This is a genomic window from Lacrimispora sp. (assembly GCF_047605665.1).
Classification (GTDB): Bacteria; Bacillota; Clostridia; order Lachnospirales; family Lachnospiraceae; genus Lacrimispora.
Genome location: NZ_JASGFH010000020.1, coordinates 1 through 57671 on the forward strand (window position 1 = coordinate 1; position 57671 = coordinate 57671).

The 57671-nt window shown below is 38.2% G+C and carries 51 protein-coding genes (1 of these 51 running past the window's edge); 48 read left to right on the forward strand and 3 right to left on the reverse strand.

Translation table 11 applies throughout. The annotated features are described in order from the left end of the window. The first annotated feature begins 173 nt into the window (after window positions 1–173). The 6 genes from QM657_RS15475 (at window position 174) to QM657_RS15500 (ending at window position 5153) form a co-directional block, all read left to right on the forward strand. Window positions 174–2144 (forward strand): DUF2339 domain-containing protein, encoded by a 1971-nt coding sequence (locus QM657_RS15475; RefSeq protein WP_415067603.1) that lies wholly within the window; start codon window positions 174–176, stop codon window positions 2142–2144. Between the two features lie 89 nt (window positions 2145–2233). Continuing rightward, the gene (locus QM657_RS15480) at window positions 2234–3685 is read left to right on the forward strand and encodes a DEAD/DEAH box helicase (RefSeq protein ID WP_415067604.1); all 1452 of its coding nucleotides are present in this window, start codon (window positions 2234–2236) and stop codon (window positions 3683–3685) included. Between the two features lie 54 nt (window positions 3686–3739). Continuing rightward, complete coding sequence (locus QM657_RS15485) at window positions 3740–4264, forward strand: DUF1456 family protein (protein ID WP_415067605.1); 525 nt, start codon at window positions 3740–3742, stop codon at window positions 4262–4264. Window positions 4265–4272: 8 nt separating this feature from the next. Next, the gene (locus tag QM657_RS15490; RefSeq protein WP_415067606.1) at window positions 4273–4479 is read left to right on the forward strand and encodes a hypothetical protein; all 207 of its coding nucleotides are present in this window, start codon (window positions 4273–4275) and stop codon (window positions 4477–4479) included. Further along, complete coding sequence (locus QM657_RS15495; RefSeq protein ID WP_415067607.1) at window positions 4476–4847, forward strand: MmcQ/YjbR family DNA-binding protein; 372 nt, start codon at window positions 4476–4478, stop codon at window positions 4845–4847. The genes QM657_RS15490 and QM657_RS15495 overlap by 4 nt, the downstream gene beginning before the upstream one ends. A gap of 78 nt (window positions 4848–4925) precedes the next feature. After that, window positions 4926–5153: a hypothetical protein gene (locus QM657_RS15500; protein ID WP_415067608.1), complete on the forward strand. Its 228-nt coding sequence runs from the start codon at window positions 4926–4928 to the stop codon at window positions 5151–5153. Between the two features lie 31 nt (window positions 5154–5184). On the opposite strand, the gene QM657_RS15505 is transcribed toward QM657_RS15500, so the two are convergent. Continuing rightward, on the reverse strand, window positions 5185–7296 hold the full coding sequence (locus QM657_RS15505; RefSeq protein WP_415067609.1) for a sigma factor: 2112 nt from the start codon (window positions 7294–7296) through the stop codon (window positions 5185–5187). A 1058-nt stretch (window positions 7297–8354) separates the two neighbouring features. Between QM657_RS15505 and QM657_RS15510 the strand changes: the two genes are divergently transcribed. From QM657_RS15510 to QM657_RS15655, 30 genes are all read left to right on the forward strand, one after another. Next, entirely contained in the window at window positions 8355–8702 is a 348-nt protein-coding gene (locus QM657_RS15510; protein WP_415067610.1) for a hypothetical protein, read from the forward strand. A gap of 34 nt (window positions 8703–8736) precedes the next feature. After that, entirely contained in the window at window positions 8737–11697 is a 2961-nt protein-coding gene (locus QM657_RS15515) for a hypothetical protein (protein ID WP_415067611.1), read from the forward strand. Between the two features lie 272 nt (window positions 11698–11969). Then, complete coding sequence (locus QM657_RS15520) at window positions 11970–12839, forward strand: N-acetylmuramoyl-L-alanine amidase (RefSeq protein WP_415067612.1); 870 nt, start codon at window positions 11970–11972, stop codon at window positions 12837–12839. Window positions 12840–13166: 327 nt separating this feature from the next. Beyond that, complete coding sequence (locus tag QM657_RS15525) at window positions 13167–13964, forward strand: hypothetical protein (RefSeq protein WP_415067613.1); 798 nt, start codon at window positions 13167–13169, stop codon at window positions 13962–13964. A gap of 52 nt (window positions 13965–14016) precedes the next feature. Beyond that, complete coding sequence (locus tag QM657_RS15530) at window positions 14017–14817, forward strand: hypothetical protein (protein ID WP_415067614.1); 801 nt, start codon at window positions 14017–14019, stop codon at window positions 14815–14817. A gap of 33 nt (window positions 14818–14850) precedes the next feature. Then, a complete protein-coding gene (locus QM657_RS15535; RefSeq protein ID WP_415067615.1) occupies window positions 14851–15051 on the forward strand; it encodes a hypothetical protein in 201 nt (66 codons plus the stop codon). Between the two features lie 283 nt (window positions 15052–15334). Beyond that, window positions 15335–15724 (forward strand): hypothetical protein, encoded by a 390-nt coding sequence (locus QM657_RS15540; RefSeq protein WP_415067616.1) that lies wholly within the window; start codon window positions 15335–15337, stop codon window positions 15722–15724. A gap of 24 nt (window positions 15725–15748) precedes the next feature. Further along, the gene (locus tag QM657_RS15545) at window positions 15749–16258 is read left to right on the forward strand and encodes a hypothetical protein (RefSeq protein ID WP_415067617.1); all 510 of its coding nucleotides are present in this window, start codon (window positions 15749–15751) and stop codon (window positions 16256–16258) included. 55 nt (window positions 16259–16313) lie between these two features. Further along, on the forward strand, window positions 16314–16523 hold the full coding sequence (locus QM657_RS15550; RefSeq protein ID WP_415067618.1) for a hypothetical protein: 210 nt from the start codon (window positions 16314–16316) through the stop codon (window positions 16521–16523). An 18-nt stretch (window positions 16524–16541) separates the two neighbouring features. After that, window positions 16542–18176 (forward strand): phage tail tape measure protein, encoded by a 1635-nt coding sequence (locus QM657_RS15555; RefSeq protein WP_415067619.1) that lies wholly within the window; start codon window positions 16542–16544, stop codon window positions 18174–18176. Window positions 18177–18698: 522 nt separating this feature from the next. Further along, window positions 18699–23507, forward strand: coding sequence for a hypothetical protein (locus QM657_RS15560; RefSeq protein ID WP_415067620.1), 4809 nt, complete (start codon window positions 18699–18701; stop codon window positions 23505–23507). Window positions 23508–23557: 50 nt separating this feature from the next. Then, window positions 23558–25966, forward strand: a complete 2409-nt coding sequence (locus QM657_RS15565; RefSeq protein WP_415067621.1) for a hypothetical protein — start codon at window positions 23558–23560, stop codon at window positions 25964–25966. Between the two features lie 23 nt (window positions 25967–25989). Then, window positions 25990–27054 (forward strand): hypothetical protein, encoded by a 1065-nt coding sequence (locus QM657_RS15570; RefSeq protein WP_415067622.1) that lies wholly within the window; start codon window positions 25990–25992, stop codon window positions 27052–27054. Continuing rightward, window positions 27054–27944 (forward strand): hypothetical protein, encoded by an 891-nt coding sequence (locus tag QM657_RS15575; protein WP_415067623.1) that lies wholly within the window; start codon window positions 27054–27056, stop codon window positions 27942–27944. The genes QM657_RS15570 and QM657_RS15575 overlap by 1 nt, the downstream gene beginning before the upstream one ends. A gap of 7 nt (window positions 27945–27951) precedes the next feature. Next, a complete protein-coding gene (locus QM657_RS15580) occupies window positions 27952–29436 on the forward strand; it encodes a DUF5048 domain-containing protein (protein ID WP_415067624.1) in 1485 nt (494 codons plus the stop codon). 17 nt (window positions 29437–29453) lie between these two features. After that, a complete protein-coding gene (locus QM657_RS15585; protein WP_415067625.1) occupies window positions 29454–30074 on the forward strand; it encodes a hypothetical protein in 621 nt (206 codons plus the stop codon). After that, window positions 30074–30613 carry a hypothetical protein gene (locus tag QM657_RS15590; protein WP_415067626.1) on the forward strand — a complete coding sequence of 180 codons (540 nt, stop codon included), beginning with the start codon at window positions 30074–30076 and terminating at the stop codon, window positions 30611–30613. The genes QM657_RS15585 and QM657_RS15590 overlap by 1 nt, the downstream gene beginning before the upstream one ends. A gap of 506 nt (window positions 30614–31119) precedes the next feature. After that, on the forward strand, window positions 31120–31389 hold the full coding sequence (locus tag QM657_RS15595; protein ID WP_415067627.1) for a hypothetical protein: 270 nt from the start codon (window positions 31120–31122) through the stop codon (window positions 31387–31389). A 60-nt stretch (window positions 31390–31449) separates the two neighbouring features. Then, window positions 31450–31524, forward strand: a complete 75-nt coding sequence (locus QM657_RS15600) for an XkdX family protein (protein WP_415067677.1) — start codon at window positions 31450–31452, stop codon at window positions 31522–31524. Window positions 31525–32011: 487 nt separating this feature from the next. Then, window positions 32012–33502: a serine/threonine protein kinase gene (locus tag QM657_RS15605; protein WP_415067628.1), complete on the forward strand. Its 1491-nt coding sequence runs from the start codon at window positions 32012–32014 to the stop codon at window positions 33500–33502. Between the two features lie 53 nt (window positions 33503–33555). After that, window positions 33556–34176 (forward strand): hypothetical protein, encoded by a 621-nt coding sequence (locus QM657_RS15610; RefSeq protein ID WP_415067629.1) that lies wholly within the window; start codon window positions 33556–33558, stop codon window positions 34174–34176. 104 nt (window positions 34177–34280) lie between these two features. Next, complete coding sequence (locus QM657_RS15615) at window positions 34281–34529, forward strand: hypothetical protein (protein WP_415067630.1); 249 nt, start codon at window positions 34281–34283, stop codon at window positions 34527–34529. 563 nt (window positions 34530–35092) lie between these two features. After that, complete coding sequence (locus QM657_RS15620) at window positions 35093–36757, forward strand: glycosyl hydrolase family 18 protein (RefSeq protein ID WP_415067631.1); 1665 nt, start codon at window positions 35093–35095, stop codon at window positions 36755–36757. Between the two features lie 32 nt (window positions 36758–36789). After that, the gene (locus QM657_RS15625) at window positions 36790–38205 is read left to right on the forward strand and encodes a metallophosphoesterase (RefSeq protein WP_415067632.1); all 1416 of its coding nucleotides are present in this window, start codon (window positions 36790–36792) and stop codon (window positions 38203–38205) included. Between the two features lie 78 nt (window positions 38206–38283). Continuing rightward, window positions 38284–38454: a hypothetical protein gene (locus tag QM657_RS15630; RefSeq protein WP_415067633.1), complete on the forward strand. Its 171-nt coding sequence runs from the start codon at window positions 38284–38286 to the stop codon at window positions 38452–38454. A 178-nt stretch (window positions 38455–38632) separates the two neighbouring features. Further along, the gene (locus tag QM657_RS15635; RefSeq protein WP_415067678.1) at window positions 38633–38938 is read left to right on the forward strand and encodes a replication initiator protein A; all 306 of its coding nucleotides are present in this window, start codon (window positions 38633–38635) and stop codon (window positions 38936–38938) included. A gap of 1004 nt (window positions 38939–39942) precedes the next feature. After that, a complete protein-coding gene (locus QM657_RS15640; protein WP_415067634.1) occupies window positions 39943–40359 on the forward strand; it encodes a hypothetical protein in 417 nt (138 codons plus the stop codon). Beyond that, window positions 40343–42352, forward strand: coding sequence for a type I restriction-modification system subunit M (locus QM657_RS15645; protein ID WP_415067635.1), 2010 nt, complete (start codon window positions 40343–40345; stop codon window positions 42350–42352). Before QM657_RS15640 ends, QM657_RS15645 begins: the two co-directional genes overlap by 17 nt. 12 nt (window positions 42353–42364) lie before the next feature. Beyond that, a complete protein-coding gene (locus tag QM657_RS15650) occupies window positions 42365–44260 on the forward strand; it encodes a restriction endonuclease subunit S (RefSeq protein ID WP_415067636.1) in 1896 nt (631 codons plus the stop codon). Then, window positions 44260–47277: a type I restriction endonuclease subunit R gene (locus tag QM657_RS15655; protein ID WP_415067637.1), complete on the forward strand. Its 3018-nt coding sequence runs from the start codon at window positions 44260–44262 to the stop codon at window positions 47275–47277. The genes QM657_RS15650 and QM657_RS15655 overlap by 1 nt, the downstream gene beginning before the upstream one ends. A gap of 195 nt (window positions 47278–47472) precedes the next feature. Here QM657_RS15655 and QM657_RS15660 read toward each other — a convergent pair whose 3' ends face one another. Next, the gene (locus tag QM657_RS15660) at window positions 47473–47694 is read right to left on the reverse strand and encodes a helix-turn-helix domain-containing protein (RefSeq protein WP_415067638.1); all 222 of its coding nucleotides are present in this window, start codon (window positions 47692–47694) and stop codon (window positions 47473–47475) included. Window positions 47695–47864: 170 nt separating this feature from the next. Between QM657_RS15660 and QM657_RS15665 the strand changes: the two genes are divergently transcribed. The 7 genes from QM657_RS15665 to QM657_RS15695 all read left to right on the forward strand — a co-directional run bounded on the left by QM657_RS15665 (window position 47865) and on the right by QM657_RS15695 (window position 54194). After that, complete coding sequence (locus tag QM657_RS15665) at window positions 47865–48677, forward strand: hypothetical protein (RefSeq protein WP_415067639.1); 813 nt, start codon at window positions 47865–47867, stop codon at window positions 48675–48677. Window positions 48678–48742: 65 nt separating this feature from the next. Next, window positions 48743–49357 carry a hypothetical protein gene (locus QM657_RS15670; RefSeq protein ID WP_415067640.1) on the forward strand — a complete coding sequence of 205 codons (615 nt, stop codon included), beginning with the start codon at window positions 48743–48745 and terminating at the stop codon, window positions 49355–49357. Window positions 49358–49371: 14 nt separating this feature from the next. After that, window positions 49372–49722: a hypothetical protein gene (locus QM657_RS15675; RefSeq protein ID WP_415067641.1), complete on the forward strand. Its 351-nt coding sequence runs from the start codon at window positions 49372–49374 to the stop codon at window positions 49720–49722. Between the two features lie 145 nt (window positions 49723–49867). Beyond that, on the forward strand, window positions 49868–51151 hold the full coding sequence (locus QM657_RS15680) for a hypothetical protein (RefSeq protein WP_415067642.1): 1284 nt from the start codon (window positions 49868–49870) through the stop codon (window positions 51149–51151). Window positions 51152–51419: 268 nt separating this feature from the next. Continuing rightward, window positions 51420–51857, forward strand: coding sequence for a hypothetical protein (locus tag QM657_RS15685; protein WP_415067643.1), 438 nt, complete (start codon window positions 51420–51422; stop codon window positions 51855–51857). Between the two features lie 996 nt (window positions 51858–52853). Then, window positions 52854–53768: a tyrosine-type recombinase/integrase gene (locus QM657_RS15690; protein WP_415067644.1), complete on the forward strand. Its 915-nt coding sequence runs from the start codon at window positions 52854–52856 to the stop codon at window positions 53766–53768. Between the two features lie 15 nt (window positions 53769–53783). After that, complete coding sequence (locus tag QM657_RS15695; RefSeq protein WP_415067645.1) at window positions 53784–54194, forward strand: hypothetical protein; 411 nt, start codon at window positions 53784–53786, stop codon at window positions 54192–54194. Window positions 54195–54249: 55 nt separating this feature from the next. On the opposite strand, the gene QM657_RS15700 is transcribed toward QM657_RS15695, so the two are convergent. Next, entirely contained in the window at window positions 54250–54603 is a 354-nt protein-coding gene (locus tag QM657_RS15700; RefSeq protein ID WP_415067646.1) for a helix-turn-helix domain-containing protein, read from the reverse strand. A gap of 184 nt (window positions 54604–54787) precedes the next feature. Between QM657_RS15700 and QM657_RS15705 the strand changes: the two genes are divergently transcribed. The 5 genes from QM657_RS15705 to QM657_RS15725 form a co-directional block, all read left to right on the forward strand. After that, the gene (locus QM657_RS15705) at window positions 54788–54955 is read left to right on the forward strand and encodes a hypothetical protein (protein WP_415067647.1); all 168 of its coding nucleotides are present in this window, start codon (window positions 54788–54790) and stop codon (window positions 54953–54955) included. 18 nt (window positions 54956–54973) lie between these two features. Next, a complete protein-coding gene (locus QM657_RS15710) occupies window positions 54974–56683 on the forward strand; it encodes a transglutaminase domain-containing protein (RefSeq protein WP_415067648.1) in 1710 nt (569 codons plus the stop codon). Window positions 56684–56850: 167 nt separating this feature from the next. Then, on the forward strand, window positions 56851–57045 hold the full coding sequence (locus QM657_RS15715; RefSeq protein ID WP_415067649.1) for a hypothetical protein: 195 nt from the start codon (window positions 56851–56853) through the stop codon (window positions 57043–57045). A 393-nt stretch (window positions 57046–57438) separates the two neighbouring features. Then, entirely contained in the window at window positions 57439–57597 is a 159-nt protein-coding gene (locus tag QM657_RS15720; protein ID WP_415067650.1) for a hypothetical protein, read from the forward strand. Then, on the forward strand, window positions 57594–57671 hold the beginning of the coding sequence (locus QM657_RS15725) for a recombinase family protein (protein ID WP_415067651.1). 1497 nt of this gene lie beyond the right edge of the window; 78 of the gene's 1575 nt are visible here — the first part of the coding sequence; the start codon lies at window positions 57594–57596; its stop codon lies beyond the right edge, outside the window. Before QM657_RS15720 ends, QM657_RS15725 begins: the two co-directional genes overlap by 4 nt.

Consider the following 57671-nt stretch of genomic DNA (forward strand, 5'->3'; position numbering starts at 1 on the left):
CAATACAGAACCCTACACAGAACCCAATACAGGACTCGATACAGAATCCGGTACAAAGCTCAATACAGAACCCGGTACAAAGCTCAATACAGAACCCGATACAAAACCTGGTACAAAACGCAATACAGAACCCGTTACAAGACCCAATACAGAACCCAGTACAACCCCCGGTTATGCCAGGGAACTTCGCAGCAACAGGAAAGACGCCAAAAGAAGAAAAGCGGCCAATCATTATTCAGAAAGGCGAGCCCAAAGACCGGGAAGCTCTGGTTGGAAAATACATTATAGGGGCTTTGGCAACTGTGCTTATTTTTGTAGCTGCCATATCCTTTATCGGTCTGGTTTGGAACCGGATGACACCGGAAATCAAGCTGTCCATTATCGCATTGGCAGGTGCAGCACTGTCCGCTTTAGGCTTTTGGCTCATAAGGACAAAAAAGAACCCGATCACTTCCATAATCCTTGGAACAGGAGCCGGTTTGCTGTTTATTGCGATTTTATCAGCCAATCTGGCATTTCATTTGATTGGAAACAATATGTCCATACTTTTGGCCGGGATATGGGCAGTGCTTTTTATGATATCTTCCCGGTATACAAATTTATTTTTTACAACAATCATCGCCTATATAGGCAGCTATATCACCTTGATGCTGGGCCTGGTGCTCATGCAGGGGGATACGGAACTGCTTCTGCTGTTCGTGTTTGTCTCCAGTATTTCAGGAGTCATGATGTACACAGCGCTCCGTAAAGGAAAAGCAGAGCTGATAACCGGTTTGGTTTTATCAATGGTAAGCTACACATCCATATTGCTGCGCTGCTATGGGGATGGATTTTTTGAGTCAGGATATTTACTGAACGGTTATGCCGTCCAGATCGCCTTGATTTTTATTATCTATGTTCTTATGAACCTGCTTTATAAGGTGATTAACACGACAAAGGCGATTCCCGTTTATCTGATCGCCAGCGCAGTTACCACATTACTTACCGTTTTATTCATCGGTTATTTAAATTACACGTATCTGGACTTAAGTACAATAACCTGTTACCTGCTGTTTTTTGCAATCCACTTAATTCAGTTTATACTAAACCAGATATATTATAAAAGAATGGAAAAGGCATTGACCAGATATTACACGGTCATCCTGATTTTCACTTCTTTGTTTATCAATATAGAGTTATACGAAGTTCCGACAGGAATTATTTTAATCGGATTACTGCTGATTGCAAGTGAGAAGATTTGGAAGGGTGAAAGCAGGCTCTTTTTAATCGGAGCCATCAGCTTACTGGATGCCATTTTCCTGGTCAGCAATTACTCAGATTCTTTAATTAGCTCTGTTTACGGCGTCATACAGCTTGGCGTTATGGGATATGTCCTGTGGAAATGCATGGAGTCCAAACAATATGCCCGGATCAATGGTTTGAAAATAATGGGCATTGTGGTTGTAATAGCGGTCAGCTTTGGTATTCCCTCCAACCTCATTAACAGCATGAATCTGTCAGAAATCAGTGAGTACACTGCCGGTGTGATCGGCTATTTCATTGCCGTTATTGCCACCATTGTTTTATTGAGCTATGGCTATTTTAAAAACTGGAGAAATGAGCAGTTCCGTTTCTTTGGAAAAAATGCCGGGCTGGAAGAAGATAAAGGAATGCAGGTGCTGATCTATGTTGTTTCAACCGCCTTATATCTTTTCGGCCTTGTGGAAATGCGGGCTGCGGACAGAATCTACTTACAGTTGATAGCTGCCCTGGCTGTGATTGCCATTGCACTGGTACAGAGCAAATTGCTTCTTTCCGGCGGCGGGCGCAACAGCCTGTTAACAGGAATCTGGATCGTTTTTAAATATCTGATTCTGACGTGGACAGTGCTCTGGTCCTTCTTCGATTTGAACATCACTTCTGCATCATACAGCATCATAGGCCTGATGGTGGCCATAGGAAGCATATCAGCAGGATTTAAGCTGAGAAACAGGAGCATAAGGCTGTATGGACTCGTGCTGACGATCATCATGGTGGCTAAATTTATTGTTGTGGATTTAAACGGAGAAAATTCCATTACCAGAGTTCTTGCCCTCATAGCAGGAGGCGCAATGTGCTTTTTGATCAGCTTGATTTATAATAAATTAAGCGAAAACTATTCATAATAATTCAATAACGATACGAAGTTTTACCGAAATATTTGGCAGCTCCTTACTGGAATGATACAGATGCCATATTAAGTGAAAGGCATAAAATGAATAATACGAGTTTTGATGATTTTACAATCAGCGAGGAGATAAAAAAGGCATTAAATGGCCTGGGATATGATATTCCCACTGAGGTCCAGGCCAGTGTCATTCCAAGGGCTCTGGAAAAAAATGACTTAATTGTCAGGGCCCAGACCGGCAGCGGAAAAACAGGGGCATACGCCATACCGATCTGTGAATCAGTGGAATGGCTTGAAAATAAACCTCAGGCCCTCATTCTGACTCCTACAAGGGAGCTGGCTGTTCAGGTGAAAGAAGATTTTACCAATATAGGGAGATTTAAGCGGATAAAGGCAGCAGCAATTTATGGGAGGCACCCCTTTTCCATAGAAAAGTCAGAGCTGAAGCAGAAAACACACGTGGTTGCAGGCACGCCGGGGCGTGTGATGGACCATATCAGAAAAGGCACATTGCCTCTGAGCAAAATTGAGTGGCTGGTAATTGACGAAGCGGACCGGATGCTGGATATGGGGTTCATTGAACAGGTCAGAGAAATCATTGCAGAGCTGTCCCCAGAGCGGATGACGATGCTGTTTTCTGCCACCATGCCGGAAGAGATTGAAAAAATATCCTCCGACTATATGAGAAGCCCGGTCCGTATCAATGTCAGTGAATCCGGCATTATGGTTGCTGATACGGAGCATTCCCTTTATTTCACCGATGAAAAAGATAAGTTTAAATTGCTTACCCAGGTCACCGTAATGGAAAACCCGGATAGCTGCTTTATCTTCTGCGGTACGAAGGACCGGGTGGATATGATATGTGATGGTCTGGCCGGTCTGGGATACCCCTGTGATAAAATTCATGGCGGAATGGAACAGAAGCAGAGGTTATCTGCCATGAATGGGTTTAAAAGGGGAAAGTACCGTTATCTGGTGGCGACAGATGTAGCGGCAAGAGGCATTGATGTGGAAGACATTTCCCTGGTTATTAATTATGACATTCCTTTAGAGGGAGAGACCTATGTCCACCGCACCGGAAGAACCGGGCGGGCAGGGCGGAAAGGGAAAGCTGTCTCATTTGTGACTCCCACCCAGACCAGATATCTCCAGGATATTGAAGAGCTGACAGGATTTAAAATTCAGGAAGCGGTAAAACCTGACCGAGAGGAAGTGTCCGCTCATAAGCCATCCTTTGATGAAAAACTGAACAGGGCCGGCCGGATCAAAAAAACGAAAAGCGATGAATTAAATAAAGGCATCATGAAACTGCGTTTTAACGGCGGAAAGAAAAAGAAGCTGAGAGCAGCTAATTTTGTTGGAGTGCTGTCCAATGTGGAAGGCATGGAGGCGGAGGACATCGGAATTATAACCATTCAGGATACTCTCACCTATGTGGAAATATTAAACGGCAAAGGCCCTCTGGTTCTGGAGGCTATGAAAAGTACCAAGATCAATGGCAAGCAGTTAAAGGTGATGAGGGCAGCGGATAAACATTGATAAAACCGGGGCACAATGATAAGATATTTAAAAATACATTTAAGAAGAGGTTATATGGAGAACAACGATATATTAATAAGGTTGAGATATGCTTTGGACATTAAAGATGCAGATATGATAAACGTATTTAAGCTTGGAGGAGTTACGGTAACGAGGGAAGAACTGCAAAAGATGCTGACCAAGCCCAAGGATTTTGGTGCCGTTGATTCAGCTCAGGAAAAGCCTGCTGTTGAGGATGTCAATCAATGTGACAATCACACTCTGGAGTCTTTTTTAAATGGCTTCATCATTTTTAAAAGAGGAAAACAGGAATCAAAGCCGGGTGAATCTGAGAAACAGGCTTTTATGATAAAAGACAGCAGAACTGTAAATAATGTTTTCCTGAAGAAAGTAAAAATTGCACTGTCTCTTACCAGTGAGGACATGCTTGACATTTTTAAATCAGCAGGGGTTGATTTGTCAAACAGTGAGTTGAGTGCATTATTACGAAGGGAAGGACAACGCAATTACAGGGAATGCGGAGACCGGTATGCCAGGTACTTCTTAAAGGGACTGGCAGCCAGATACAGAGAAAGGTGAAACAGCCTATGGATAGAGAAGAAAAACTGAAAGCTTATGAAAAAATGCAATCAGCCATTCAGGCCGAATATGACAATGCGGTAAAAAGGATGGAACAACTGAAGGCAGAGGATAAAACAAAGTCGGCTACCTACAGACAGTTGATGGGAAAGAAGCTGCTGTATAAGGATATGCTGGCAATATATGAAGTATATGGATTGCAGGTGAAAGGGTGAAAACCAGAGAAGAAGCAATTGCATTTTGCAGTAAATTTGAGGATGTGACAGAGGATTATCCCTTTCATGACCCCAACTGGACCTTAATGCGCCATAAAAAGAATTCAAAGACCTTTGCCTGCATTTACCGGCGCCAGGATCATATCTGGATCAATGTAAAATGCAGCACGGAATGGCGTGATTTCTGGAGAAATGCGTTTCAATCGGTAGTTCCTGCTTATCATATGAATAAGGAGCATTGGAATTCCATTATTCTGGACGGCACGGTTCCGGAAGCTGACGTGAAACGAATGATCCAGGAAAGCTATGACCTTACAAGGCCAAAGGAAAAGAAGAGAGTTGTAAGGAATCAGGAAAAGATGGGATGAAAATGGATTTACTTAAAATCGTGAGAAAGCGCTGTTGTATCAGACAGTACACCGGAGAAACGGTTCCGGAGGAAAAATTTGAAACGATTTTACAGGCAGGGATTTCCTGAAAGCTTCCGGCTGGAAGCAATTCTTTCTCTGGGAATCCCTGAAGCAGAGGCGAAGGCACATCAGCTTGGAAAACTGCTGACTGAAAAAATTCATAGGAAAAAGTTTCAGGAATCAGGGGAGGAATGGAGAAACCATTTTCTCCCCTGTAAGCATCCTTCTGATTTAATTTTAAAGGTTACTGAATTAAAAAAGTGATTTACGTCTACTTTCAGTTGGAACCAACATTTTATACCCTGACATATTCCTCCAGGTCCTGTTTCATATATAAATAATTCTCTATTTGATTTATCTTAAACACACGGTTTCTCTCAAAGAAATCCGGAAGCCATCTCTCCAATCCAATGATGTCGTTTTGATATGTATATGCAATCAATGCAATTAAGGAATTGTGATTCGACCTTTCCAGGAGTTTACTATTATTATCGACTTCCAGTGATAAAACCTCTAAATCTTCCTCATAATCTTTGATGTCATCATCTGTAACATCAGGATTCACGTTTTCTTTCACAAAATCTAAAATAGATATCATCGTTTCCTGTATTGGTTTGTTTGATATTTTTGACATAACGACTTCCTCAGCCTTCGTTTTTTTATTGATATTTAAAAATTCAATCATTAATTTCTCAAGATGTTCAATCTTACTGATAACCACATTTTTGTCCTTGGTAGACTTGTCACCTAAGTCATCAAATGTGACACCGTCAATTTCTTTTTTATGTAAAGACTGGGAAAACTCAGTCATAAATTCAATAAACTTTTTATCTTCCAATCCAGTGCGGATGAACCTTGCAAACAATCCAAAATAGACGAATGAGTCTTTAGAATTAAACATTTCCGAAACATCTTCTGTAACAACAGCTTCCATGCGTTCGACCAGATCTGTAAAGTTATCAAAAATTTCTTCTGTTGAATGTTCTTTTATATAGAAACACATTTCTTCCTGTTGTTTTTTCCAATCTTTCAAGAAGTTAATAGCCATTATGCTTTCGACCACAACTCTGTTTACTGTACCGTTTTTAAATTCTGCCATCTTATATCCGCCACGATCTGTAAAAAATGGCATTGCTGCAATCTCTTTGACCATAGCCGCATATTTTGTGCCAATTTCCCCCATCCCCTTTTCAGAGCCGTTTAAAGGTTTTCCTTCATTATATCTGCAAATATGATATTCAATATCCTCGTCTGAACAATTTAAATATTGAGTACACTGAAACGTATAATCACAAAAACGTTCCTGTAATTCATTGGGTAAGTCAGAAAACTTTTTCCCTCTTATATCAAACGTCTTTTGCTCAATTTGAGGTAATCCATTACCTGACAGAATGACATTACCACCTTCATCTTTTACTATGGACTGATATTTTATATTCCACCTTCTTACATTTTTACACACTTTAAATTGACCATTATAAAAACCGTGCACATTTGTACATTTCTGTTTGCCATCAAGATTCCACGTTATAACAATGCCATCTATAATCTGTTCGGCAAAAACAAGATTTGGCAATGGATTATTTTGTAGAATATCTGATATTAAATTCCCCTTCATTTTAGAACTCCATCTACCCGATTCGCGCTGAGTCGGATGATCAAATCTAAATGTATATCCTTCAATTTTCTTAATAAGTGATGATATTGAATACTGCCTTTCTTTACTTCTTTCTGATGTCTGTGTTTGCATTGGCCCCTTCTCCTCAATTTGAATCTCTTTTTTTTGTTTTAGCACAATAGATTTTTCAAAACACCCCATATCTTTTATATAAGCGATATATCGTTTCTCTGCTAATTTTAATCTTTCTCTTATTTCAAAAGACTGATATCCGTCCATGATTAATTTAGCAATTTCTTTTTGTTTCGATGATAATTTCTCTAAATATTTTTCGATTTTGTCATCAGTTAAAAAACCCAATTCATCCGATAGTTCGTCTTCAATTTTGAAGTCAGATGCAATCTTCTCACAAAAATCAATTCCGTCCTCGGCAGGTGCATCGATGGACATGTTTGGAATGACGATCACATCATTGTTTTCATCTTTCTGTATTTTTCCATTCCTATTCCTTAGCAAATTGCATCTTCTAAGTCTGGTATGATCTCTTGTCCAGTCATAGAATCTCCTCTTGATATTTCCAGTAAGAAATGTGTTAAACGAGCAATCCCTGGTGTTGTCATATCGTTCAACGCTATTCATAAGAGCCTCCAGGGCCACGCTATATAAATCATCATGCTCCATTTGCGGAACATCTTTTCTTTGTATGATGGGATTGCAAATTTGCTTGAGTTTTATCATGTCATTAGCAGCATACTCTTCTAACAATTGCTGCCTTTGTTCATCGTTCATTATAACTTCTCCTATTAAAAAACGATTAGAGAGTTGTCTATGCATTCTCTAAAAATAATATCCATCTGACTTTTTACCTGCTTTGATATATGAAATAGTTCCATCGTAATATATATTAAAAAAATGCATAAGTTAAACATACACTAAGACAATTAAGTGCCTTGTGCTGTCACTATACCAATCATCTAAATTATTTAATTGTTATCTTTTTCTTTGGAAATACTTAGCAGAAACACTGGTTTGCCGAAAACACTTAACTTACAAAAGGTGGTTATGTAGAATAAATTCAAGTATGGCTTTCTGCTATGCTTATTACTGTCATCTCTTTTTAGCATAAGCTAGTCTGAGATGAATTTATGTAATTTAATTATTGTCGAAAATTGCAGTCTGTTTAGGGAAGGTACGCCAATACCGTTGATTCCTAAACAGGCTGTAATTTTTATGTTGGAATTTTACCCTGGAATTATCTACCAGAACTATTTTAGATTATAACAAAAACACATGTTCGAGTCAACCGCTTTTTAGAACGCACGTTCGGACGCTGCGTTATATCTTTAGAGCATTTTTCTTCGATTTCATTTAAATTAATATATATCACATATTCAACAGCTCTATTTCAATATCCAAACATGGAAAATCAACAAGTCTTAAAAATATCCGAAAACAACCACCTATAAACCAAGATTTAAAGAAATATGAAAAAACGACATATCGAAAATTTATACAGTTAAGATTTTTTCCAAACAGAGAATTATTACATGTACCAACTCAATTGGCAGCTTATCGGAAAGGCAGATAAAGATGGAGAAAATAAAAAACAGAATATGAAAGGAGAATTACAACTTACATGCCAGAAACAACTACATGCTCAAAATATAATACATATGGAGGCATAATCAATGTCGATAGCTTTAATACAGAACACCGCGGATTTTCAACCTTGCATGATATTACAGGACGGATTTTATCAGATATGAAATTTGACAGTCAGTGTATAAGGAATAGCGAAGAGCGAGATAGGCGAAAAAATATAAATATGATGAAGGAGAAAGATCAAAATGCTTAGATACAAAGTTTTATCAAATAATGTGGTAGAGGTGGATTTAGAAAATGGATACAAAGTAGTGGCAATGGCAAATTGGAATAATGAGAAGAAAAGATACTTTACTACTCTACTGCTTCATGAAAATACAGTTGACAAATGGGATATGCTTGAAACGGCTGCCAACGTGGAAAAAAATTATTCTGATATGAAAGCGATCAAGCGTGATTTGGCCCAGTACGTTGCAGAGTTACACAAGGAAGGATTTTTTGAGAAATACATAGACAGATATGAATACGAACTGAAATGTTTTGAACGCGGACACGACTTATATAAAGAGGAAAGGTTATCTGCTAATGGCTAATAGGAAGATATAATATAATGCTTGGAGGAAATGAATGAATAATATAAATAAAGATGCTCGTTTAAAATACTCTACATATGGTAACGGAAAAGCTATCATTGAAATTTTAAACATTGGTTTTGAACCACTGCTCACTGAAGATGAATATAAAATTTATAAAACAATAGGTGAGTTAAAATATCAAATTGAATCTTGTAACATATCTATATCTTTCATTAAATCAAAAATAATGTACTGTAATACCGAAGATAGTTATTACTCATGGTTAAAAGGACATCTTGAACAACAGGAACAAAAAGTGAATGCTTTAAAGGAAACTAAAAAGAATAAAGGTGATGAATTTCATAAAAAGTTAGAAACAAACAAAACAATTATCAGGAATATATATGACGATAGAGAGTTCACTAATGAAGATCAATTTAGAAATATTGCAATTTCCGAGAGTGATTTAACAAGATGCTTTAACTGCAAAGATATGGAACATAGTGATGACATTGTCAGCGTTGTAACTTATTATACGGATATATTTGAATCAATTATGTATCATGGATTTAATTACAAAAGTAAACATTTTGTTTTCTTTACTGCCGGTGCGGGTCAAACCAGATGTAAAAAGAGTACATTTGTATCAGAAGATATGTTGGATAAGAACTTTAAACGTTTATTTTGCGGACTGAGCAAGGAATCCATTAATGATCAAGGTGGTATGAATACAAATAAATACCTTGCTTATACAAGTTTATGTCAGACCAATAGTGAGATATGGACTGACTTTAATATAGATAAGGCAATCGTAGTTGAGGACATTGAATATAAGATTCCTAACCAGGAAGTGAGATTTATATATACGGAAACCCCGGAAGATAAAACAGAAGTTTTAAAACTGCAAAATTTGTTAAAAAACAACTCAGATGCTTTAAAAGAGATTAAAACAAAAAAAGAATCATACCCAAAAGGATACCGCCGTCCCAGGAATGAAGTGGCTCATGAAAAAGAATTAAAAGATGAAAGAATTGAATTAATTGACCGTATAGATAGAATCAAGTCAAAATATCATAAAATCACAATACAAGACATGGACGTTACAATCCCATTTACAGACGGATTTGGAATCTCCTTAAAGAAGATGCAGACATCAATGATACGGCTTCCCTTTATCAAAGGACTTATAGCCTATTGTCCTAAGAGAGCATTTCAAGACTGGTGCGGGGAAAATGGATATGCAATAAATAAGATTATTGATATTTACGGAAAATCCCATTCTATTGCAAATGTTGACTATATTTTTACAAAGTCTCAATTTAAGATGTGGAAGTATTATAATAATATCACTGATGAAGCCGGCAACCTTGTAAAAACCGGCTGGGAGGTTTATAAGGATAATTTCAAAAAGTATCACTGTGATGCTTGCAGGTGTAATGTTGAGCGAGGTGTAAAATTAAATGGCAAAACAAATTACCAGGTGCTTCAAACTCTGACAACGGAAATGTCAAATAAAGATATTTTCGACTTAGCACAGTATAATATCACAAATTTAAATGGCATTGGGAAAGATGTAAATTCTATGTTAAGCATACTTGGGGCAGACGAAACTAAAAATGATAATATGAACTGGCTTCAAAAATCTCTGCTTATCTATCCTGAGATGTTGAAGGATTTCCATGTAAAAACCCTTCTAAAAAACACAAAAGACAGTATGATCAAAAAACTTAGAAGTGGTAAGTTTGATATCAATGGGGCATATACATATGTGATCCCTGATCCCCTGGCTTGTTTGCAGTGGTGGTTTACCGATATGGATAAAGAGAAAATTGAAGATTTTGGTTTTGTGAAAGAAGGGAGTGTTTCCTGTAATCTGTTTCGGAATGAAGAAGAAGTTGATTGTCTTCGTTCTCCCCATTTAGATCATGCACATTGTATTAGAAAAAACCAGGTAAGTGACACTATAAAAAAATGGACAAAGTCAAATGGTATATATATTGGAATGAAAGATACAATGAGTAAACTCCTCATGTATGATAATGATGGAGATAAACTGCTGATACATAACAATAAGGTTATTATAAAATGCGCTAAAATGTTTCAAAAAAAATACGGAATGATTCCCAACTATTATGAAATGCCAAAAGCCAGTCCCACTGTTTTGGACAACGCCTCACTTTTTAACGGAATTGTTATGGCATACCACCATGGCAATATTGGTACACCAAGCAATGAAATTACTAAGGTATGGATGACTTTAAATCCTAATAGTACAAAGGAAGAAGTGTTGGAGGCTATCGATGCCATTGCTTTAAGATGTGCAGATGTGAATTTTACCATAGATTACGCCAAAACTTTATATAAACCGGAAGTTCCCCCAAATATCAAAAGTAATTATAAAAAATACAGCGGAAAAAAAGTCCCCCATTTTTTCATTTATGCTAAAAATAAAAGCAAATCCCAGGTTGAGGATATTGGTAAATGCAATGTAGATAGAATCTATGATATAGCAAAAACCAATCGTATCGTTTTTAAAGATTTGCTTGGAAAATATTCATATAAAGTTCTGATGAACAATCCTGATATAAACGTAAGCAGTGAATTAGCAGATAAAATTATACAGCTTTATCGAGATGTGGACACCATTAATATAAGGAAGTTATCCCATATGGATTTTTCAGTCCTTGGGAAAGACGATAAAAACCGGGCACTCTTACAAATTGAATTGGATTCAGGTAAACAGCGTAAAATGTTCGAGAGTATTATTGGAGAACCCATTGCTGTTATAGTAGATGTCTTAATAAAAGAGTTACAAGGTGAAATCAATAAGGATACTCTCTGGAGACTATTCGGTGATGTAATTTATTCTAATATCGAAGCTAATGTAAATGGAACTAAAATATGTGTAAAGTGTAAGGATAGATTTTTAGTGACTAATAACAGAGCAAAGTATTGCGAAAACTGTTATCGGGAAGTCAACCGTACCAATGCATTAACCAGATATTATGCATAAAATAATTCTTAAAAAAAGTCCAAAAGTGAATGGAACACGCAAAATCCCGCTAAAATCAAGGCTTTTAGAGCATTGAGCATATAAAACTCTTTCTGAGATAATGACATAAAGGGGAAGGGTGAAAAACCAAGCTAATGGCAGCACTGCTATTTCTAGTGGTGTTGCCATTGGTTTGCGGGATAAAGCAGCCTGGAAGCTCGTTAGACTCATGCTGAATATCGTGGGTTAAAATACCATTTCTTTAATTACTGTGAAAAAGAGGCATGGGATAAATGAAAATTAATCAAAATACAAATTTCTGGACACATAATACATCTGTTCGCCCAGGTAAAATAGAATACATAGTTATACATTACGTTGGCGCCATTGGAGATGCCAAAGCAAATATAAACTATTACAATCAGCGGACTGTTACAAACGCATCGGCTGATTTTTTTGTGGGGTTTTCCGGAGACATTTGGCAGTATAATCCAAATCCAATGGCAAGGTATTGCTGGGCTGTCGGCGGTACGAAACAATCCACTGGCGGCGGTTCATTATACGGAATTGCCCAAAATACAAATTGTGTAAATATTGAAATATGTGTACGAAATAAGGGTTCCCGGACATCGGGCTCCAAAGATTGGTACTTTGAAGATGCCACCGTAAATGCAGCCATTGAACTTACAAAGTATCTAATGAATTTGTATGGAATTTCCGTTGACCGGGTCATACGTCATTATGATGTGACCGGGAAGATATGTCCGAATCCCTATGTCTATAACCACACAAAGCACACATGGGATATGTTTAAAGAGGCTTTGGCGGCAGTTCCAAAGAAGAAATCCGGCTGGCACCAGGAAGATGGCGGCTGGAGATTTTACAACGGGGATACAGGTCTCCCGATCCGGAACAACTGGCTTAATGATAACGGGAAATGGTATTGGTTTCATGAAGCCGGCCTCATGGTCAAAAACACCTGGTATCAATATAATGGTAATTGGTATTATCTTGGCCCTGACGGAGCTATGTTAAAAGGCACTTTAATTGCTGATTCTAATAAAGTTTATTGTCTGGACAGCGATGGAAGAATGGTTGCAGAGCCGGTGACACTGATACCTGGTGATGACGGGGCGCTGAAATATGGGGGACTTGCGAAGTAATAATAGAATCAGATTGGGAATATGTCAGTTGCCATGTAAATAGTAGTGCACATACGAAATACTTGGCAGAAACAATACGGAGACATACAGTAACGCAGACGGGCAGGGTTAGGCGTTAATCAATAATAAGCAGAATCTTTGGCCAGGATTCAAAGCTGGAAGGTTCATTTTTCTATTGGTACGGAAAATGAGTGAATAAACGACCTATAAATTCACTCCTTCCAGCTTCAAATTTATCCCACCATAAACACGTAGTATTATGGTGGGTGACTGATTTATACTTGTTCTGAGTTTAACATAGATACCAAATTATAAAATGGTGATGATTTGAATAAACACGATTTAGAACACAAACTACTTAGAGGCAGTGTATTGTATTTAGACGATATCCCCACATATAGGATTACATTGGGAGAAATGGCCGATGCCGGTTTTTCAAAATTACAAAACGTAATATCTATTTTATGTATGGATGATGATAAGGCAAATGAGCTGTTAACCGGAGCCGTTGAAAACCCCAATACCTTTATGCTGATTATGTTAAATATGCTACAGGAACATGCCCAGATAAAAAAGACAGAAATAGAATCAAATAATGTTTCAAATTCTTTGTTTATTTTAATACCAGCATTCTTGAATCTTTTCTTTAGAAAAAAGGTTGTATTCCATCAGGATTATGGCTTTATCATAGGTGATGACAATGACAAAAAATACGTTTTAAATCATTTAAACTATGATAATTTTAGGGAAATTTTAAAACAGAGAAATTGCTTGGTTGATTTAGATGATGTGGATGAATGTGAAAATCCTAGTGGAGAAATGGCTAAAAAGCTCTTGGAAAAAAGAAAGAAATTACGAGAAAAAGTAAAAAAATCCAAGAGCATCAGCAGTGATGACGATAGTCTTACCATGACAGATTTAATAAGCATATTTGCACAGGCAGAGCACATGTCATTACAGGAAGTATATGAAAGTTATGATATATACCAGTTTAACAATCAGTTCAATCGTTTAAAAATTATGGATGACTTTCACGTTAATATACAAGCATTGATAGCCGGTGCTAAAAGTGAAGATATAAAACTTCAACATTGGCTTTCAAAAATAAAGAAATCAAATGATTAAAGCTGGTACTTTGCGTATCAGCTTATTTTATTGAAAAACAGGAGGAAATATAATGGGTGCTAATACTAAGTTCGGAGCCAAGGAAGTAATGGATGTTATTCTTTATGATATGTCTAACAATAAACCGGTCATCTTTTTTGATACTTTAAAAACATCTTCTATTGAAGTTACAGCAGAGAAGGTATATGCCAGAGGCGGTAAGGGAAATGCCAAGTTAATTACATGGGAATTAAATAAAGAAGGAAAGCTCACGATCGAAGATGCTTTGCTTTCTCCTAAATCACTTGAGCTGATTTCTGGTGTAGCAACAGTAACCGGAGCACAGACCGTTTATATGAGACAGGCTACAGAATATGACACTACCGGTGCCGATCCTGTTGACAAGGGTGAATTATATCCGTTAAAAGCCAGTGCCTCCGGAGTTATTGAATTGGCATATACGCCAAAGGAAGCAGCCAGCCAGATCCTTGTATATGATGCAAGCGATGACTGCGGAACCCCTATTGTGATGACAGGCGCACAGCTTACAGGTAAAACCTTAACAGTTTCAGCAGCATCTAATAAAAAGGTCATCGTTTATTATACATTTACCAGTGCGGCTGTCACTGAGACTTATGTAATCGATGCTTCTCATTTTAGTGGTACATATAAATTAGTTGGAAATACGGTTATCCGGAATAGAGAAACCGGTAAAGACGAAGCCTTCCAGATTGTAATTCCTAACCTCAAGTGGAGTTCCAATCTCAACCTTGGCTTCAGTGCGGAAGGTGATCCGACACCAACAAGCTTTGAATGCGAAATCATGAAGGCTGCAAATAGTTCTACTATGATTCAGATGACAAGATGGGTATAATGCCCATCTTTCATTACTATGGAGGATTTATTATTGAAAGTCAGAATTGAGAAAGTAATCGAAGGAACATACGGTTATGATTCCATCATTATTACAGAAGGCAAAGATGTAACTGATATTGTTTTTGATAAAAAGGATAATGTCAAACGTTACAAGGGAAAACTTGTTGACTTAGTAAAAGAAAATGGGATTTATAAGATCGTAGAGATTAAAACCAGTGAAAACAAAAAATAGTGATTGAATTACATAGTGTGAATAGGGATACACATTGATTCAATTATTTGTGTATCCCTATTTTTTACTCACGAAAGGACTGAATAATATATACGAAACTAAATTTGACAAAGAGTATCAGACACAATATTTAGCAGAAGTTAACTTTCTGACAGAGAATAATATCAGATATACTTTTGTTAAAAAAATAAATGGGTTAATAACGTATAAATACGAAAAAACGAAAGAATTATTTGGAGCTCTATCAAATTTTTATTCTTAATCAATAAAAAGGAAAAACGGAATGAACGAAATATTACAAAACATTGATATTATGGAAGTTTTATTGACCATCTGGACTGTTGTATTGGTTCCGGTTTTACGTTACACATGGAAACAGATATATGCATGGGCTGAAACAAAAAGATTAGATAAATACGCTTCCATTCTATATGAGGAAGTTGTCAAATCAGTTAAATCCGTCGACGAAGTTATTGTAAAGGATTTAAAGAGAACCGCTGACTGGACGCCTGAAAAGCAGATAGAAGTAAAGGAATTGGCAAAAGCTAAGACAATTCTCGCACTGTCAGCTACCGTTTACAGGTCATTAAAAGAAGCCAATTCAGACTTTGAGGCTTACTTAGACTCTTTAATTGGCACCGCCTTGTTTGACATTAAAAATAAGGTATTATGATGAGGAAAGGCGGGGGGATAAGGAGTGAATGATATAGCAGAATTACAAAAAATTGATTTTTTATCATGGTTGATTACGGGATTTCTCATCTTATCTGCCATTAACGCCAGCGTTGCGATGATAGGTAAATTCTCGGAAACCATTGGGAAGCCGGTAAATTGGGTAAGGAAAAAGCAAGAAGATCATTATTTATTGATGAAAACCTCTCAGAGCCTGGATGAGTTGTGGAAACAACGGAAAGTTGATGTAGAAGAATCTATTAAGCATGACGAGAGCCTGCGAAGCGGTTTGAAAAAATTAACTGATATGTTTATTGATAAATCAATAGACGATATGCGTTACGAGATATTAGACTTCGCCTCTTCTTTATCATCCGGCAGGGCTTATAGTAAAGAACAATATGATCATGTGTTAAATATCTATGAAAAATATGAGAAGGTGTTGGAGGAGAATCATTTAAGTAATGGGAAAGTGAATACTTCTATGGAGGTCATCCGGGAGTTATACAAAGAAAAACTTAAAAACGGATTTTAAGAAAAAGGCGTTTTCATGGAAATGATTCCATCTTTTTTCATTTGGAGGAAAATGCATGTTTAAATTTATTAGTAACTATATTAAGTCAAAAATATTCTTCGCACGTTTGAAAATGGAGTTATTTCAAGCATTCTCCCATAGCGATGACTATATGGAATTGCTTACAAAATTAGCTGTTAGCGCAAAAGACATGACGCCTGAAGAAGTAAAAGCTGAATTCATGAAGGAGTTTGCAGGCGTGGTGCACGATTATTGCTCTTTTTAAAAGGAGGAATGTAAATATATGAAAGATTTAAAAGCATTACTGAAGGTAGTATTGGACCCAAGTGGAATTGGAAAATCTGCTATTGCCAAAATTCAAAATATATTAAAAAAATATCAGTTGAAACTTTCGGTGGGTTTAAATAAAGCTGAATTAATGGAAGCAGCTAAACAGGTAGTTTCTGAATTAAAGTCTAAATTAAAGAAAGTCACTGGTATTGATATAAAAATGAATGGCCGGGATTTAAAAAAGGACGTGGCTGAGGCCATAAAAGACCAACAGAAATTGCAGAAGGAAGTAGGAAAGACCGCTGATAAAGTTCAAAAGTTGAGTACAATTGACATCATCAAACCGCAGGCTGATAATAATAGTGGAGCCCCGAAACCTTTTGGTGGAAATATCGATTCTGCGACTGATAAAACAAATAAAGTTAATTTATTTGATTCCCTAAAAAAAACTGCAGGCCGCGTTGGCTCTTGGCTGTTTGAATCAGATGGAATAACAATGGTGGTTAATGGATTTAATAAAATAAAAGATGTTTCCATAGAATTAAATGAGACAGTTGCGGGTCTTTCCATGGCAACCGGCGCATCTAAAAAAGAATTACAATCATACATGGAATCATATTCAAAACTTGGTGATGAGTTAGGTGCCACGGTTATCGATGTTGCCAAGTCTGGCACGGAATGGTTAAAGCAAGGGAAAACGATAGCGGAAACAGAAGATCTCATTCGCAGTTCAATGGTACTTTCCAAAGTAGGTAAAATGTCATCGGCAGATGCGACTGAATACCTTACGAATATTATGAAGGATTATAAAGTTTCGGTTGGAGACACCCTTGGTGTTGTAGACAAACTATATGCCGTAGATATGAACTCTTCCGCTGACATAGGCGGACTGGTTGAGGGTATGAGCCAGGTTGCAGATAATGCAAAACTTGCGGGAGTCAGTATAGATACTTTACTTGGATATTTGGCAGCAATAGGTGACGCTTCCCAGTCAGGTATGAGTGAAGCAGGAACGTCTCTTGATTCCGTATTTTCCCGTATGGGCAATATTAAGCTGGGTAAATTAAAGGATTACCAGAATTCGGGAGAAGATATTTCCAATGTGGAAACCGTGCTAAAAAGTGCTGGTATTTCATTAAGAGACTCGCAGAATTCGTTTCGGGATTTTGATGAAGTGTTAGCTGAGACAGCTTCTAACTGGAACAACTATTCTGAGGTTCAACAGCAGGCAATTGCAAATGCCTTTGCCGGGACTGACCATATGGGAAATTTCATTGTTCTAATGGAAAATTTTTCAACAGCTCAGAAATATACCGAAACATCCCTTAATTCATCTGGGCAGGCAATGGAGACGTTCTCTGCTTATCAGGATTCTGTTGCGGCTCATACTGAAAGATTAAGCAATGCATTTATTGGACTGTCTAATACGCTGACAGATTCAGGTACGATTAATTTCCTTCTTGACCTTGGCACCGCTTTAATAAAAGGGGCGGATGGAATAGTAAGTTTTCTGACTCCATTGGGTGCTTTAGGTGCTGGAATCGGGGCGTTTGCCTCTCGTCAATTTTCATTAAAAGGCCTGGATTTTCATGAGTACGATTTAACGCAAATCTTGCATGGTTCAGGTAAGTCCTACTGCTGCGGCTAAATAACCGCAGGTAAAACAGGAACGAGTCTATGATAGATAAGAGGGCTTTGGATTTGTAAACGCTTTATATGACCATGGGTGGCTCCGTGGTTTACAGATTTGGTAACAACTGTACAAGGACTGGAACAGCTCATGTGACTCGTAATGTAGCATGATGTCTCAATCAGCAGACAGGCGTACTTTTTACAATAAGAAAGTGCCGGTCTCAGAGGCCATCAGAGCGAGTGGATATTTTGATGTTATAATGTTCACTAAGGTATGGTCCGCAACCTATCATTGAGCGTGATAGTGAAAAAGCCAACCGTAACTATGCGGCGCGTGTAAATAGTGAGCGATTATGCTCCCGATTGGCTGACTTCCAAAAACGGCAATCGGAAAATAGTTCCGAGGTAAAAAGTTCTTGCCGAAGACACTGCTTATCAATTTGGCCAAAACAATACTCCCACCAGATAATTATCATATACGCTTGCAAGCTATGATGAAAAGAATGGGTTTGGGAATATATTTTCTTCGATTAAAAAGTTGCATGAAGCAAAAAGCATATCAGAAGAAGTAAAAAAAGCTTTTACGGAATTAGATGAATCAGCTATAAAAAATTCTCCCAATATCGAAGAAGTATTGAGCAAGTTGGGGACAGGTCAAGTCTCTGCAATAAATTTCGCAAATGGAATCAAAGACGGATCAATCCAGTTAAAAGAAGGTCAGACTGTACTCCAAGGTTATCAAGCCTATCTAACCATGGTTGATATAAAGACTAAGGCTCTTACGGTTTCAATGAAAGTTTTATCCACTGTTGGCTGGATGGCTGTTTTTGCAGCTGCATCATGGGCAATTGGTAAGGCCATTGAAGCGTTTGATGATTATGTTCACCGGCTCGACAACGCAAAGGAAGCATTGGCAAGCACCGAATCAGAACTATCTTCTCTTAAAACTGAAATAGATACCACAAGCGATAGAATTAAAGAATTACAATCACTAGATACCCTATCTATTACTGAAGCAGAGGATTTAGAGAGACTTAAAGAGCAAAATAAAGAACTGAAGATACGTCAGCAATACTTAGAAAAACAGAAACAAGAAGAATCGAAAAAAGTAGCGGATCTTACAAAAGAAAAATTTAATTCAAAATATTCTGCTTCGGTAGATCGAGAGAATATAGATAAATACAAGGAAGTTTACGACAGACCAAAACAGACCGGAACCGATGTAGGAAGCTATCCTCCTGACAGTGACCCATATGCCGGGGATAACATACTCAAGGAATCTAAAAGCCTTGCAAACCTTGTTGCTCAATATGAGTATTACCAACAAGAAAAAGCCAAAGCAATTAATAATGAAGATGCGGAAGGTATTGAAAGATTTAATGCCAAACTGCAAGAAACTGAATCCAAACTGCGGGAGAATAGAACAGAACTACAGGGATACTCAGATGATCTTACGGCAACTGGCGAGTCGAGTGCTGAATTAGATGGTGTTACAGAGAGAATTAAAATGATAGACAACTTACTTCTCTCTCCTGGACAACAGCTTGTGGATTTCATTAATTCTACGACTATTTCAAAAGATATAGAAAAATTAAAATCTCTTGCGAATACTGGTAAATTAACGCAAGAGGAACTTGAACGAAATTTTTCTGATGTCAATGATTATTTAAAACAAAATGGACTAATTCCTGAAGATTTAATTTCTGTAATTGGCATATATGGGGAAAAATTAGTTACTGCGAATGCTGAGGTTGAGAATTCCTTCGCTAAGCCGGAATTAATTTCTAAAATAAGCTCTTTATCAGGAGGTTTTGAAACTCTTGATAAGATTATGGGCAGTATTCACGATAAAGAAAATCCGTTTGATCTCACTCTTCTCAGTGACAAGGATTTTACAAAAACCTTTAGCGGAATTGGCGCATCTTACAGTGACTTTATAGATGTAATGTCAAGTTCCCCTAAGGATATTGATGCAGTTCAATCGTCCTTCGATAACTTGGTAAGCGAATGGATTGAGTCAACAGGTCTGCTCAACGGTCTTACAGATGAGTCAAAAAATCTCGCAGTCTCTTTTCTTGAAGGTCAGGGAATAGCTAACGCAGAAGAGATTGTTACTGCCAGACTTGCTCAAACACAAGCTGAACTTGCTGCGCAGAAGCATTATACTGCAAATGCCTCCGGTGTTTTAAACAATGCGACAATCAGCGAAGTTAATGCTTTTGTCCTGAATGGGATTGCTGCCGGTGAATCTGAACAGGCTTTATCCCGGTTGGCATTACAGAAATTGGCGATAAATAATGTTAAAATTGATACGGCCAGTGATATTGACCAGGTCATTGCACTGGCAAATGCCGCAGGAGCAAGTTCCACGGTTCTTGCTAAGTTGGCAAATGCAAAAGCAATTATGGCAAGAGCAGAAGCTGGTGGTTTAAACGGGTCAGCCGGTGACTTCAGGCTTCTTGAATCAGCAAGTGCAGTTTTATCTGAGATCAGTAACGGCACTTTTAATTACGAGTTCACCAAATTAAATGCTGATGATTATAAAAAAACTGCTCCTGATGACGGTGGCTCCAAAACCCAGGAAGAAGCAAAACAAGAATTTGATTGGATTGCCCGCAAAACTAAAGCAGTACAAGAGAGTTATGCTAAATTAGAAGAATTAGCTTCTAAAGATACAATAGCCTACCTTGGATTGACACAAGAAGAATTTGATAACGCAAAATCAATTTTTGATAATGGCCTTGGCAACACAGTGGAAGGTCTGGCTCAGCTACAAAGTTATGCGAATGAAGCAGGATTGAGTTTGGGTGAACTGTATACGATGATTCAATCTGGCGCCCCTGGTGCGTCAAAAGAAAATGCGTTGCAACGTATGCTAAAGATGCAAACCGAAACATTACTTCCTCAATATCAAAGAGAGGTCGAGGCATATTCAAAATCATATGAGGATGCACTAAAGGCCATTCCGTCCGAATATAAGGACAAGATTGAGTCTGGAGGAGCAGATGTTGAATCTTTACCTGCTGATTTGGCAAAAAAGGTTCAAACAGCAATAGACGCTAATGAAAAGTTGAAATCATCTGAAAAACAATTAGCTGATGGTGAGAAAGAACATATTGAAACAATTAAGAAACTTCATCAGAACAGAATTGACGCAACGGATATTGAGAACGAAAAACTAGAACAATCTAACAAAATAATCAAGTCTCAGATGGAATTGATGGAAGCGCGTGGAGAGATTGTCGATGCGGACTTCTACAAACGGCAAATAGAGAATAATAAGGGTTTAATTTCTGGCAATCAACAAAATATTGATGAATGGGAATCTGAAATGGCTGATCTCCGGGCAGTAAATATTTTCACCGATTCAAAAGATTATAAAGAATTACAGGCAAAGGTTAAGGCTGCAAGAAATGAAATACAAAGGCTAAAACTTGAACAAGAGGAATGCAATCAAACTCTTAAACAAATGCCAATTGACAACTTATCTACAATTATTTCAATGTATGATGATATTACTGCTAAAATTGAAAATTGGGGAACTGTTTATACAGCCACAGGCCAGAAATTAGATGGGGAATATTACCAAGCACTTATTTCCAATGGAATCACCGTAATTGAACAATACGGAAAACAGGCGAAGTTAGTAAAAAATCTGATGGGAGAATATAAAAAGGGATCTACAAAATGGCAGGAATTGTACAAACAATTACAGGACATTGATTCTGCCACCTCTTCCATGTTGTCCAATTTGAAAAAATACAATGAAGAACTGCTGAAAATGCCGTTAGATAGTATCAATTCATATTCTGACAGTCTACAAAAAGTTGCTGACGGATTGAGTAATGTTCAAAGCGAACAGGATTTAGTCATAGGAACAGTAACAAATGCCATTCAAAAACAAATCGACACCATAAATGACCAAAAAGATGCCTATCAAGAAGCCAACGAATCGCAAAAAAAGGGTCTGCAAGATAAACTTGACTTATTACAGAAGCAAAATGATCAGTTAAAGCGTCAGATGGCCTATGAGCAAAGTTTATATAACCTTCAAAAGATCAATCAGCAAGCAACAGAGCTGGTAATTCGCAATGGGCAGGAATCTTACGAAGTTGACGCCGATAAGTTAAGAGAAGCGCAGGAACAAGTCGCAAATGCAAAATTCGATTTAGAAACTGGAGCAATTCAGGATCAAATTGATTCACTCGATGAAGCATTAGAGAAACAAAATGAATTATATGATTCCCAAATTGAAAAATTAGAGATCATATCAAATCGTTGGTCTGAAATTTCTGAAAAGGTTAAAACCGCTCAAGATGAAGCAAAAACTTCTTCTATCCTCGGTAATAAGTGGAAAGATCAGGTACTCTCCGGCAATGATACAGCCTTATTTAATACTTTCTCCAAAATGTATCAAAACACCGCTGAACAGCTTAAAAAGTATCAAGACCAAATAGACTCCACTAATAGCATTCAGTCTCTATTAGAGGATTATGTGGCTTCCTATAAGGCCGGTGAGATTACATATTCCGAAGCTGTAAGGGGTATCAACACCCTTCTTTCTCAGCTCAATCAGAATATGTCAGCTACTGGAAATTTACAGAACATCTTTGATTATTTAGGCATTGTAAACGATAGATCGGCAAATGCAGATTCCATTTTAAAAGGAATCCAAACCGGGCTGAAAGACACTGCCACCGAACTGTTAAAGTCCATGGAACAGTACAATAAGAACGCTGGAATCATATCTGAACAAACCTCTAGCTGGCAGAAACTTACAAGTAATGTTGAAAAGATGCTGGATGTGTTAAGAGAAGTCAGGGATAATCTGAGAGATAGCTATTCCCGCGATGATGACGATGACAATGATAATACAAGATATGGAGGAGGTAGAGACGGAAGTCCTGGAACTCCCGGAAAGGGCGACTATGTGGATAGTGGCCCCGGAATTAAATTAGGAACTAGTCTAAAAGATGGTATTACAAGAGGATTAGTTGGATCATATTCTGATTTTGACAGAGAGGCTTCAATGAAGCTTTTGGGTTTGAAGAAGCTTGATCCAGATGAAATTCCTGCCGTATTACACATGGGAGAGGCTGTATTTAATAAAGAGCAACAACAGAAATTGTTGGATAACTTTGCATCTGCTTATAGTTTTGCGCCCAATATTCCTGACTATAGCAATCTTTTAAATAATGTAGGTATAGCTAATACGACAACAACTCCTGTTATAACCTTCAATGGAGGAATTAATATACAGGAATGTAATAATAGTGACGATTTAGCATCTGAAATTTTAAATGGTGGATTAACAATGGCTATTAATCAGGGCTTAGGCAGACGATGATAATTGTAAGAGGGTTTTAAATAACCCTCTTATTAGATTGGAGGTAAGCAATGAAGGCAATGAACGCCTGTTACCAGATATATAAAGATATTGAAAGAATGATAACAGAAAAAACAAGAAATATGAGTTATGATAAAACTTTTCGTGCTAAAGTAATAGATCAAATATCCGCAGATAAGTATACAATTTTGTATAAAAATAAGGGGTATCCGGCATCATGTGGCTGGAAAGTAAAAATTGGAGATGTGGTCTGGGTATGTGCACCGAGGAATAATTGGAATGAATTGTATATACAGGCATATCAACCGGATGATATTATTACAGCCGTCAATGGGGTAAAAGGCTCTGATGAAGTTTCTTACAAATCAGGCTATGTAAACATCTCACCTGGTAACATTGGATTGGGTAATGTTGATAATACCTCAGACAATAGTAAACCGGTATCACAAGCACAACAAGAGGCAATTAATAAAAAAGTTTCTATCTTGGGAGGAGATGTGTCTGATACAAAGATTGGCACATTAGAAAACAATATAGAATCTGATTTTCCCATACCTGATAACGGAGACTCTCTGAAAGTCGTAGTCGGCAAAATCAAAAAGTTTTTTGATAACATTCTGCTGTATAAAAAGAATACAGAAGATTCCATAATTGAAGTCAATGCAAAAATAACTGATATCAAAGAAAACATAGTCTTATTCTACAATACGTTTTCTGAAATTCCTCACCTTAAAATTAAGAACAATGATATAGTTCAAACCGGTGGATACTACACCATGTCTGATAGCGGAGGAGCTATCTATAAAATAACAGATAAACCGGAAGATTACAGCATTTCTTTATCAAACGGATTATATGCAAATATCCTGAATCAAGATTTTGTAAATTATAAAATGTTTGGTGCTATAATGGATGGATTATCTGATGATAATGCATATTTAAGAAAAGCTCACTTCTATTGTAATAAATATAGGGTTTTATTGAAAAACAATTCAGGGAAAATTTTCAAAAAAGATATGGAACCTATTTACATTCAATCTGATGTGGACTTATCTGGTTCCGTACTATACATTACCAATGAAAATTCCTATTCCTTCTATCAAATAATAAATGATGATGGCTTTAATTATTATAATTATAATATAATTAATAAGCATAACTTAAAACGTGGAACATCCTACTTCCCTATGGAAGATAACAGTCTTCCACGCCATTGTGTATTAAAGATTGAAGACAAAACAGTATGGTCTGTTCGCTATGATGACGGGATACTAACGGATACATTTCGCAGTGAATTAATGTTTCATAATGTCTATGGAAATTGTATGGGGCCACTGATATACGGATATGACGATTATGAGACACAAACTAACATTACTTATACAAAATACAACCATCGCACATTAACGTTTACCGGATGTGAAATATTAATTGAAACAACTCCTAACGTCACATGTAACCCTATCACATGTAAAAGGCATAATACTGTATTGAAAAGCTTTTTCATCAATCCAAAACACAATTCCTTAAATAACGTTCAGTATAAGAATTCTGTCATACGGATAGATGGTTGCTATAATGTAATCATTAAAAATATTATTGGCACTAATATAGCAGGAAAGCCAAATACCAACGGCAGCCGGGGAAGCGGTTATAGTATGCGATTTGACTGTTCCATGGGCATCCGGGTAATCGATTGTGATATTGGAGGTTATTGGGGAGCAACTGCTATGAACAATGTCAAAGACATTATATTTGAAAATTGTTCATTAAACCGTATTGATGTTCATGAATATTTTCGTGATCTAACCATAAACAACTGTAAGATTTACGATTGGGGAATCCAGGTGGGCGGTGGAACCGGAGTATTAAAAATAACCAATACTCAATTTATCAAATACAGAGAACCAAACAGCGGAGGACAGGGGATTGTTAATATAAACAACTCTTATGGAGCATTATTCGATGGAAATATTATGATTGATAACATTGATATCATAACTGAAGGAATGGATATGAGTTTAATTTCTGTACACTTTAATTCAAATTCCAGTACAAGAGCGACCAAACGGTTTCCAGATGTATCTGCATCAAATATATCTGTTGATAATGTGGATTTGGAAAGTACATGTAAATTTGTTGGAATTAAGACAACCGGAAATGTAGGTTATAATAAATATCAACGCGGTAAAAAATTTGTAATTAATCATATAAACACCAGGGGTAATTTTGATGGAGCTGTTGACTTAATCAGCCGTGTTTGTGGCACAGAAGAAGGAAGTAATTTGAATGCAGAAGGCACATGCGTATTCATTGATAATGACGGTTTTAAAACCACAATGAAAAACGGCAATACCAATGCTGTCGATTTTATAACATCATTTCAGAAGACAGAAGTAGATGAAATAATTGAGTCTCTTAATAACAGAATAAAGGCGTTAGAGTTAGCCAATACATAAAAAATACGAAAGGAGGTGCTTATATGTATGCGATCATTCATCCAATAGAGCCATTTGACTCTTCTCTGGGTACAGAAATTAAATTTACCTGGCGGGGCAATCAGATATACAAAGTCAGATGTGTCGTGAAAAATAATGAAACCGGTGCGATTGTATATGATCAAACAGAAAATACGATGAAGCAGTCTTATACTGTTTTGTCTGACAGTGAACTAATTAATGGAGTATATTATGTCGCCTATATTACAGTATTTGATGTGAACAACAATGAATCCGGTTTGCAGGAAATTGGCACACCATTTTACTGTTTCTCCAAACCCATTTTTAAGCCTTCCATTTCTGATGGTGGAATTATTCAGACCTCAGCATGTAAGATTGATATAGATTATTTACAACCCCAGGACGAACCTTTAAATTCTTTCTCTGTTTCTTTGTATACATACCAAAAAACATTAATCTCCTCTTCCGGGGATATCTATGATACAACAGATTTGTCTTATGTTATTTCAGGACTGGAAAATGCAAAACAATATTATCTTCGGATTACGGGAAAAACGCTGCATGGAATAACATTAGATACTGGTTTTATACTCATCACTGTTTCCTATACGATTGCACAAGTTTTCAATACCCTTGAACTGAATAATAAGCCGGAATCGGGCGCAATTGAACTTAAAAGCAATATAATTTCTGCTATTGGAGTGCCGGAAAAAGATGTGATTTATATAGGAAATGAGTATATTGATTTACGGGACAATAAGGTGACTTATAATGAAGGCTTTTTAGTAGAGGGTGACTTTACACAAGCCTTTATTTTTTATGAACCCAAAAGAAATGATTCTATTATTTCATTTAGTGACGAAAACGGTTTAGACGCCAATATCTATTACCGGATAGGAAACTACGAGGACTCAAATGGTGAAAAAGCGTATTTTGAATTGGCTGCAAATTCTTGTGGTAATAATTATATATGCTGCAGCAATTATACGGACATACCATCTGAATACCAGCAATTCGCTCTATGTGTAAATCGTAAAGGAACTTACTATGACTTAAGGGCGGTTATTATAGAAAGGGGTGAACCTTAATGTTTCTAGGTAACAGTTTTGCTTCTTCAAAAGAAACATTGATTACATCTTTCGTTGAAGCGAAGAATATACAACAATTAGCTGTAAAGTCAGCTATTTTAGACGAAATATATGTGAGTAATGATTTGATAGACATTACAAACTTTGATGCTTCTATCCCACCGGATTGGGGTTTTAACACGCTCTTGCACGCTGAATTTATGGGGGATTTACATGGGGGAAACGTTGGTTTTTCTACGGATGTAGTTGAATTTATCAGAATAAAAAGGAGACTTAAAAACGAGTCAACATTTAAAACCATATATGAAAAACCCATTAATAAAAATGAAGATTTTGAAATAATTTTATTAGACTATACGGAACCGATTGGAAACATAGAATATGCCTACGTCCCCGTTATTTCAGGAGGCGAAGGTAATTACATCAGCAATGGAGTTGAATCAAAATTTGAATCATACTTTATTTGTGAAAAAGATGTCTCTTATCCTATAATTTTAGATGCCGGTTTTAAGAAACAGCTAAATCATCTTGTAGGTGTTGTGGAGTTACCCAATCGTTTAAAACCGGTGGTAATTAAGGGTGGCATTACGAATTACTATTCAGGAGATATGGAATGCACATTTATAGAAAATCGTGATTGCCAATGGCTTACAGATTCTTCATGGGAATATCGAAATCAGATATATCAATTTTTAACGAATGGCAGACCCAAAATATTGAAGGATTTTGAGGGCAACTCATGGATGATCGCAATTACAAGTGGAATATCGGAAGATTCGGACCACCTTGAACATGTAAAAAGTAAATTTTCAGTGGTTGAGTGCGGAGAGACTTCTTCAATTGGTGATTTATATGACAATGGATTTATCGATACTGATTTAGACAGGTAGGTGAAATATGGCTTATGAGGTGACACAAACAGATTTAAGTATATTGCGCCAGGGTGAACAGGAGATACGTTTAAAAGTTGAATTACTCAATGAAAACTTTAAAATTTTCGACTCATTGGAAGGTTATATTTTAAACGATAGATACTCCCAGGATTCAGAGTCTTTACAAAGACGAAGCTATAGTTGTGATCTAAAAGTTATGAATTCAACTTTTATTATTGGAAAAGATAAAAAAATATGGTTTGACAAAAGAATCAGAGTTTTTTATGGAGTAAAGTCAATTAGGGAAAATAAAATTATTTGGTATCAACTGGGAGTTTTTTGTTATATAAGTATGAAATACACAAGCACCGGAGCTGACCGTACCCTCTCATTGACTTGTGGAGATTTGATGTCACTTTATGACGGAACGTTAAATGGTCAATTGCACGGGAAAGGTTCCATACCCGATGCACCTGATTACGCTGTTAAAAATCTACTGATTCCTGCCGGTGAAGATATAAGATTGGCAATTATAGGAACGTTAAAGGCAGCCGGAATAAACCAGTATATTGTGGAAGATATAGGCAAACCGATTCCATATGATTTAACCTTTTCAACCGGTGCCGTTTATTCAGATGTTTGGACGAAAATTAGAGACTTATATGATTCATGGGAGTTTTATTTTGATGCAGATGGCGCTTTCATTTGGAGACAAGTCCCGACTGGATTCCATGAGCCGGTAACTTTAAATGATAATTTGATGCAAAGCATCGTTAAAGACGAAAATGCCGATATGAAATTCTCTGATATTTACAATGTTACGGAAGTATGGGGGAAAGTATTGGAACTAGATCGGTCAGACAGATATGCCGATACTTCAATATACACCGACAATACTTATCGTATTACCCTTGATAGTTTTACATCATGGCAGGATGTGGATAATCTTACCCAGATTGCCTTTAAGGTATCAAGTAATAATTTAAATGCACCAAAGTTTACGATTAACAATTTCGCTCCTATTCCTATATATGATGGGAACAGCAATCCATTACAACCCGAAAACTTGAAAGCAGACAATATCTATATCTTTAGATATAGGCGAATAAATGCAGAGCAAAATGCTCTTTTTTTATTGGGACAATTCCAATGTTATGGGAGATATGTTGAAGAATCTGCTGAGTGTCCTTTTTCAGTGGCCAATATAGGTTATGAGATTATAAAGTCAATTGATTATGACAATTTATCAGATGATGCAGCTTGTTATAACCAGGCTGAATTTTTAACATATAAGTCAACAGCTATGATGGATACAATTAATTTGACCACCTTGGTTGTCCCGTGGTTAGAAGTAAATACAAAGGTTGAATATACACCCAGATACAATAAAATACAGGGACAATATATTGTTAAAAACATAAATTGGTCGACTGGCGAAGGCGTTATGAATGTAACTCTCTATAAGTTCCTGGAGAGTTTTTCTTATGTTTATAATCGAAAAAACAAATAAAGAAGGGAGATAATTAAATGAGTTATCCAGAATATCCACGCAGTAATTTTCCTGAGGAGATATGTATGCTTCCAAATATGCAGGATGTCTCTGCCACATTGCGCCCTGTTGTTGAACAGTATAACGAGGCATGGCTAAACAATGATGTTGATAAAATGGCACAACTGAAATCCCAGTATCCAAACTTAGAGAAATCTCTTTTTAATGCTGATAAATTTAATGTTGTTTTAGATGAAACGAAAGCTACGCAGAAGTTTTTTAAAGAGAGAGTTGATGCAATGATCATTGAGGTTGCACAGCATACGATTGGAATTGATGATACTGCTCTTGGTGACGAAAAGAAAACAAATGCTTATTCTGCTGAAAAAACAGAATTTTTAACAGGAGTTAGGATTGCGGATAATATTACAATATCATTGGAAGACTGGGATAGTAATTTGGAGTTTATTTATCATTCAAGTGATATTTCAGAAGATGACAGAGTCTTAATATATTTTGCTGATGACAGTAAACTGAATGCTTCAAAGGCGTTTATTTATGTCAAGAGTAACACTGGTGAAGGGAATTTTGTTTTAAAAGCAAATAAACTTCCTAAAAGTAATTTGAATATTGATTATGTAGAGGTGGTGAGAAAATAATGGCTAAATGCGGAATTACTAATATTGGTGGCGGTGGGGGAATCGGTTCTGATGAGCTCACTGTCACGAAAGATTATGTTTTAAATGGGTTGGAATATGTTGGTGCTGACACAGATGATGAGAAAGGTGTTGGTATAATGAGTGATAATGGAACTACAGCAAATCAAAACTTAAATGCGGGTGGTTCTTTTTTAGTTAAGGGAGGATATCATGCTCAGCCCTTTACGGTAAACGCTAATAGTTTGGCAAGTCAGACTAGTGCTACGGCAACAAATAATAAAGTACTAAACGGGGAAACATTTTATGCTAATGGGGTAAAAAACACTGGAACTATTGTATCGATGGCAGGTCAAATTATTAACCCTACTGCCTCTCAGCAGACGGTAGCAAGTTCCGGGAAGTATATGACCGGAAATGTGGTGGTGAATGGGGTGTCAAACCTTACGGCTAATAATGTGAGAAATGGAGTCAATGTTGGGGGGACAGTCGGATCGCTTGTGGACTATAGCTATTTGGCAATTGGACAAACGTCTTTTTAAATGGCACCTTTTCGGGAGTTTTATCCGGAGGGGTGCGAGATTATGGCTACTTAAGCACAGATTATGCCTCCATGACTATAAACACAACGGGTATAGTTTTTGATTGTTACTTTCCTTGGGATGTAACTGCCATAAGGTCAGTAGGAGGCACACGATCAATTAACTTATCTCCCTTTTCCGCAATCCAACTTACAGTATCAAGTACAGTAACAAATGGCAGTTGGGGATATGTTGGTTTAACTATACAGGCGAGTTTGTTAACCACGTCAAAGGAATGGCTTGCAAACTCGACCCCAAACGTAGGCCACATCACCCGTGCGACTCATTCAGGTAATGCTTATGCCGGAGTATTCGAGGAGCTGATTTTTCCTGTAAGTGAATTTAATTTAGATGTTAATCGCCAACTATTTTTGATGTTTGTAATACGAAGAGCAAGTAAAGGAGCCTCAGGGTCGGGGACTGTTGTAATTAAAAAAATAGAATTTATAAAATAGGAGGATTTAATTATGAAAGCATTTATCATATACGATGAAGAGGGCAACGTTTACGCAGTCAGGTATGGAGAAAACCAGTATATTCCTAATGAACTACGCGGGCTGTACCAGGAGGTGCCAGAAGGTGCTTTGATAGAAGGGGTGGCTGTGTCAGATCCTGATAATCATAAGATATTGTTTACACCTTCAAAGGAAAATATATTGGAAAAGGAGTTGGCGGTAGTAAAGGCTCAACTCGCATATATATCCATGATGTCCAATATTGATATAGAGGGGGTATAAATTATGAGTAAATTTGATAAGGTAAAGGTTTGTTATGAATTTGGTCTCTGATCCTTGGTTATGGTTCGTAATGCAGTAGACCGCTGGATTACAGCGGAGGAGTTTTTAATAATTACAGGTTTAGAACACGAGTAAAATGATTCTGGAATAGGGAGGGGCAGATTTGTCCCCTTTTTGTGCTCTGTGGCTGCCGCCGTGTCTGACAGGTATCGTGCTTGATGACCGGTTAAGATACTGGATATTTAACGAAAAACGACCACATTATACTTTATTTTAAACGATATATTAGACATGAATGATTTACAGGGAATAGTTGAGTTCATCACTCTTCTATTCCCTGTTTTTTACGATTAAAAGTGCTTTTTTTGTCGGGTTTTTATTTCGCTATAAAGTTCACCTCATCAACGACTTTTTCGGATTATCCATTAGCACAGCAACAATATTTCTATATTCTCATCTACATAAAAAGGTTGTGACGCTGCTGCAATTCCAAGCAGTGGCACTCAATTCCTTAAAGGTCTAGCCTTTGTTTAAGGAGCCCATTTTAGGAATTTTAAAAGTTTAACAGAAAATAGTTGAAAAATGTCATAAACTATACTACAATGTACCACAAGAGATGATATTGGACAGGCAAAAGGAGGTGGCTGCAGTCAGCAGCGTTCTTGATCAAAAACTGTTTGGAAAATATCAGCTATGCAAAATCCTGGGAACCGGCCGGGCAGGGACTGTCTTTCTGGCGGTTCATCTTGGGCTTGAAGAGTATCGCGCCATCAAGCGGGTGCCTAAAAGCTTTCTAAATTATGAACATATCAGGCGTGAGGCACTGGTCCTCAAAGAACTTCGCCATCCTGGAATCCCAATTATTTACGACGTAGAAGAAGACGAATTTTACAGCTATCTGATTGAAGAATTTCTTGAAGGGAATTCTCTATATGACCTTGTAGAAAAACAGGGGCATCTTTCGCGGGAACTGACCATTTATTATGGAATCCAGTTATCCCGTATCATAAACTACCTGCATCTCGCAGGACCGAACCCTATACTGCATTTAGATTTACAGCCGAAAAACCTGTTGCTGTGCCACGATACCTTAAAGGTGATTGACTTTGGATTTGCCGCTTCCCCTGCTGATGCCAATATGGCGGGTGAGCGGTACGGAACCGTGGGATGTGCGGCTCCGGAACAGTATTTAAAGGATGGAGTGCTGGATGAAAGAACAGATATCTATGCCATTGGTGCTGTCCTCCACTATCTTTATTCCGGAATATTTCCTGAACTGCCGTATGTGCCGGCGCCCTCCATGGATGCTGATCTGGCCGCAGTCATAAACGGATGCGTTAAGTCCCGTCAGGAAGACCGTTTTTCATCGGCACAGGAGCTTAAGGAACGGCTTGAACAACTTGGCAGCGCAGGAACGGCTGCAAAAAACAGTCTACAATCATCATCTCTTATCATTGCTCTTGCAGGGAGCAAATCTGGAGCCGGGGTGACTCATATCGCCATCGGTCTGTCTGTTTATCTTAAAAATCACGGATACCCCAACCTATTTACAGAAATGAAAGACTCCGGCATGGGAACCGGACTGGGAGCATTTACGGGCGCAGAACGGGACCAGTATGGCCTGATGCAGTACCGGGGCTTCCTATGGAAACCGTATTACGGGCCGGGCGTGAAGCTGAAGGAGCCGCCCATAACGATACGGATTCTGGACTATGGAACTGATGTGGAACAGGCTCTGTTGAAAAGACCGGATGCTCTGATTCTGGTATGTGATACCAGTTTATGGAGCAGGCAGGCGGCCTGGGAGGCGGCAGCCCGGATTATCAAAGGGAATGTGCCTTATAAAATTGTATACAACCACACAGACAAGAAAACCAGGATCAGGCTTCCCGAAGGGGCTGCCCCTTCTCTTTGCCTGCGGGCACCTTATGATTCTGATCCTTTTGAGGCGAGCCCCTTACTCAGGGATTTTTATAAAACGCTTTTAGAAGGAATATGGGACCGTAAAAACAGGAAAGAAAACGGCATATACAAGTTTTTGAAGAAGCTTGAGAGGGCTTTTAAACAGGCTCTCAAACAGATCTTTAAGCCGGACCGTAAACATGCGCCCTAAGACAGCTTACGGTTTAAGGAAATATACCTATCATCTGGAAAGGATAAAACCCAATGAAAGGAAAGATAAAAGCGCTATGGAAAAGCCTGATTCCCCGTAAGATACCGGAGGATCAGGAAATCATTGGGATCATAGGAACCTGTTCAGGTGTTGGGGTGACCCACTTAGCGGTCATGACAGCCGGATATTTAAGCGGGGTCATGAGAAAGCGGTGCGCAGTCCTGGAGTGGAACAGCCATGGGGATTTCCTGAACATGAGAAAAGTGTGCAGGAAAGAAAAGGACTTGAATGGAGGCAGCCGGATTCTGGAGGCGGATTATTATGAAGGAGCGGGGATAGACACCTTATTATTGTGCAAAAAGTCTGGATATCAGGCAATGATTGTGGATTATGGAACCGTAAGCCAGGGCAGTCTGAGAGAATTTTTAAGATGTGACAGGCAATTTGTTCTTGGGAGTTTAAGCGAGTGGCAGATGGAGGCGTTTCTGGAATTTGAAGGAAAGAGGAGTAAGACCGAAAAGAGCTGGGAGACTCTCGTGACCTTTGGAAGCGAAGAGGCCAGAAAGAATATGGAAAAAAGGCTTAAAATTCCTGTACGGAGAGTTCCAGTTTCAGTAGACGCCTTTGCTGTCACCGGCGAAGTTATATGTTTTTACCAGCAGTTTTTTAAATGACGGGAGAGGAAATATGTCACCGCAGTTTCTTTGTGGTCTTCTTCCGGAAGTGAGGAAAACTGAGCGGATTTACAATACAAAAAGAGAAATACAGGGGAAAATGAATGAAAAAAGAGCAAAACCAGGCTTTGGGTCAGGAACTCACGAAAGAGGAACAGTGCCTGGCCGGACTGAAAAAGTATCGTGAGCAGGGCATCACCATTTGCGTTGATGGGGAAGAACTGCCGGAAAAGGATTGGAACAAAATATTTGAGGTAAGGGAGGATGATAGTTTTTATATGGCTGATTACATATCTGATGAGAAAACCGGAAAGTTGAAAGAAATAAGATTTGACCGTGTTTATAATAAGTAATCAGCCTTACTTTTAAAAGAGGGCGCACCGGGATACCATCTTCAGCCTTAAGCTGGTCAACAGATGCGCCAGGGTGGGATAGGGGAAAAATGTAAAGTAATGAAAATGTAAATTCCAAAAGGGGAGAAGTGTGGTATAATCTCCATGAAAGCAATGAGCAGTGTGAAGCAGGGCACAATAAAATTTTCGTTGTGCTCGCACATAAGAAAATTTTATTGTGTCCTACTTCATAGGGCGAACGCCCGTGAGCTCACGAAGCCGCAGGGTTCGTGAGCTCCACTGCGGACTCAGCCAACACGCATAAATTCAAAAAGCCAAAAACTTCGCGCCCCGCACGACAGACCTGCCCCACGAGCACACGAAGCCACAGACTTCACCCCTCGCACGACAGACCTGCCCCATGAGCACACGAGGCCACAGACTTCACCCCCCGCGCGACAGACCTGTCCCCACGAGCACACGAAGCCACAGACTTCACCCCTCGCACGACAGACCTGCCAAATCCCGTGAGCTCACAAGTCCCCAAGAATTTATGCCACACATACACCCCAGGAGGAAATCAGATGAAGAGGAAAGCAATGCCGGTTCTGGCAGCGCTGGGATTAATTTTATTAATAATTACAGGATTTTTCGGTTACCGTTTCCTGGACCGTTTCATCCCCTCAAAGGAACCAGCCAACCTATCAGAGCTGTTAAACGTAAAAGAAAACGAGGTCGCCCTCTATTTAAACGAAACTCTGCAGGAAGAACAAGGACTCTACCTTCAAGGCCAGACATACCTCCCCATTGAATGGGTAAATCAAACCTTAAACGAGCGCTTTTACTGGGATGAAAACGAAAAGCTCCTGGTATACGCCCTCCCGGACACCATCGTCTATGCAGACCACACCACCCTTGGTTCCTCCGGAAAACCTCTAATATGGGTCAATGAGGACGGCGTTTACTTATCCATAGGCTTAATAGCCAATTACACCGACATCCGAACGTCCATTTATGACCAGGACCTATATAAGCGCGTTTTCATCAACAACCTCTGGGAACCGGAAAATAAAGCAGCCGTAGTCAAAGAAGGCAGCATCCGGGTAAAAGGCGGAGTAAAAAGCCCCATCATCACCGAAATAACCCCAGGCTCCCAGGTCACGGTTTTAGAGTCTATGGAAAAATGGGATAAAGTACGCACTCAAGATGGCTTCATCGGTTACGTAGAACGCAAGCGCCTTGGCGAAACAACCAGCCAGACCCCAGAAAGCACCTTTAAAGCGCCAACTTATAAAAACATTTCCATGGAAGAGCCCGTCTGCCTTGCCTGGCACCAGGTAACCAGCCCGGAAGGAAACGCATCTTTCGACAAAGTAATCGCCAACACCAAAGGAGTCAATGTCATTTCCCCCACCTGGTATGAACTCACAGACAATGAAGGAAACTTCCGCTCCTTAGCCGATATAAATTACGTGAAAAAAGCCCATGAAAAAGGCCTGAAAGTCTGGGCTCTCATCAACAACTTCAGCACCGACGTAAACACAGAAATCCTCATGTCAAAAACCTCAGTCAGAAGAAAACTGATTGAAGGCCTTATGGCGGAAGTGGAGCGCTACAATCTCGACGGACTGAACCTGGACTTTGAAGGAATCAAGGAAGAAGCCGGCGTTCATTACGTCCAGTTCATCCGGGAACTGTCCATCCCCTGCAGAGAAAAAGGAATCGTCCTATCCATAGACAACTACGTCCCCACCGCAGGCACCCAGTTCTACAACAGAAAAGAACAGGGAATTGTAGCCGATTATGTGATCATCATGGGATATGATGAACATTATGCCGGAGGAGATGCCGGCTCAGTAGCTTCCATTGAATATGTGGAAAACGGAATCAAAAACACCCTGGCCCAGGTGCCAAAGGAAAAGGTGATCAACGCCATTCCCTTTTACACCAGAATATGGACCGAAGGGGACGACGGAAAAGCCTCCTCTTCTGCCCTTGGCATTGAACCGGCGCAGCAATGGATCGATGAAAACCAGATAGAACTGTACTGGCAGGAGGAGCTGGGGCAGTATTACGGAGAATTGCAGTCAGAAGAAGGCCTTAAAAAGATATGGATGGAAGAAGAGCGCTCCATCGGCCTGAAAATGGATTTAATCGAAAAGTACGATTTGGCAGGTGTGGCCTGCTGGAAGCTGGGATTTGAGCCGTCCGGGTTGTGGGACCAGGTACGGCTGGATCAGAACGAATAAGAATGAAACGGGAGAGACAGGATGGTCAGGTTATGAAAAAAAAGATAGTATTGGCAGCAGTTCTGACTGCAATGTGCATATTTGCAGGCTGCTCTTTTAAAGAGCCGGAACCGGAAAGCACAACAGTAGAGAGTACGGCACCTGTAGAAACCACAGTAAAGGAAACAACGGAAGTCTCCTCTGAGGAAGAAACCACGCCGGAAGAAACTACCGAGCTGGAGATCAATGACAGCGGCAGCCGCATCATCATCGCCTCTGACATGCATTACCTGGCAAGGGAACTGACTGACTTTAAAAGCAGCTTTAAAAACCGCATAGAACACGGGGACGGAAAAGTCATGCAGTACGTCTGGGAGATCACCGATGCATTTATCCAGGAAGTAAAAAAAGAGAAGCCCGACCTGGTGATCTTAAGCGGTGACTTAACTTATAATGGAGAGTGGGAAAGCCATATCGAGTTTGCCGAAAAGCTGGAGGAGATTGAAGAAGCCGGAATTCCGGTCATTGTCATTCCTGGAAATCACGACATCAACAACCCCTATGCTGTTAAGTTTACAGGCGATACCGTGGAGGGAATTGAGTCCATAGAGGCCGTGGATTTTGAAGACATTTACCAGAACTTCGGCTACAATGAGGCTGTCAGCCGCGATCCGGCTTCCTTAAGCTATGTATATCAGGTCAATGACTATACCAGAGCCCTGATGCTGGACTCATGCCAGTACTACCCCAGAAACCTGGTGGGAGGAATGATAAGAAATGATACATACGACTGGATTGAGGAGCAGATGGAAGAGGCATGGAACCTGGGAATGAACGTGATTCCTGTGGCCCATCATAATCTCCTCGACGAAAGTGAGGTCTATTTAGATGACTGCACCATTGAACACAGTGAGCAGTTGATCGATCAGTTGGAAAGCTGGGATGTACCTCTGTTCTTAAGCGGCCACTTACACGTGCAGCATCACATGCGGTCCGGCGAGGATTTTGGAATTTACGAGATAGTCACCAGCTCCTTAGCCACACCGCCCTGCCAGTACGGTCTCCTGGACTATGGAGACGACGGCAGCTTCCGCTACTCCGCAAAGGCCCTTGACATGGAGGGCTGGGCAAAGCAGACAGGAAGCACCAACAAAGAGCTTTTAAATTTTAATGAATTCGGAAAACAGTTTTTAAGCAAGGTATTCTATAACCAGGCCCAGGATGAATTTGAGCGCCTGGATTCCTTAAAGAATCTGACTCCCAACCAGAGAGAACAGATGGCAAAGGTCTATGCGGAGCTGAATGTGGCCTGCTCTTCAGGAAAAGTGTTTGAAATGCGGGATAAGGCCATGGCGAAAAACGGTTACAAGCTTTGGATGAATGAGGGATATCAAAGTATCCTGTCCCAGTATCTAGAATGGATCACCAGAGACGGAACAAAGGACTACAATGTTTTGATTGGAGAATAGAGGGAAAGTCACAGGAACGGTTCTTTTTTAATTCGCAGAAAGATATAATTCATTAAGAAAACGTATCGGGTAGAAAATGTGAAATTAAAAAGATGGGAACCATTTATGGCAGTGCTTTTGCTGGTATTGGTATACATCATATCCAGCCGTGCCGGAAAAATGGCTGCGGGAATCAGTGTAAAGACAGGAAAAGAAAAGCCTGTGGTGGTCATAGATGCAGGACATGGTGCATCAAATTTGCGCAACTGACTAAACAACAATAAAAAATATGAAAGCGATTTGCATGATGACAGGGAGGGGCTCCGATAGCCTCTCTCTTTGCTTTTGTTTTATTTTACTATTTATTTGTTGGTGATTTTTTTGGAGGTATATTATGCGTAGATATGATTACTTTTATGGACAGAGAGTTAATCGATTCCAATTTTTTATGGCACCTAAATGTCTGTGGTCTGACAAATACTATCAGAATTTAAGTTGTGAGGCCAGAGTGCTATATGCAATGTTGTTAGACTTGACCGCGTTATCTCAAAAGACAGGGAGATGCGATAATGAGGGGAGAGCCTATGTCATATGCAGTATAAACGATACTATGGAGATGTTGGGGTGCTCTCGGTCCAGTGCACTCAGATATCAGAGGGAGTTAGTTGACATGGGCCTCGTAATCAAGCATAGTAAAAGAGGCCATAATAATATTTTTTTTGTACTTGATTTCACAATCATTTTAGCTCAATAATTCTAACCTGTACAGGTGTCAAAGTTGGTGAAACTAGTGTCATTTTTGGACTTATTGGAGGCTAAAAATGACACTAGCAAGTCCAAATTTGACACCTGTTTAGTGATATATATGTATAATATAATATGCTACATAAGTATGGTACACAATAAGTATAGTACATAATGTCTGGTTATATAGTCTGGGGGTGGAATTAGATATTGGAAACAGAGGGAGGTGAAGTAGGATATGCTTAATTTGGCTTATTGATCGGAAATATAAAAGAAACAGTGATGCTAATAGTAGTTTGATGTGAGAATTCTACTGCTGACATTACTTGTTGATTGAATGTTACTGTGATACCTATGCCGACTATTATAACACAGAAAATAAGTAGTTTCCTTTTCATAATATTCTCCTGATCCATTATATCCTTTAACATGGTCTGCGGTAGGTTGATAATTTTAATTATCATTTGAGATCCAAGTCGGAATCTCTCACAAAATCTTTCTTCTGCATTTTTAGCAATGATGTCGCCCAGTGTATTGATAAACCGCTCTAGTATGCGTTTTAGTACATCGTCATTTTCTACCGCTTTGAGCAGCTAATCTTCTTCCGCCTCCTATGCCATATAGAAATAGCCGTCTGCTTTAAGAGGATTCTCAAGCAAACAGCTTTTGTCCTAAATATTAAGTAGTATGAATAACCGCCATGTAAGCCAAAAACCACATTCAAAACTTTCCTTGGCACGAGCAGTAGAAAGTGAATTTTTGTTGTCAATGATACGTAATACCAGCTTTCAATCTGGCTTTTCTATATTGCGGATTAGCGATTGGTGTGCTTCGTCAATTTCTTTTTGGGAAGCTTGCTCTGAGGTAAAGTAACATAGCAACACAGTACCACAGAAAAAAAGAATAGCTACTTATTATTGCAAATACCCACATTTATTGACAAAACTTACAACAATCTGTTATAATATGTATGTTGTAAGTTTACAACATACATATTCGAAAGGAGGTGTTTCCTTGAAAATATCCCGAAAAGATAAAGTTAAATTTGGGGCATTGGTCAATAAACTTCGCCTAAAAATGCCCCGTGATATGAACCCACTTCGTAAGGTTGCCGCCGAGTGCGATATGAATTTTTCAACGCTAAATGATATCGAAAAAGGTGATGGATTTCCTACGGAAGCAGTTGCGTTGCGTCTGTCTGAAAATTTGCTTCTATCTGAAAAAGATAGGCTTGGGTTTTTGAATAAATACTCGGATATCGCAAAGATTGCACCTCCGGATATTGATAGATATTTAATCACAGGAGATGGAAAAGAGTGGTGGAACATTCTCAGGTCAGCTGAAGGAAAAAATATCACCCCTGCCGCTTTAAGTGAAATCAAGAAAATAATAACTGCGTTGGAGGATAAAAAAAATGAGCCAGCAGAATAGCCTGAACATTAATGAGTATACAAGTTTTATTTGGAAAATCGCCGATTTACTTCGTGGTGACTATAAGCAGAGTGAATACGGTGATGTTGTTCTACCCTTTACTGTACTTTGCCGTTTGGATAGTGTTTTACTGGCAACCAAAGAAAAGGTCTTGGAAATTGACAAAACATCAAACTTCGGAGATAAGGTTAAAGAAAAATTATTTGAGCAAGCCACGGGTATGAAGTTCTATAACAAAAGTAACTTTACCTTCAAAAAGTTAAAAGATGATGCTTCTAATATTGCAGAAAATCTACGTGACTACATAACATCTTTTTCTGCTAATGTGCAGGAAATTATGGAGGCATTTAATATCTACGCTCAAATCGAACGGCTCGATAAGGCTGGTTTACTATACTTGATTATTTCCAAGTACGCCGATGAAATTGATTTGAGTCCTGAAAGGGTACCCAATGATTTGATGGGCTATATCTTTGAGGAATTGATACGCCGTTTTTCGGAAATTTCTAACGAGACTGCAGGTGAACACTTTACCCCTCGTGAAGTTATTCGGTTAATGGTGTCACTCATTTTTAACGAGGATGGTTCTGAGCTTTCTGAAGATGGCAAAATGACCTCCTTGTATGATCCAGCTGCGGGTACGGGCGGCATGCTGGCAATTGGTTCTGACTATCTAAAGTCACTTAATCAGACAATTTATGTGGATTGCTACGGGCAAGAGCTGAACCCTATGACCTATGCTGTTTGCAAATCGGACATGCTGATTAAAGGGCAACAGTATGACCGCATTTATCGTGGAAACAGTTTCACTGAAGACGGAACAACAGGAAAGACATTTTCTTATATGCTTTGTAATCCCCCTTTTGGTGTGGAGTGGAAAAAGTATGATAAGGCAATCAAAGAAGAGAACGAAAAGCTGGGGTTTGCCGGGCGGTTCGGTGCAGGAATCCCTCGTATTTCTGATGGCTCTTTCTTATTCCTACAGCACATGATTAGTAAGATGAAGCCCATTGATGAAGGTGGCAGCCGTATTGCTATTGTGTTTAACGGATCTCCCTTGTTTACCGGTGATGCAGGAAGTGGCGAAAGTGAAATTCGCCGTTGGATTATTGAAAATGACTGGTTGGAAACCATTGTGGCACTCCCTGATCAGATGTTTTATAACACCGGCATATCAACTTACATCTGGATTGTTGCCAATCGTAAAAGCAAGTTGCGCCAAGGCAAAATACAGCTTATTGACGCTACAAATTTCTTTGAAAAGATGCGTAAATCTTTGGGGAGCAAACGAAATCAGATTACCGACACACAAATTAATAAGATTGTGGGTATCCACAAAGACTTTTTACCCAATGAATATAGCAAAATCTTTGATAATGAAGATTTTGGATACTGGAAAGTTACAGTCGAACGCCCCGTCAGATACAACTTTTCCTGCTGTGAAGATCGTGTTTATAACTTACCTATTGTTTTTCAGAGAAAGAAAAGCTGTACATGGAGCTGGTCGCAAAATGATTTAGATGGTCAGCCAATGCCACAAGAGATGATAGACCTGAAAAAGGATTTAGTGGCCTTGGGCGATGAAGTTTATACCAATGAAAAACAGTTTAAGGCATTGATTGAACCGATAGTGAAAAAGCATAAATTAACTGTGATTCAACAGAGAATCCTGCTTTATAATGTACTTAGTGCAGAAGATGAAAACGGCACAATCTATTTGGATGCCAAGGGCAATCAGGTTGCGAATACTTCTCTGCGTGATTATGAAACCATTCCTTTAAAAAAGGATATTCAGGAGTATTTTACACAGGAGGTTTTGCCCCATGTGCCCGATGCATGGATTGATGAGAGCAAAACAAAAAAGGGATATGAAATTCCTTTTACACGGCAGTTTTATAAATATGTTCCACTGCGTGAAAGCAGTGTGATTTTAAGCGAGATCAAGGCACTTGAGGATAAAATACAGGCTGATATTGCAGGCTTGTTTGAGTAAGGGGGTGGAGTTGTGGAACAAAAAAGTATTAAGTTAAAGTATTTGTTTGAATTTGGAAAAGGACTAAGCATTACAAAAGAGAATCTAAGCGAAACGGGTATCCCATGTGTTAGCTATGGGCAAGTGCATTCAAAATATGGCGTGATACTTGATATGTCAAAGCATGTACTTCCATTTGTTTCTGAAAGCTATTTAGATACATCATCACAAGCCCTTATTAAAAAGGGGGACTTTGTATTTGCAGATACATCGGAAGATAAAGGTGGTTCTGGTAACTTTACATGCCTTGTTAGCAATAGCAGTATTTTCGCAGGATATCATACTGTGATAGTACGCCCCGTCTCCAAAGATGTGTTTCATAAATATTTTGCGTATTTGTTTGATTCACAGAATTTCAGAGCACAAATTCAGCAGGCCGTAAGTGGAATCAAAGTTTTTACAATTTCTCAAGGAATGCTCAAAAATGCTACGGCTTCATTTCCAAATATTGATGAGCAAGTTGTTATCGCAAATTACCTTGACCGAAAAACCACCCAAATTGACAGCATCATTGCCAACAAGGAAAAGCTGATTGAGCTACTAAAAGAAAAGCGGCGGTCAATTATCAGCGAAGCAGTTAGCAGAGGGATTGATCCGTCAGTGCCAATGAAACACAGCGGTGTTGATTGGATTGGACAGATTCCTCAGCATTGGGAAGTAAAGCCTTTATTCACAGTAGCATTTGAAAACAAGGCAAAAAACAGCGGAAACCAATGTGCAAACCTTTTGAGCTTAAGCTACGGAAAAATTGTAAAAAAGGATATTGATACTAACTTTGGACTGTTACCTGAATCATTTGAAACATATCAGATTGTTGAGGATGGATATACGATTCTGCGATTAACTGATTTGCAGAACGACAAGCGTAGCCTACGCTCTGGATTTGTACCCGAAAAAGGCATCATCACTTCTGCCTATGTAGGTCTAATTCCATCTGCAGATGTTGATGGATTATTTCTTTTTGATTTGCTTCATGCTTACGATTTGATGAAAATCTTTTATAGTTTAGGAAATGGTGTTCGCCAGTCTATGAATTATAAAGATTTAAAACGACTACCCATTCTGCTACCCCCTAAGTCTGAGCAAAAGTTGATAAGCAAACATTTAAAAAACAAAACAACAGAAATTGACAATTTAATATCCATAAGTCAACACCAAATATCTCGACTCAAAGAATACCGCCAATCTATCATCAGCGAAGTGGTAACAGGAAAAATTAAAGTTGCCGATTCTGAAATTGTGGCAACGGTTGAGCAGCCAAAGGCTAAACCATATGGTGCAAACATTCATTTTAAGCAGTGCGTACTTGCGGCAAAGATATTGGATAAACTGTGTGATGAGCCGACTTTAGGGCATGTAAAGTTGGAAAAATTGCTGTTCCTAAGTGAATACTGTGCGCAGCTGGATATGCAAACCGAATATGTTCGTCATGCTGCCGGACCATATAATCCACAAGTGCTACGTTCTATTGACTCGCAACTTCAAAAAGCAAAGTGGTTTAGATACAACAAAAACAATCGTGGAAGCAAGTACAGTAGGCTCGAAAAAAGTACCGAATATGCCCCTTATTTCGAATCGAATTTTACCCAAGAACAGCGCAATTCCATTGACAGAATTCTCGGCTTCCTGCACACTTGGGATACAGAGCATTGTGAAATTGTTGCTACTCTCTATGGAGCATGGAACGACTTTTTAATTGAGGGGAAAGTCCCCAGTGACGATCAAATTGTAGATGAAGTGCTAACCCATTGGAGTGAAGAAAAGAAACGAATTGACAGAGCCCGCTGGTTGAAAGCTTTGGAGTGGATGAGGAAAAACCATATGGTACCATGCGGATACGGCAGCAAAACAAAGAGGAGGAAAAGCTAATGGCACTGGACACCCGAGAAAAAGTATTTGAAACCGAAATTGAATATAGCTTGATAACCTTTGGCAATTACGAAAAAGGCAATCCCTCCGACTTTGATGCACTGCTTGGTATGGACACAAAAACTGTACTTCGTTTCATTCAAGATACACAGCCGAAGTCTTGGGAGAGCCTTTGCAAACGACATGGGGATCGCGTGCACCAAAATTTTATTAAACGACTTGCAGACGAACTAAAAAATCGAGGAACCCTGGATGTGCTACGCCATGGTGTAAAAGACTTGGGGGTAGAGGTTGCCCTGTGTTACTTCAAACCTGCTAATCATATGAACAAAACTACCATTGAACGCTATAAAGGGAATATTTTTTCAGTTATGCGACAGGTACATCATAGTGTTTCCAAGCCCAGGGATTCTGTGGATACGGTTCTCTTGTTGAATGGTTTGCCTATCGTTACGCTGGAGCTTAAAAATCCTCTTACCGGACAAACCTTTTCAAACGCAATATGCCAGTATGAGGAAGACCGTAGCAACAAAGACACCTTGTTTGCTTTTAAGCGTGGTGCTTTGGTACATTTTGCGGTTGATACCGAAGAAGCATATATGACTACTAAACTTGCAGGAAAAGGTACTGTTTTCCTTCCCTTCAACAAGGGAAATAACGGTGGTGCGGGCAATCCGGTTAACCCAAGCGGATTTCGTACTGCTTATCTGTGGGAAGAAGTTCTTGTAAAGGATAGCCTGTTAGACATTATTGAACGATATCTCCACCTCAAAAAAGAGGAGGACATAAAAACAGGAAAGCTGAAAGAAAGTCTGATTTTTCCTCGTTACCATCAGTTGGAGGTAGTTCGCCTTTTAGTTTCTTATGCCAAGGAAAATGGTGCTGGACATAACTATTTAATTCAGCATTCCGCCGGTTCAGGCAAATCGAACTCTATTGCGTGGTTGGCGCATCACTTATCTACACTGCATGATAGTGAAAGTCAAGTTGTATTTAACAGTATTGTGGTTATTACTGACCGACGGGTATTAGACAGACAGCTGCAAGATACCATTTATCAATTTGAGCACGTAGACGGGGTAGTAGTACGGATTGATGAAAAGAGCAGTGTTTCTAAATCCAAACAGCTTACAGATGCACTCAATAACAATGCTAAAATAATCATTACCACACTACAAACTTTTCCTTTTGTATTAGATAAGGTAGAACATTCGTCCGACAAAAAATTTGCAGTGATTGTTGACGAAGCGCATTCCTCTCAAACAGGTAAAGCAAGTGAAAAGCTCAAAGAAGCCTTGGCTGAAATCGAGAAAAAAGGTGATGATGTGATTGAAGAAAAACTTCATCAATTTGCAGAAACAGAAGCTCGTATTGAGAACCAGACAGATGACAGCGAGGATGAAGTAGCCAGAGAAATGGCAAGTCACGGCATTCAAAAGAACTTATCGTTTTTTGCCTTTACCGCGACACCCAAGCAAAAGACACTGGAGATTTTTGGTGTACGTGGAGTAGATGGATTGCCACATGCTTTCCATGTATACAACATGAGGCAGGCTATTGAAGAAAGATTTATCCTTGATGTTTTGGAAAACTACACAACTTATCAGACCTACTTCCAAGTAGGCAAAAAAATTGTGGACGATCCTGTCTATGGAAAAAGTAAGGCCAACAAGGCTTTAGGAAAATTCTTGAGTTTACATCCTCACAACTTATCTCAGAAAACAGAAATTATTATCGAACATTTCCGAAGTGTTACTCAGCATGAAATCGGAGGAAAAGCCAAGGCTATGCTGGTTACCGGCTCTCGCCTCCATGCTGTTCGATACTACTTTGAGTTTCTAAAATACATAAAAAAAATGAAATACAGAGATCTCGGAGTACTGGTTGCTTTCTCTGGAACAGTTAAGGACAGTGGTACGGATTATACCGAGTCAGGGCTAAATAAATTTGCAGAGAGCGAACTTCCGGAGCGTTTTGAGGGTGAGGAATATCAGATTTTATTAGTGGCAGAAAAGTATCAAACAGGTTTTGACCAGCCACTATTACATACCATGTATGTAGACAAGAAACTATCCGGTGTAAAAGCTGTTCAGACACTTTCTCGCTTAAACCGCATGTGCTATGGCAAAAGTGATACCTTTGTACTAGATTTTGCAAACACAAAAGAGGATATCTTTGAAGCTTTTCAACCCTATTATGAACGCACCGATGTAGATGACATTACTGACCCTAATTTGATCTATGACCTGAAAAATACTTTGGATGGATATCGTATTTACGCAGACTCTGAAGTTAAAGCCTTTGCAAAAGTCTTTTTTAAGGAGTCTGTAAGGCAAACTGAATTGGACTTTGGAAAACTCAGTCCCCATCTTGATCCAGCTATAGACAGATATTGTGCAATGGAAAGCGAGATTGAACAGAAAGAATTTAAGGTTACCTTGAGAAAGTTTATTCGTTTGTATTCTTTTATTTGTCATATTATTAAGCTTAATGATTCTAACCTACATAAGTTTAGTGCTTTCGCAAAATTCCTGCTTCGCAAGCTTCCTGCGGACGGAAAGGGTAAAACTCCTAATCTAGATAGCGATGTAGCTCTGCAATACTATCGTTTGCAGAAAATTTTTGAAGGAAAAATATATCTTGAAAACGAAACAGGTGTACTGCCAGGGGGCAGACATGGTGCTGGATTACCTCCTGAAGAAGAAAAGGTTACGCTCAGCGAGCTTATTGCAAAACTCAATGAACGCTTAGGTACAACATTTACAGAAATGGATAAAGTCATTGAGCAATTTGTTGAGGATATGGCTCAAAATCCTGAGATGCAACTTCGTGCAAAAAATCCAATGGATATGTTTCAAGTGGCCTATGAAAATAATATCATGGATGTGGTCATTGCACGTCTACAACAAAATCAAGACTTTTGCACAAAATACATTGAGGATAACGATTTCCGTTTAGAGGTAGATAAAATAGTTTTACCTCTTGTACATGAACGCATTGCAACACAACAAGTGTAATAAGGGCAAAAGAGAAGGGAAGTTGCAAAAGTAGACATATTATCTACTGAAGCAGCGTCTCTTCTTTTTTCTTATTGAAACGTTTTCCTATGGATGACTCTTGATATTAGAAAGGCACACTGAAAGAGTACATGAGAATTAGACAATACTATTGAGTAAATGGAATAAAAGGATTGATAGACTCCCTTTCTAAGCCTACTCTTTAAACCTGTTATTGTCAGGAATATGTGATACGATATCACAAATGTCACAATTAAGAGCATTGCAAATTTTATCAATGGTATCCAAAGTCATTGGTTGATTATGACGTAGCATATCCAGGTAATACGGATTAATATTGTAGTCACGTGTCAGGCGGTATTGAGAAATTCCATGTTCTTTTATCCATTTCCAGAAGTTATCATATACGATTGCCATGTCAGTATTTCCTTTCCTTTTTAGAATAATTAAACTCCTATTGTAGGAAAAACTACATGTAGGAAATCCTACAATAAAGACGCTGGAAAACAAATGTTTGGATAGAAAATGATTGAAAACAAAAGAACCAGATGCTATAATCAAATATAGTAGGAAATGCTACTATAAAAATGAGAAAGCAAAAGGGAAAGGGAAAGGGGAAGAGGATGAGAAAAGGTTGGAAAAGGGTAACTGCTCTGGTAGGGATAATATCTTTAATGAATGTGGCTGTTAACTATGCTGGAATATGGGAACAACAGGGATCAGATTGGCTGTATTTAAAGGCTGATGGGCAATATGCCAAGGAAGAGTGGATTCAGGATTCAGACGGATCATGGTATTATATTGGAAGATTTGGTGAAATGAAAACAAACCGTTCTGTTGATGGATATTATCTAGGGGCGGATGGAAAGATGCTTTCTGAAATGGATACAGCAAGCCCTCTTTATGGAGAGAAAATCTATGGAACCTGTTATATAAAAGCAAATAGTTATCGTGACTGCGGAGATTATTATGTAGTTAATGTGAGTCTGTATGATAGCAGCTTTGGAACAAATAATGATCTGGGGCAGTATAACATGGGAGATAAATTCTGGATTGAGTCGGAACATGCATATGGAATGGTAAAGAATGTGACAAGGGATACTGGAGGGAGCATTGCTTTAGTTGTCATACATGGAAGTGATGAATATACATACACGGCAGAATATGCCCATGTGCTTTCTTTCAGCGGAGATGGAGAAGGCCCTGTATTGAGAAAGATTAAGGATAGTGTGGAAGTGACTATCTCTAAAAATGTTGAGATTGTCCCGGTACAGATGTTTTATATAAATGAAGCTTCACTGAATGATTTCTTAAATAATAACTGGTATAAGTTAGTACCAATATTTGAGGGCTCAACGGTGAAAAAGGCATATGATGATATGATAAATCATGCCGGATAGCTTGGGATTTTAACAATATTATGTTGCTTTGTGAGAAGAAGTTATGATTGCCTGGAGAAAATATCATGAACCAAATGATGAAAGATAATTTAATTGATTTGATGGATATAAGAAAATGTATGAAAGAATATTATCCGATTGGACAAGAACTTGTGCGTCAGTTTGAATATTATCAGAACTACCAAAAAGCTGCAGAGCGCTGGAAACCGGAAAATAAGATGAAATATGTAATAGGAAGTGCTGTCGTAGGGGTTGTTATAACACCATTGATATTAATTGGGGGCTTAGTGGCCGCAGGATTGTATTTTGGCTTTGATAAAATTGTAGAAAACAAACAGCACCAGTGTGATCTACAAATGAAAAAGGTGGAGGAGCTTATCAATAAGTTTGAAAAAAGCTATGAACCAGTACAGGAAAAGTGCCAAAGACTGCTATTTAGCCGAGAAGATTATGAGACACCAATGGCTGTTGATTATTTAATTGAGATAATTGAAAGTGGACGGGCAGAAACCATGAAGGAAGCTTATAATATGCTGGATGAGCAGCTTCACCGTTGGAAAATGGAAGAGATACAGAATAAACAGCTTGAAATGCAGAAAAATCAGATTAGGCAATTAAAAAATATTGAAGCGGATTCAGCTGCCAGCGCATCTTTTAGTTTTATCAATATGGCTAAATAAGGAGTTTTTGGAAGATGGATATGATAAATAGTTACTTTTCCAGGGCTTTAGATTTTGTAGGTGAGGAAAAAAAAGAAGATTATAAAAAGATTTGCATCGTAGCATTTGTTGGACGTATTTTATTAGATATTCTCTTTAGGGTATTTTGTTTAATATTTGCATCCAGTAAATTTATTATAGTTATGATGATGCTTGGAATAGGGCCAGTTGTAGCAATTATATGGATGCTGCCATTATTTGCAGCAACTATACGCCGGTGCAAGTACTGGGGTAAATCAAAGCTTTGGGCAGGAGCAGTGTTATTTGCCATTGGCCCTATCATTTTATGGTTCTTACTTAGGTCAGATAGTTGTAGGTCCATATAAAATTTGGACATATGTAAGAAGCATTATTGGTGTATCTGGCTATGTATTATAATTGCTTTTTTGAGATAACCAAGGAACCTTCGCAGCAAAGAAGAAATATGAAGATATTTGCCAAGAAATTCAACTGTAAAAGGAGCAAGTTAATATGAAAAATAAAAAGGTAGAACTTGGAAGAATACTAAATATAAAAAAGAATTTAAAAGGTGCTGCTTTAAAGATTTTATCTACTGCTGTGATTCTGTCACTATTTCCTGTTTCTACAGTTTTTGCAGGGCAATGGACCCAGGATAGCACCACCTGGAAATACCAGAATGATGATGGTTCCTATGCTGAGGGTTGGAACTGGATTGATGGAAAATCCTACTACTTTGATTCCAACGGAAATATGCTTGCCAATACAACCACTCCAGATGGATTCACAGTAAATACGGATGGAGCATGGGTTGTGAATGACGTTGTACAGACCCAGAATAGCAGTGTAGCATCTACGACCAACACAGGCAATCATAATTCGCAGTATCCCTTAAAGGGATATTTGGAACCATGGTTTGTGATTCATCCTGAGCTTAATCATACTGTATGGAAGAATTACGATTTTCCATGGGTATATGTATACGATGCAGAGTTTGAGGGCGGATCAAAGGTAAATGTCCCTGAAGATAAAAGCCCATTTTCTCTTAGTTACGCATATGGTACATCAATACCAGCCCTTGCAAAACTGACAGATTATCAAATCACAGGATGGGGGCCCCTTACGCCTGCTGATGAGGAAAAATACGCAAAAAGCGAAAAAGATCGTGCATACTTTAGGGAGTACATAAACAGTTTTGACTGGAAGGCTGAGAATGATAAATATCATAATCAGGTAGATCGTATGGCTGAGGAAATTCGAAAATTTTTAAACAGTTTTGACTGGAAAAATGCATCTGATTACGAAAAAGCGGTACAGATTGCAAGGAGAATTACGCAGGCAGACTATCTGAATGAAGAAGGAACACAGTATGCTTATAGCTGTCTGGTAGAGGGAAAAGCTAATTGTTCTGGTTATACAGATGCTGCAAATACACTTGCAATTTGTGTCGGATTGCCAGCAAGTTCTATTGTTCCAACAATAAGTCATGTTTATCCTATATTTTTAGTGGATGGTATATGGCTGGATTATGAGCCAACCACAAAAAGTGCTACTTTTAGTGTAGCCAATGTTTGGACTAAAAATTATGAGGGAGAAAAGAATGGAACAGAGGAATATCAGCCAATTGGTGAGTTCTGTAAAGCAACGGGCTACGAAATGCCCACAATAGAAAGTGTGGAAGCAATGTTCCCTGGTTCAACAAGTATTGGTTGGTATGCAGCAAGAGGCCGTGGGGTGTTTATACATTTTGAAAATAAAAACTCGCCTGATTATGAGTATTTGAAAAAGTTAAAATAAGAAAGAATGTTAAGGGGGCGCATTACTCATATGAGTAGTGCAGCCTTTTTGGGTGGAAAAATGAAATATCCATAATATATAGAGCAAGGAAAGTTATTGAATGGGGACAGATATGTGATTCCAGTATTTTGATAGGATCGAAGCCTATGATTTAATATTTCGACTGTTAAGTTGGGATTTAAATAATTTGTGTTCTTCCTATAATCTATGATAAGCGTTCATAATTGAGGTTATATACGCTTATTATACTCGCAGGTGGAAGAGGGAGATGATTGATATGATGGCAATTAATGCAATAGATGTAAGAAAGGATTTTAGTAATATTATGAATCAAGTTGTCTATAACCGTCCTCTATTTTTAAAAGGAACAAGAGATTACGCTTGTTTATTAAATGTGGGTACAATGAGAAGTATTTTATCTGCTTATCACTTTACTGCTCAGGTTGAACATGAGAAAGATGGCTCTTATACCATAGTTTTAAATGAAATAGATCTAGTTGAGAACGGAAAGACAGAAGATGAAGTTTGTAGTAGGTTGGCGAGCTCCATTTTGGAGTATGCCAAGGAGTTTTACGAAGAATATGACTTTTGGAGCAAGGCCCCAAATAGAGAAGGGCATATCCCCTATATCCTAAAGGCTCTGATTATTGGAAATCCGGGTGAGATTGGAAAAGAGATTTCCTATGCTGAAATGGAAATAATTTAGGAGATTTTATGAGCATGATGGATAGAAGTTCCATAGGAACGCCAATTATTATTTTTACTAAAAGGAAGATGAAAATATTGATGGCAGATGAACCAAGGTATCAATAGGGTGTGGACAAATTCATGAAAATTTACGGAAGAGAATTACAAGATGGAAATTAGGTGTAACGCAGCATTATGTTAACATTAGAGTATGATTAGGATAAAAGGGAAAGGTACTGGATCAGCATCTCTTTTTCTTCTTATAGGACAGTTCTCCTGCGGAGGACTCTTTAATAAAAGGTATGTTGAAAGCGGACACGAGAGATAGGTGATGCTATAAAAAGAGATAAAAGCATTCTTCAAACTCTCTATCCTTAAAGTCATCAATTCAATAAGAAAGTAATGCATGATAACTTGAGTGATATTAAAATATAAAAAAGCACTTGCTTTTTGGGGAAAAGATAATATAATAAAAGTATAAGTATTTTTTGTCTGTATATGGTCTATTAGTGGATTGGAGTTCATGAATAACTCCGTCCACTTTTTTGTTGGAAAAATTTAAAATTCTATTTCTTAAAAATTCCCGAAAAGATAAAAATCAATATCCGTTTCTCCAGCATTTATTATATGCTGTTTATTTTTCGTATAAAATTGTCAATGTACTGGCCGTATGGCTGATAAGGTATATTGGAGGGGGGAAATACCCCTGGCGCATATTATATGCGGTATGGCTCTTAAGAGAGCTGTGGTTGGACAGCTAAGACTGCAACCTACCTGCAAATCTCAGGTTGGCACCTAGATTGTGCAGGCCAATGTGTTTGACCTCACATTGGATTTACCAGTAGCTGATGTATGCTGGTGTGATGACTAAAGAAATTGTAATTGCTAAGAAACTTGATATTTGGATAAAGTAGAGTGCAGCATTCAGGAAGGCACTGCCAAGGGAGAACTGTGCTTTTTTGATGGATATTAGGGCAGTGCCTGACTGAATGCTGGGACTGGGAGGGGAAAGAATATGGCAAATTTGCGTTGGGAATTGCGCAATGCAGTGAGAAAATGCTTCAAAGAAAATACAAAAAAACGAGAATATAAACGAGAACATGGAAGGAAGATGGATGCGACAATATTTTCCTATAAAACTCGCGATGCTCTCCTGGACAGAGCCGGAGAATTAGCTAAATTTATCGAAAGTCATCATCCAGAGGTACACCATGTTAAAGAGATCAAAAATATGCATATACGAGAATATTTGGAAAATAAACAGAAAGGCTGTACAAAGGCGACTGTAGCAACATATCAAGAGCAAATCAAGAAATTAGCTAAATGTTGCAATAAAGCGTATAAAAGTGTTAATGTCCAATGGGCATCTGTTTCTGTAGCAGAACGTCCGCAATTAGAAGATCGATTACGCCAGGATGCCATGACAGCAGAACAGTTCAGAAGCGTTTTAGAAGCATCTGGAGTGTGTGGAAGCAGAAATGGAATTAGATTGGGCAGAGCGTTTGGACTGAGAGTACAAGAAATTCCCAGAATTAGAGTTACTGATGTAGACCTGTTAAATAATACCCTTAAAATATATAGAAGCAAAGGTGGACGTACCTGGCAGATCCCCGTTGAAACAGATGAACAGAGAGAGCTGCTGAAAGAATTAATCGAAGGAAAAAGAGAGTTACAGCAGTTAATTCCTGTACGAGCCGAAAGTCTTAATAAATATCTGCACAAAATGAATGAAAGGGTGGGGAATAAAAATCTTTTGGAGCAGAAAACTGGATTTCACGCGATTCGTAAGTTAGTTGCACAAGAACGGTATAATGGACTTAGAAAGTCCGGTATGTGTCGTGAGGAGGCTCTAAATGAGGTGAATAAATACCTGGGACATGGAGATGACCGTAGAGTTTTGTCCAATACATATGTTAATAATCAATGGTAAAGGCGGGAGATAACAATGAATATAAAGAAATATGAGAAAGATATAAGAGAAGCAAACAGAAAGAGAGGATTTCCAGGAACTTATCATGGTTTTCAGTGTGTAGCAGTTCAGTACCAGAAACGTGACAATGAGTGGAATGTAGTATTTGATACACCTTTTGGAGAAGGGCATGAACCTATAGGGGGAGAAGGAATTATGCAATTTATATGTCAGCGTTTTGAACTTTTACAAGCGGCTTTTTGGGAACAAAGTTTAAAGTCTATGAGCCAAGTTGCAACCAAGAAGGGAGCATTTTGGAGGGTGACTTTAAAAGTAAGGATTTCCCCTAATGCAGATTTAGTAGGAATACCAGTTGAAAGTGAAAAATTGTATTTAACAGTTCAAGCAATTCAACGACTGTTGAATGAGAAAATAGATGAAATATAAATTAAGAGGTATAAAAAAATTAACGCAGGAGTGATTTTTTTAAATCACTCCTGCGTTAATTTTTATTAGAATTAGCTGTATTTTCCTGCATTTTTAACAATTCATTAATTTGATTTTCAACAAATTTTTTATGTTGATCATTCAATAATTCGTATTTATCCATTATTAAAGAAAGCATATTGGTGGAACCATTCAGGACACTTAAATCATCGTTACTATCATCCATAAGCCAGTTTTTATCTATATGAAACATTAAGGAGACGCAATTAATGAACATAGATGTGGGTGCTACATTGCCAAGTTCTATATTGGCCAGATTTCCCCTGGATATACCAATAGAAGCAGCAAAATCGGCTTGCGTCATATTATTTGCTTTTCTAATTAACTTTAACTTATCAACGAACTTCAATTTGAGTCACCTCCCCACCCTTATACTATCAGATTAAAATGTTTGCGTCAATACGAAATGTAATGATAAAAACAAATAATACCATATAAAGCATTGACGCAAACTATTAATAATGATACAATGTAACCATACAAGCAAAATATATAAAAAAATGCAACTAAATAAACAAAGGAGGAGCGTAAAAATGGACGATAATCAAAATCCAATGATCAAAAGTGCATCGGAAATTGGTTATCTGGCAGGTAAGTTAAGTCCAAATAATCAATCATACGTATTGAATACTATAAATGCTTTGTTATTTAGTCAGTATGTGAATAAGAACAGAGAGGATAAAAAGGAAATAAAAAAGTAGACGCAGAGGGGATATTTTATGAGAAGAGAATTGAAAATAAAGATAAAGCATACTTTACTAATACCAGTTATATGTATTTCAACTTCATTACTAAGTGGCATTACAGCGTCAGCTGGTCAGTGGGAAGAATCAGAAGGCCAATGGAAATATTTACAGGAAAGTGGTGCTTATATACAAACGGGGTGGCTAGAGGAGAATGGCAAATGGTATTATTTTAATGATCAAGGAATTATGCAAACGGGCTGGGTACGTGACAATGAAAAGTCATATTTTATGAATCCTGTTTCAAATGGAAGCAGAGGAAGTATGTTTACAGGTTGGCAATGGCTCAATGGATTTTGCTTTTATTTTAGCCAAGTGGGAGAGGAAGAGCCCCAGGGAGCTGTTTTAAGAGCGTGTGTTACACCAGATGGTTACCTTCTAGATAGTGGCGGTGTTTGGATAAAAGAAGATGGGAGCGTGAATTCTAGAAAAGATGCTGGTCTTTGGAACTATGAAGGGGAATGGAAAACAATCGAAGAGTATAAATTATTAACCAATATGACCTTTGATGAAGATTCAGAGTTTGACAGTGATGATTTTTATGAGGGAATTGAATATGATGATGGAAGATTTGGAGATCGTGATCCCAATTTGTCAGGTAATAAGATTCCTAAGATAAAGGCTGTTGTTGATGAATTTTATGAAAATCACATAGAGGGGAAGATAGAAAAGGGAGAAAGTGACTGGAGATTTCGTCGTGAAATTGAAATAATACGCTACATGGTAGAGAATATTGATTACGCTTATGATCGCTATAGAACTGATACTATGATTTCTGATGATTATACTGCTTATGGAGCGTTAGTTAAAGGCGAGGCGGTGTGCTCTGGTTATGCAAGGGCATTCAATGAACTGGCAAGACGTTGTGGGTTGGAGAGCACATATGTTTCTAGTTCGCAACATGCATGGAATCTGGTAAAGTTAGATGATGAAAGTTGGTATCACGTAGATGTAACTTGGGAAGATCCTATTGTAAATAGGAAATCAGCTAATAAGTATGGCTATAATATGTTACTTAATAAATATATTAACTTAGAATCTGATAGTATTAAAAGGATATCTCACCACAAAAATTGGTCCCCAGGCGAAGAATGCAATGCATATGAATACGGTACAGATACAGTTAAATATTATCTGGAAAATGGTGTAGTTAATAGTTCGGTTTCCACTTCCTATGATGAAAAACAAGAACTGAAGCAGAAAGAGGATAAAGAAATCCTAGATGCAATACGGAGTAAAGGAAGTGGTAATGAATTTTCCTACTATGATTCTAATATAGAGGAATCTATCCTAAGTTATGTGGAAAGTAATATAGATTGGAATAAATCCGGGAGACAAGAAGTGCCGGTAATTGTTAGCATAAAAGCCAAGGAATGGGCTAGGAAATTAATTCCGGCTTTAGACATGAGTAAAGGAGTTGTTAACAATTTAAAAACATATGACAGCGAAAATATGAAAGTATCATCTGCTACTTATGCTCATCGATCGCCTAAGGTAGAGGATAATAGATATATTATCATTACTTTTAAAGTTACCTTAAAGGAAAAAGACAGAAAAAGAGATAGACAAGATCATTTTTTTGATTTAGAAGACTCCTCTGACTTAGAAGAGGTTTCTAATTTAGAAGGATATTCCGATTTGGAAAACTCTTCTGACCTAGAAAACCCTGACAAGTTAAGGATATAAAGTATGTAGTTTTATATTTGAATGAGGCCTATTGTATATCTAATAGAAATAGGGGGTTGCTGTGCAGTCCCTGCTTTTATTCAAAACTAAATAAAGTTGTTGAAATTTGGATATAAATAAGTTGTGGAATGAGAAAATAAGAAAAAGGTTTAATGGAGGTGATCTCTATGACCAAAATAGAAGAAATGATTAGAGAGGAAGGGCGAATACAGGGGCGAGAGGAAGGACGAATGAGGGTGAAGAAATATTTTTCTTTAAGAATGTTAAAGAAAGGGTTCGATTATGAGGCCATTGCAGAAATACAGGAAGTATCTATTGAGCAAATAAAGGCATGGGAAGATGAAGCCTTTAATCACATATGATAGCAATAAACTACCGATTGGGGATAAAAAACTTGAGAAAAACCCTAAAAAATTATTGACTTTGAAAAAAGAATATGATAAATATATTATATTGTACATTTTTTTGTCTTTGGTATTTAGGTCGTATTGCTCTTATAGGAGTAGTGCGGCCTTTTTTGGTTCGAAAATAAGATATCTATGAATATATAGTACAAGCATTGGAGCATATGGTGTAGGGAGAGAGGTGGTTATATGCAATCTTGGAGATACACATTTATGCATCATATTGGTTATGTGGTTAATTTTGTAATGATGTTATTTGAAAATCAAGCAAATGATAACCATATGCTTCAATGCGATATATATTGTGGGTAAGAGATATGCATAGCCATATAAGCTGTTTGGAGGCTTATTGTGCGAGAGCAGAAAAATAATCAAGTAAATCATAGATGCGAGCAAGAGTATTTAATCGTTCGTATTTATGAAAATAAAATAACTAAAGAGGAGGTTTTAAAAAGCATAATTAAAAGGCATGTGTCTGTGCAAATCGCTGAGCAGGAGGTATTAGGTTGAGCGATTCGTTAAAAACAGCGTTATATTTAAGGTACTCCGATAAGGAGGATAGTAAGACCGAAAGTAGTAGTATA

Excerpts from the sequence above, each read along its gene's own strand:
- QM657_RS15485 (WP_415067605.1), top strand. The coding sequence starts at position 3,740 with ATGGAGAACAACGATATATTAATAAGGTTGAGATATGCTTTGGACATT.
- QM657_RS15675 (WP_415067641.1), top strand. The coding sequence starts at position 49,372 with ATGGATATGATAAATAGTTACTTTTCCAGGGCTTTAGATTTTGTAGGT.
- QM657_RS15670 (WP_415067640.1), top strand. The coding sequence starts at position 48,743 with ATGAACCAAATGATGAAAGATAATTTAATTGATTTGATGGATATAAGA.
- QM657_RS15610 (WP_415067629.1), top strand. The coding sequence starts at position 33,556 with ATGAAAGGAAAGATAAAAGCGCTATGGAAAAGCCTGATTCCCCGTAAG.
- QM657_RS15615 (WP_415067630.1), top strand. The coding sequence starts at position 34,281 with ATGAAAAAAGAGCAAAACCAGGCTTTGGGTCAGGAACTCACGAAAGAG.
- QM657_RS15505 (WP_415067609.1), bottom strand. The coding sequence starts at position 7,296 with ATGAACGATGAACAAAGGCAGCAATTGTTAGAAGAGTATGCTGCTAAT.
- QM657_RS15585 (WP_415067625.1), top strand. The coding sequence starts at position 29,454 with ATGAGTTATCCAGAATATCCACGCAGTAATTTTCCTGAGGAGATATGT.
- QM657_RS15590 (WP_415067626.1), top strand. The coding sequence starts at position 30,074 with ATGGCTAAATGCGGAATTACTAATATTGGTGGCGGTGGGGGAATCGGT.
- QM657_RS15520 (WP_415067612.1), top strand. The coding sequence starts at position 11,970 with ATGAAAATTAATCAAAATACAAATTTCTGGACACATAATACATCTGTT.
- QM657_RS15515 (WP_415067611.1), top strand. The coding sequence starts at position 8,737 with ATGAATAATATAAATAAAGATGCTCGTTTAAAATACTCTACATATGGT.
- QM657_RS15620 (WP_415067631.1), top strand. The coding sequence starts at position 35,093 with ATGAAGAGGAAAGCAATGCCGGTTCTGGCAGCGCTGGGATTAATTTTA.
- QM657_RS15575 (WP_415067623.1), top strand. The coding sequence starts at position 27,054 with ATGTTTCTAGGTAACAGTTTTGCTTCTTCAAAAGAAACATTGATTACA.
- QM657_RS15510 (WP_415067610.1), top strand. The coding sequence starts at position 8,355 with ATGCTTAGATACAAAGTTTTATCAAATAATGTGGTAGAGGTGGATTTA.
- QM657_RS15715 (WP_415067649.1), top strand. The coding sequence starts at position 56,851 with ATGACCAAAATAGAAGAAATGATTAGAGAGGAAGGGCGAATACAGGGG.
- QM657_RS15690 (WP_415067644.1), top strand. The coding sequence starts at position 52,854 with ATGGCAAATTTGCGTTGGGAATTGCGCAATGCAGTGAGAAAATGCTTC.
- QM657_RS15635 (WP_415067678.1), top strand. The coding sequence starts at position 38,633 with ATGGCACCTAAATGTCTGTGGTCTGACAAATACTATCAGAATTTAAGT.
- QM657_RS15540 (WP_415067616.1), top strand. The coding sequence starts at position 15,335 with ATGAACGAAATATTACAAAACATTGATATTATGGAAGTTTTATTGACC.
- QM657_RS15570 (WP_415067622.1), top strand. The coding sequence starts at position 25,990 with ATGTATGCGATCATTCATCCAATAGAGCCATTTGACTCTTCTCTGGGT.
- QM657_RS15655 (WP_415067637.1), top strand. The coding sequence starts at position 44,260 with ATGGCACTGGACACCCGAGAAAAAGTATTTGAAACCGAAATTGAATAT.
- QM657_RS15665 (WP_415067639.1), top strand. The coding sequence starts at position 47,865 with ATGAGAAAGCAAAAGGGAAAGGGAAAGGGGAAGAGGATGAGAAAAGGT.
- QM657_RS15530 (WP_415067614.1), top strand. The coding sequence starts at position 14,017 with ATGGGTGCTAATACTAAGTTCGGAGCCAAGGAAGTAATGGATGTTATT.
- QM657_RS15645 (WP_415067635.1), top strand. The coding sequence starts at position 40,343 with ATGAGCCAGCAGAATAGCCTGAACATTAATGAGTATACAAGTTTTATT.
- QM657_RS15680 (WP_415067642.1), top strand. The coding sequence starts at position 49,868 with ATGAAAAATAAAAAGGTAGAACTTGGAAGAATACTAAATATAAAAAAG.
- QM657_RS15555 (WP_415067619.1), top strand. The coding sequence starts at position 16,542 with ATGAAAGATTTAAAAGCATTACTGAAGGTAGTATTGGACCCAAGTGGA.
- QM657_RS15490 (WP_415067606.1), top strand. The coding sequence starts at position 4,273 with ATGGATAGAGAAGAAAAACTGAAAGCTTATGAAAAAATGCAATCAGCC.
- QM657_RS15550 (WP_415067618.1), top strand. The coding sequence starts at position 16,314 with ATGTTTAAATTTATTAGTAACTATATTAAGTCAAAAATATTCTTCGCA.
- QM657_RS15595 (WP_415067627.1), top strand. The coding sequence starts at position 31,120 with ATGAAAGCATTTATCATATACGATGAAGAGGGCAACGTTTACGCAGTC.
- QM657_RS15695 (WP_415067645.1), top strand. The coding sequence starts at position 53,784 with ATGAATATAAAGAAATATGAGAAAGATATAAGAGAAGCAAACAGAAAG.
- QM657_RS15480 (WP_415067604.1), top strand. The coding sequence starts at position 2,234 with ATGAATAATACGAGTTTTGATGATTTTACAATCAGCGAGGAGATAAAA.
- QM657_RS15705 (WP_415067647.1), top strand. The coding sequence starts at position 54,788 with ATGGACGATAATCAAAATCCAATGATCAAAAGTGCATCGGAAATTGGT.
- QM657_RS15710 (WP_415067648.1), top strand. The coding sequence starts at position 54,974 with ATGAGAAGAGAATTGAAAATAAAGATAAAGCATACTTTACTAATACCA.
- QM657_RS15685 (WP_415067643.1), top strand. The coding sequence starts at position 51,420 with ATGATTGATATGATGGCAATTAATGCAATAGATGTAAGAAAGGATTTT.
- QM657_RS15565 (WP_415067621.1), top strand. The coding sequence starts at position 23,558 with ATGAAGGCAATGAACGCCTGTTACCAGATATATAAAGATATTGAAAGA.
- QM657_RS15625 (WP_415067632.1), top strand. The coding sequence starts at position 36,790 with ATGAAAAAAAAGATAGTATTGGCAGCAGTTCTGACTGCAATGTGCATA.
- QM657_RS15660 (WP_415067638.1), bottom strand. The coding sequence starts at position 47,694 with ATGGCAATCGTATATGATAACTTCTGGAAATGGATAAAAGAACATGGA.
- QM657_RS15580 (WP_415067624.1), top strand. The coding sequence starts at position 27,952 with ATGGCTTATGAGGTGACACAAACAGATTTAAGTATATTGCGCCAGGGT.
- QM657_RS15475 (WP_415067603.1), top strand. The coding sequence starts at position 174 with ATGCCAGGGAACTTCGCAGCAACAGGAAAGACGCCAAAAGAAGAAAAG.